The organism is Streptomyces sp. NRRL S-1022, from assembly GCF_000720135.1.
Classification (GTDB): Bacteria; Actinomycetota; Actinomycetes; order Streptomycetales; family Streptomycetaceae; genus Streptomyces.
In genome coordinates this window covers 57,672-101,419 of record NZ_JOIU01000037.1, presented here as the reverse complement: position 1 = coordinate 101,419, position 43,748 = coordinate 57,672, and the positions used below count along the sequence as shown (strand labels likewise).

The 43,748-nt window shown below is 72.5% G+C and carries 32 protein-coding genes and 1 pseudogene (1 of these 33 only partly in view); 15 read left to right on the top strand and 18 right to left on the bottom strand.

Features of this window, described 5'->3' with window-relative positions; all coding sequences use genetic code 11:
* Nucleotides 1-141: 141 nt before the first annotated feature.
* The 5 genes from IG05_RS0137285 to IG05_RS0137265 are packed head-to-tail and all read right to left on the bottom strand — an operon-like array spanning nt 142 to nt 5,800.
* A complete protein-coding gene (locus IG05_RS0137285) occupies nt 142-1,452 on the bottom strand; it encodes a DUF58 domain-containing protein (RefSeq protein ID WP_030348550.1) in 1,311 nt (436 codons plus the stop codon).
* Entirely contained in the window at nt 1,452-2,441 is a 990-nt protein-coding gene (locus tag IG05_RS0137280) for an AAA family ATPase (protein ID WP_107051491.1), read from the bottom strand. The genes IG05_RS0137285 and IG05_RS0137280 overlap by 1 nt, the downstream gene beginning before the upstream one ends.
* Entirely contained in the window at nt 2,441-3,637 is a 1,197-nt protein-coding gene (locus IG05_RS0137275; protein ID WP_030348548.1) for a DUF4350 domain-containing protein, read from the bottom strand. The genes IG05_RS0137280 and IG05_RS0137275 overlap by 1 nt, the downstream gene beginning before the upstream one ends.
* The gene (locus IG05_RS0137270; RefSeq protein ID WP_030348547.1) at nt 3,634-4,413 is read right to left on the bottom strand and encodes a DUF4129 domain-containing protein; all 780 of its coding nucleotides are present in this window, start codon (nt 4,411-4,413) and stop codon (nt 3,634-3,636) included. Before IG05_RS0137270 ends, IG05_RS0137275 begins: the two co-directional genes overlap by 4 nt.
* Before the next feature lie 4 nt (nt 4,414-4,417).
* The gene (locus tag IG05_RS0137265; RefSeq protein WP_030348546.1) at nt 4,418-5,800 is read right to left on the bottom strand and encodes a glycerophosphoryl diester phosphodiesterase membrane domain-containing protein; all 1,383 of its coding nucleotides are present in this window, start codon (nt 5,798-5,800) and stop codon (nt 4,418-4,420) included.
* A 140-nt stretch (nt 5,801-5,940) separates the two neighbouring features.
* Here IG05_RS0137265 and mtnA point away from each other — a divergent pair, with 140 nt between their 5' ends.
* From mtnA to IG05_RS0137230, 7 genes are all read left to right on the top strand, one after another.
* The gene (mtnA, locus tag IG05_RS0137260; RefSeq protein ID WP_030348545.1) at nt 5,941-7,092 is read left to right on the top strand and encodes an S-methyl-5-thioribose-1-phosphate isomerase; all 1,152 of its coding nucleotides are present in this window, start codon (nt 5,941-5,943) and stop codon (nt 7,090-7,092) included.
* Nucleotides 7,093-7,208: 116 nt separating this feature from the next.
* Nucleotides 7,209-7,898 (top strand): two-component system response regulator MtrA, encoded by a 690-nt coding sequence (gene mtrA, locus IG05_RS0137255; RefSeq protein WP_187279108.1) that lies wholly within the window; start codon nt 7,209-7,211, stop codon nt 7,896-7,898.
* A gap of 1 nt (nt 7,899) precedes the next feature.
* A complete protein-coding gene (gene mtrB / locus IG05_RS0137250; RefSeq protein WP_030348543.1) occupies nt 7,900-10,002 on the top strand; it encodes an MtrAB system histidine kinase MtrB in 2,103 nt (700 codons plus the stop codon).
* The gene (locus IG05_RS0137245) at nt 9,992-11,824 is read left to right on the top strand and encodes an LpqB family beta-propeller domain-containing protein (protein WP_030348542.1); all 1,833 of its coding nucleotides are present in this window, start codon (nt 9,992-9,994) and stop codon (nt 11,822-11,824) included. Before mtrB ends, IG05_RS0137245 begins: the two co-directional genes overlap by 11 nt.
* A 132-nt stretch (nt 11,825-11,956) precedes the next feature.
* Nucleotides 11,957-12,817 (top strand): ComF family protein, encoded by an 861-nt coding sequence (locus IG05_RS0137240; protein ID WP_030348541.1) that lies wholly within the window; start codon nt 11,957-11,959, stop codon nt 12,815-12,817.
* 312 nt (nt 12,818-13,129) lie between these two features.
* Nucleotides 13,130-13,822, top strand: a complete 693-nt coding sequence (hpf, locus tag IG05_RS0137235; protein ID WP_420707651.1) for a ribosome hibernation-promoting factor, HPF/YfiA family — start codon at nt 13,130-13,132, stop codon at nt 13,820-13,822.
* Nucleotides 13,823-14,025: 203 nt separating this feature from the next.
* Nucleotides 14,026-14,772: a response regulator gene (locus tag IG05_RS0137230; protein ID WP_030348539.1), complete on the top strand. Its 747-nt coding sequence runs from the start codon at nt 14,026-14,028 to the stop codon at nt 14,770-14,772.
* A 22-nt stretch (nt 14,773-14,794) separates the two neighbouring features.
* Here IG05_RS0137230 and IG05_RS0137225 read toward each other — a convergent pair whose 3' ends face one another.
* Together IG05_RS0137225 and IG05_RS0137220 are read right to left on the bottom strand one after the other, a co-directional pair.
* Complete coding sequence (locus IG05_RS0137225; RefSeq protein ID WP_030348538.1) at nt 14,795-15,970, bottom strand: winged helix-turn-helix domain-containing protein; 1,176 nt, start codon at nt 15,968-15,970, stop codon at nt 14,795-14,797.
* Between the two features lie 66 nt (nt 15,971-16,036).
* Nucleotides 16,037-16,606, bottom strand: coding sequence for a GNAT family N-acetyltransferase (locus IG05_RS0137220; protein WP_030348537.1), 570 nt, complete (start codon nt 16,604-16,606; stop codon nt 16,037-16,039).
* 251 nt (nt 16,607-16,857) lie between these two features.
* Between IG05_RS0137220 and secA the strand changes: the two genes are divergently transcribed.
* Nucleotides 16,858-19,668 carry a preprotein translocase subunit SecA gene (gene secA, locus IG05_RS0137215; protein WP_030348536.1) on the top strand — a complete coding sequence of 937 codons (2,811 nt, stop codon included), beginning with the start codon at nt 16,858-16,860 and terminating at the stop codon, nt 19,666-19,668.
* Nucleotides 19,669-20,151: 483 nt separating this feature from the next.
* Here the strand turns inward: secA and IG05_RS0137210 are convergent, their stop codons facing one another.
* Complete coding sequence (locus tag IG05_RS0137210) at nt 20,152-20,631, bottom strand: Rv3235 family protein (protein WP_030348535.1); 480 nt, start codon at nt 20,629-20,631, stop codon at nt 20,152-20,154.
* A 333-nt stretch (nt 20,632-20,964) separates the two neighbouring features.
* Here IG05_RS0137210 and IG05_RS0137205 point away from each other — a divergent pair, with 333 nt between their 5' ends.
* Both IG05_RS0137205 and IG05_RS0137200 read left to right on the top strand, forming a co-directional pair.
* On the top strand, nt 20,965-21,477 hold the full coding sequence (locus IG05_RS0137205; protein WP_030348534.1) for a DUF6912 family protein: 513 nt from the start codon (nt 20,965-20,967) through the stop codon (nt 21,475-21,477).
* Between the two features lie 57 nt (nt 21,478-21,534).
* Nucleotides 21,535-22,203, top strand: coding sequence for an HAD family hydrolase (locus IG05_RS0137200; protein WP_030348533.1), 669 nt, complete (start codon nt 21,535-21,537; stop codon nt 22,201-22,203).
* A 20-nt stretch (nt 22,204-22,223) separates the two neighbouring features.
* Here the strand turns inward: IG05_RS0137200 and IG05_RS0137195 are convergent, their stop codons facing one another.
* Nucleotides 22,224-22,790: a DJ-1/PfpI family protein gene (locus IG05_RS0137195; RefSeq protein ID WP_030348532.1), complete on the bottom strand. Its 567-nt coding sequence runs from the start codon at nt 22,788-22,790 to the stop codon at nt 22,224-22,226.
* A 640-nt stretch (nt 22,791-23,430) separates the two neighbouring features.
* Between IG05_RS0137195 and IG05_RS0137190 the strand changes: the two genes are divergently transcribed.
* Together IG05_RS0137190 and IG05_RS0137185 are read left to right on the top strand one after the other, a co-directional pair.
* A complete protein-coding gene (locus IG05_RS0137190) occupies nt 23,431-28,374 on the top strand; it encodes an NAD-glutamate dehydrogenase (protein ID WP_030348531.1) in 4,944 nt (1,647 codons plus the stop codon).
* A gap of 197 nt (nt 28,375-28,571) precedes the next feature.
* Nucleotides 28,572-30,059: a hypothetical protein gene (locus tag IG05_RS0137185; RefSeq protein ID WP_051790658.1), complete on the top strand. Its 1,488-nt coding sequence runs from the start codon at nt 28,572-28,574 to the stop codon at nt 30,057-30,059.
* 116 nt (nt 30,060-30,175) lie between these two features.
* Here IG05_RS0137185 and IG05_RS0137180 read toward each other — a convergent pair whose 3' ends face one another.
* From IG05_RS0137180 to IG05_RS0137165, 4 genes and pseudogenes are all read right to left on the bottom strand, one after another.
* Nucleotides 30,176-31,840 carry a glycosyltransferase family 2 protein gene (locus IG05_RS0137180; protein ID WP_030348529.1) on the bottom strand — a complete coding sequence of 555 codons (1,665 nt, stop codon included), beginning with the start codon at nt 31,838-31,840 and terminating at the stop codon, nt 30,176-30,178.
* Entirely contained in the window at nt 31,837-34,053 is a 2,217-nt protein-coding gene (locus tag IG05_RS0137175; protein ID WP_030348528.1) for a CDP-glycerol glycerophosphotransferase family protein, read from the bottom strand. Before IG05_RS0137175 ends, IG05_RS0137180 begins: the two co-directional genes overlap by 4 nt.
* 198 nt (nt 34,054-34,251) lie before the next feature.
* Nucleotides 34,252-34,945: pseudogene (locus IG05_RS42805) on the bottom strand (ABC transporter ATP-binding protein); the annotation flags it as partial.
* Nucleotides 34,938-35,852: an ABC transporter permease gene (locus IG05_RS0137165; protein WP_030348527.1), complete on the bottom strand. Its 915-nt coding sequence runs from the start codon at nt 35,850-35,852 to the stop codon at nt 34,938-34,940. The gene IG05_RS0137165 and the pseudogene IG05_RS42805, both read right to left, overlap by 8 nt.
* Before the next feature lie 205 nt (nt 35,853-36,057).
* Between IG05_RS0137165 and IG05_RS0137160 the strand changes: the two genes are divergently transcribed.
* Nucleotides 36,058-36,696 carry a TetR/AcrR family transcriptional regulator gene (locus tag IG05_RS0137160; protein ID WP_037815447.1) on the top strand — a complete coding sequence of 213 codons (639 nt, stop codon included), beginning with the start codon at nt 36,058-36,060 and terminating at the stop codon, nt 36,694-36,696.
* A 62-nt stretch (nt 36,697-36,758) separates the two neighbouring features.
* Here the strand turns inward: IG05_RS0137160 and galE are convergent, their stop codons facing one another.
* The 3 genes from galE to IG05_RS0137145 are packed head-to-tail and all read right to left on the bottom strand — an operon-like array spanning nt 36,759 to nt 40,741.
* On the bottom strand, nt 36,759-37,739 hold the full coding sequence (gene galE / locus IG05_RS0137155; protein WP_030348525.1) for a UDP-glucose 4-epimerase GalE: 981 nt from the start codon (nt 37,737-37,739) through the stop codon (nt 36,759-36,761).
* A gap of 39 nt (nt 37,740-37,778) precedes the next feature.
* Nucleotides 37,779-39,425, bottom strand: a complete 1,647-nt coding sequence (locus IG05_RS0137150; protein ID WP_078894768.1) for a glycosyltransferase family 2 protein — start codon at nt 39,423-39,425, stop codon at nt 37,779-37,781.
* Between the two features lie 44 nt (nt 39,426-39,469).
* The gene (locus IG05_RS0137145) at nt 39,470-40,741 is read right to left on the bottom strand and encodes a glycosyltransferase 87 family protein (protein WP_199808448.1); all 1,272 of its coding nucleotides are present in this window, start codon (nt 40,739-40,741) and stop codon (nt 39,470-39,472) included.
* 225 nt (nt 40,742-40,966) lie between these two features.
* Between IG05_RS0137145 and IG05_RS0137140 the strand changes: the two genes are divergently transcribed.
* Nucleotides 40,967-42,454 (top strand): glycosyltransferase family 39 protein, encoded by a 1,488-nt coding sequence (locus IG05_RS0137140; RefSeq protein WP_030348522.1) that lies wholly within the window; start codon nt 40,967-40,969, stop codon nt 42,452-42,454.
* Here IG05_RS0137140 and IG05_RS0137135 read toward each other — a convergent pair.
* Entirely contained in the window at nt 42,402-42,893 is a 492-nt protein-coding gene (locus tag IG05_RS0137135) for a MarR family transcriptional regulator (RefSeq protein ID WP_030348521.1), read from the bottom strand. The two genes, IG05_RS0137140 and IG05_RS0137135, sit on opposite strands and share 53 nt — an antisense overlap.
* Nucleotides 42,894-42,968: 75 nt before the next feature.
* On the opposite strand from IG05_RS0137135, the gene IG05_RS0137130 reads away from it, so the two are divergent.
* Nucleotides 42,969-43,382, top strand: coding sequence for an organic hydroperoxide resistance protein (locus IG05_RS0137130; protein WP_030348520.1), 414 nt, complete (start codon nt 42,969-42,971; stop codon nt 43,380-43,382).
* A 57-nt stretch (nt 43,383-43,439) separates the two neighbouring features.
* On the opposite strand, the gene IG05_RS0137125 is transcribed toward IG05_RS0137130, so the two are convergent.
* A protein-coding gene (locus tag IG05_RS0137125; protein WP_030348519.1) for a bifunctional glycosyltransferase/CDP-glycerol:glycerophosphate glycerophosphotransferase crosses the window boundary here: on the bottom strand, nt 43,440-43,748 show its 3' portion. 1,896 nt of this gene lie beyond the right edge of the window; the window shows 309 of its 2,205 coding nt (coding positions 1,897-2,205); its start codon lies off the right edge, out of view — the gene reads right to left on this strand; the stop codon is at nt 43,440-43,442.

Here is a 43,748-nt window from a genome sequence, read left to right as displayed (position 1 = left end):
CGATGGTACTGCAGGGGGGACCCTGTGGGAGAGTAGGACACCGCCGAACAATTTTTGAGGAAACCCCCGCACTTCGGTGCGGGGGTTTTCTGCGTTTAGAGGCCTTTTGCGTCCCCGAAGGGACGACGGCAGACATCCCGCTCAGAGACGACCCGCCGCTTTCAGAGCCAGATATGCGTCCGCCAGCGCCGGCGCCAAATCCTCCGGAGTCGCGTCCACCACCGTCACTCCATGACGACGAAGCTGTTCCGCCGTGCGCCGACGCTCGCTCTGGGCCTGAGCCGCAGACGCGGCCTCGTACACCGCCTCCGCGTTTCCCCTCGCCTGCGCCATGCGGGCAATACGCGGGTCGGCTACCGAGGCGACCAGAACAGTGTGGCGTTGGGTGAGCTGGGGGAGTACGGGCAGCAGCCCCTCTTCGACCGGTGCTGCGTCCAGCGTCGTGAGGAGCACGATCAGGGATCGGCGGGGCGCGGTTCGCAGCGCGGTGGCGGTGAGGCCACGGGCGTCGGTCTCGACGAGTTCCGGTTCCAGCGTGGCCATCGCGTCGACCAGGGAAGGCAGTACGTCGTTTGCCGAGCGGCCCTGGACCAGGGCACGCACCCGGCGGTCGTAGGCCAGCAGGGCCACGCGGTCGCCGGCGCGGGAGGCGAGGGCCGCCAGCAGCAGGGCCGCGTCCATGGAGGCGTCCAGGCGCGGGGCGTCGTCCACACGGCCGGCGGAGGTACGTCCGGTGTCCAGGACCAGGAGGATGTGCCGGTCGCGTTCGGGACGCCAGGTACGGACGGCGACGGTGGACTGCCGGGCGGTGGCCCGCCAGTCGATCGAGCGGGTGTCGTCTCCGGGGACGTACTCGCGCAGGCTGTCGAACTCTGTGCCCTCGCCACGGGTCAGGACGCTGGTGCGGCCGTCGAGTTCCCGCAATCGGGCGAGTTTCGACGGCAGGTGCTTGCGACTGGTGAACGGGGGAAGGACTCGCACCGTCCAGGGCACCTTGTGGGCGCCCTGGCGGGAGAACAGGCCGAGGGGGCCGTAGGAGCGGATCGTGACGCGGTCGGCCTGCCGGTCGCCGCGGCGGGTGGGGCGGAGCCGGGTCGTCACGCGCCGGCGCTCGCCCGCGGGCACTGTCAGCCGGTGCCGGGAGCCTTCGACCTCGGTGCCGGGCTGCCAGCTGCTCGGAGGCCAGGCGTCCCGGACCTGGGCCCGCAGTGGGCGGCGGGACGGGTTCGTGATCGTGAGCGTGACATCGGCGGTGTCGCCGAGGCGGGTGGAGGTGTCGCCGGAGCGGTCCAGCAGGAGACGGCGTACCGGTGCGGCCAGTGCGTAGTCGCAGGCGCAGGCCAGGGCCAGGGGGCCGTTGACCGCGAGGATGCCCGTCCAGCCCGGTTCCAGGATGCCTACGGGGATCGAGCCGAGGGCCGCGAGCAGGGCGGCGCGTCCGGTGAGTGCCATCAGCGGGGGACCGGGACGTGGGCGAGGATGGCGTTGACGACCGAGTCGGCGGTCACGCCCTCCATCTCCGCCTCGGGGCGCAGCTGGATGCGGTGGCGCAGGGTGGGCAGGGCGAGGGCCTTCACATCGTCGGGGATGACGTAGTCGCGGCCGGTCAGCCAGGCCCAGGCGCGTGAGGTGGCGAGCAGGGCGGTGGCGCCGCGCGGGGAGACGCCCAGGGTGAGGGAGGGCGACTCGCGGGTGGCGCGGCAGATGTCCACGACGTAGGCGGTGATCTCGGGGGAGACGGTCGTCTTGGCGACCGCGGCGCGGGCCGCCTCCAGGTCGACGGGGCCGGCTACCGGGCGTACGCCGGCGGCGCGCAGGTCGCGCGGGTTGAAGCCGGCGGCGTGCCGGGTGAGGACGTCGATCTCGTCCTGGCGTGAGGGCAGAGGGATCGTCAGTTTCAGCAGGAACCGGTCGAGTTGTGCTTCGGGGAGGGGATAGGTGCCCTCGTACTCGACCGGGTTCTGCGTCGCGGCGACCAGGAACGGCTCGGGCAGCGGGCGCGGGGTGCCGTCGACCGTGACCTGGCGTTCCTCCATGGCCTCCAGGAGGGACGACTGGGTCTTGGGCGGGGTGCGGTTGATCTCGTCCGCGAGGAGGAGGTTGGTGAAGACCGGACCGGGCTGGAAGGAGAACTCGGCGGTGCGGGCGTCGTAGACGAGGGAGCCGGTGATGTCGCTCGGCATCAGGTCCGGGGTGAACTGGACGCGTTTGGTGTCGAGTTCCAGTGCGGATGCGAGGGCGCGGACGAGCAACGTTTTGGCGACCCCGGGGACTCCTTCCAGCAGTACGTGTCCGCGGCAGAGGAGGGCGACGACGAGGCCGGTCACGGCGGGATCCTGGCCGACCACGGCTTTGGCGATCTCGGTGCGCAGGGCTTCCAGGGAGGCGCGTGCGGTGCCCGCGTCTCCGCTCCGCCCGGCGTTGTCAGTGGTCGGGTCCATCATGAACGGCGTACCTCTCTTTCGAGGGCGTCGAGTTGGTCGGTGAGTGCGATGAGGGCCGCGTCGTCGCCGGGCGGCGGTCCGAAGAGGAGGGCGTGCAGGGTCTGTCCGTCGCCGGAGAGGTGGGCGGACAGGGCGGGGAGCAGGGCCTCGGGCGTGTGCGCCTGGGCGGCGGGGACGCCCACGAGCGGGGCGAGGCGGGTGCGGGTGGCGGCGCGCAGGGCGGCGGCAGCGCGGTCCCGGGCGTTGGCCTTGCCGTAGAGGCGGGCGCGGCCTTCGGCGGTCTCCGAGGCGCGGATCGCGACGGGGAGTTTCTCGGGCACGAGCGGGCCGAAGCGGCGGGCCCGCCAGAAGGCGGCGAGGGCCGCCGCGATGAAGAGCTGCAGGGTGGCCCAGAGCCATCCCGAGGGGAGCAGGTCGAGGAAGTTCTTCCGCTCATCGCTTCCCGTGGGGGCGGTGTCGGACAGCGAGGGGAGGTACCAGACCAGATGGGGGCGGGAGCCGAGGAGTTGGAGGGCGAGCGAGGCGTTGCCCTGCTCGTCGAGGCGGTCGTTGTAGAGGATGTCGGGCGCGCCGAGTACGACGGTGTCGCCGCCTCCGGAGGCCGCGGGGATGCGCAGCAGGGTGGCGAGGCGTTCGCTGGGGTAGCAGGAGACGGCGTCGAGGTGGGTGGTGGTGTAGCGGAGGCCGCCGGTGTCGGCGGTGCCCGCGCGCCGGGCCTCGGACAGCGCGCAGTCCGGGGGCAGCGTGTCCTCGCCGCTGGTGGCGGGGTCCGCGGCGACCCCGGGGGCGAGCCGTTCGACGGACCAGCTGCCGGCCGCGACCAGGACGGTCCGCCCGCCGGAGGCCGCCGTGGCCGCGTGCAGCGCGGTCTGTTGACGGTGGGTCAGCCGGTCGGGTACGGCGACCAGCAGGGTGGTGTCCGGGCCGGTGGCGGCGCGGGCGGCACCGAGCGAGGTGACCACGCGGGTGGAGACGCCCCGCTCGGCGAGGAGCCGGGCGACGGCGCGGCTGCCGTAGGGGTCGGCGGAGCGCGGATCCAGTTCCCCGTGCCGGGTGGTGGAGCGTACGGCGGCCATGGCGACGGCGGCGGCGAGAAGCAGGACGACGGCGAGCACGATGCCGCGTGCGCGGGTCCACACCTGGCGTCCGGCCGGCGCGGTGGAGGTGGTCGTCGGGGTTGCCTCGGTGGTCACCCGGCTGCCCCCTGGCGGGTGCTGTGTGCGGTGCTGGCGCTGCTGTGGGCGAGGGTGGGCCTGGTGCGTTCCAGGTCGCGGTCGAGTTCGGCGATCCGGTGGTACGACTGCTCGCCGGCCCTGCGTCCGCCGTACGTGACGTCGTCGAACTCGCGGGCGGCGGCCCGCAGCCGGTCCGTGTGTGCGGGCAGGACGCGGCCGGCCTCGGCGGCGGCTTCGTCTGCGGTGCGGCCGGGGCGTACGTCGAGCAGGGCCCGTTCCTCCAGGGAGCGGACGAGGGCCCGCATGCGCTCCTGGACGGCCTGGTTCCAGTGGCCCTGCGCCGCGTGCGCCTCGCCGGCCGCGCGGTGTTCGGCGGCGCTGCGGGGGCGCTCGTCGAACAGGACGGCGGTGGAGACGGGGCGGCGGCGGGGGGTGCCCAGGCGCCACCACAGGGCGGCCAGGACGGCGACGGCGACGAGGATGACGACGATCAGTCCGACCGTGCCGCCGGGGGTGGCCGAGGCGGCCGCGCCGAACAGCCGGTCGACCCAGTCCCAGAACGCGTTCAGGGCACGCTGGAGCAGGCTGGGGTCGTTCTCGTGGTACATCCGTTTGGACAGCTCGCGCCGGGCCGCCTCGCGGGCGGGATCACGCGGGATGGTCACCGGGGGCTCGTCTCCCGAGCCGCCGGCGGCCAGTACGGCCTGGTCCGACACGTGCAGCAGTTGCCGTACGAGCGGGGCGGCGGTGCCCGATGGGCCCGCCGCCGTGAGCACTGCCCCCGTGAGGCTCACCGCATCAGCTCCCGGGGACGGGGCCGGGGGTGCCGGGGCCGTAGCCCTGGACACCGGCGGCGCGGGCCAGTTCGAGGTCGAGGGCCTCGCGGCGGATGCGCAGGTCGATGTACAGGAGCACGGTGACGCCGGCGCTGATCGGAAGGGTGAGCGTGGTGCCGATCAGGGAGCCGATCCCCCGGATGATCAGGAACGCCCAGCCGACGGGTTCCCCGCTGGTGCCGAGGAAGTTGTCCATGCTGTCGCCGCTCACGGCGGCTCCGACGAGGGCGAACGGGATGGTGACGATCGCCGAGACGATGTTGGCGATGAGCCAGGCGAGCAGCTGGATGCCGAGGACGCGCCACCAGGAGCCGCGCACGAGCTTGGCGGAGCGGCTCATGGACTTGGTGATGCTCTGGCGTTCCAGCATCAGGGCGGGGGCGGCCAGGTAGTAGCGGATGGCCAGCCAGACCGCGACGACGACGCCGCCGAGGATGCCGAGGGCGAACAGTGCGGCTCCGCCGGCGTCGCTGCCTCCGGCGGCCAGGACCAGGAAGCCGGGCAGGGCGCCGGCGACGACCACGCCGACGGTGATCAGGCCGAGCAGGAGGAGGAGCCCGGCCAGCTTCGGGATCTGCGGGCGGGCCTCCCGCCAGGCCTCGCCGGTGCTGACCGGCTTGCCGAGGACGGCGCGGCTGGTGATGGTCGTGAGCAGGGCGGTGGCGACGACGACCGCGGCAGCGGAGATCACCGTGACGATGCCGGTGCCGAGCATGGACTCGCGCAGGGCGCGGTACACGTCGTCGGGGGTGGCGGTCCGGCTGTCGAGCTGCGTGCCGGCGAGGGCGTCGTTGAGCAGGAAGCCCTGCACCAGGACGAGGCAGGTGTCCGTGACCGCGGCGACGGCCAGTGCGATGCCGAGGACCGTGCGCCAGTACGTGCGCATGGTGGACACGGCCCCGTCGAGGATCTCGCCGACGCCGAGCGGACGCAGCGGGATGACACCGGGCTTGGCCGCGGGCGGGGGGCCGCCCCAGCCGCCGCCCCAGGCGGGGTAGCCGCCGGGGGTGCCGTAGCCGCCGGGGCCGGGTGGCGGGCCGCCGTAGCCGCCGCCGTATCCGCCGGGGCCGGGGCCGCCGGGCTGCTGGCCGCCCCAGCCCGGGCCGGGCGGTGGCGGCGGAGCCTGGTGGGGGCTGGGGGCACCGGTGGGGGCCGCCCACTGGCCTGGTGGCGGCTGCTCCTTCGACCACTTTCCGCCTGGGCCCTGCGCGTCCGGGCCCGGCTGGGATGCGGGCCCGGTTGGGCCGGGGCGGTCGGCGGGCTCGGCGGGGCCGGACGCACCGGGTTCCCGACCCTCGGACGACGGGGCGGATCCGGGCGAGGCCCAGCCCGGAGTGTCTGTCATCGAAGCTCCTTCTCGATGCCCGTCCGCGGTCGCGGCGGCAGGTTGGCAGCCATCGTGCCATGGGCCGGTGACCGGGGGATCGGCCGCCGTCGGGGCGGGACTCCTTCAATTGTCCGCCGGATCCGGGGCAGACTGACGGCATGGCTGATCAGCAGGAGCGAACCAGCGGGGACAAGCGGCCGACCGAGATACCTGCGATCCGATGGGAGGAACCACCAGAAGGTCCCGTACTGGTCCTTCTCGACCAGACGAGGCTCCCGGCCGAAGAGGTCGAGCTGGTGTGCACGGACGCTGCGGCGCTGGTGGAGGCGATCCGTTCGCTCGCCGTGCGCGGGGCGCCGCTGCTGGGGATCGCGGGGGCGTACGGCGTCGCGCTCGCCGCCGCGCGGGGCTTCGACGTGGCCGAGGCGGCCCGGGCGCTGGAGGGCGCCAGGCCCACCGCGGTGAATCTGTCCGTCGGGGTGCGCCGGGCCGAGGCCGCGCATCGGGCGGCGCTGGCCGGTACCGGCGACCCCACCGCGGCCGCGGTGGCGGCGCTGGCTGCGGCGCGGGCACTGCACCAGGAGGACGCCGAGGCCAGTGCCCGGATGGCGGCCCATGGTCTGACGCTGCTGGACGAGCTGCTGCCCGGTGGCGGGCACCGGATCCTGACCCACTGCAACACCGGATCGCTGGTGTCGGGCGGGGAGGGCACGGCCTTCGCGGTGGCCCTGGCGGCGCACCGGGTGGGGCGGCTGCGGCGGCTGTGGGTGGACGAGACGCGTCCGCTGCTGCAGGGCGCCCGCCTGACGGCGTACGAAGCGGCCCGCAGCGACATGGCGTACACGCTGCTCACGGACAACGCGGCGGGTTCCCTGTTCGCGGCGGGTGAGGTGGACGCGGTGCTGGTCGGGGCGGACCGGATCGCCGCCGACGGCTCGGTGGCGAACAAGGTGGGGAGCTACCCGCTCGCGGTGCTCGCCCGGTACCACCATGTGCCGTTCATCGTGGTGGCGCCGGTGACGACCGTCGACCTGGACACGCCCGACGGGGCGTCCATCGAGGTCGAGCAGCGCCCCGGTTTCGAGGTGACGGAGGTCGCGGCGCCGCAGGTGCCGGTGACGGGGGCCGGGGGCGGGGTCCCGGTGGCTCCGCTGGGGACGCAGGCGTACAACCCGGCGTTCGACGTGACGCCGCCCGAGCTGGTGACGGCGATCGTGACCGAGGAGGGTGCCGTCTCCCCGGTGACGGCCGAGGCCCTCGCGGAGATGTGTGCCAGGTCTTCGGCCGGAGCGCCGCCGACGCCGCGCTGAGAGCGGTACGACATGGACGCCGGCGGACGGGGGCAGACAGTGACGGCCTCGTACGACTATCGTCACCGGCCAGTGACCTGCCTCACCAGGGCGCCTGTCGCTGTTATGAGAATGGGATGATGTCGTTTATGAAGGGACGAGTCCTTGTCGTCGACGACGACACAGCACTGGCCGAGATGCTCGGGATCGTGCTGCGTGGTGAAGGTTTTGAGCCGTCTTTCGTAGCCGACGGCGACAAGGCGCTGGCCGCTTTCCGTGAGAGCAAGCCCGACTTGGTGCTGCTGGACCTGATGCTGCCCGGACGGGACGGCATCGAGGTCTGCCGGCTGATCCGGGCGGAGTCCGGGGTGCCGATCGTGATGCTCACGGCGAAGAGCGACACCGTCGACGTCGTCGTGGGTCTGGAGTCGGGCGCCGACGACTACATCGTGAAGCCGTTCAAGCCGAAGGAGCTGGTGGCCCGGATCCGGGCGCGGCTGCGCAGGTCGGAGGAGCCGGCACCGGAGCAGCTCACCATCGGTGACCTGGTCATCGATGTCGCCGGGCACTCGGTGAAGCGGGACGGGCAGTCGATAGCGCTGACGCCGCTGGAGTTCGACCTGCTGGTCGCGCTCGCGCGCAAGCCGTGGCAGGTGTTCACCCGCGAGGTGCTCCTCGAACAGGTGTGGGGCTACCGGCACGCGGCCGACACGCGGCTCGTCAACGTGCACGTCCAGCGGCTGCGCTCCAAGGTCGAGAAGGACCCGGAGCGGCCGGAGATCGTGGTGACCGTCCGTGGTGTCGGTTACAAGGCCGGACCGAGCTGACATGTCCGGGGACAGCGCCGCTTCGGCCCCCGGCGGTTCCGGGGCCCGTCCGGAGCGGCCTGTCGGCCGGCCCGCAGCGGGTGCACGCCTCCGGGCCCTGTTCCCCGGCGGCCTGCTGAACGGCGGCGTCCAGGGCAGCCCGGTGCTGCGACTGTTCCTGCGCTGGGTGCGCCGTCCGCTGCTGCCGGTGATGCGGCTGTGGCGGCGCAACATCCAGCTCAGGGTCGTCGCCACCACCCTGCTGATGTCGCTGGGTGTCGTCCTGCTGCTGGGCTTCGTCGTGATCGGGCAGGTGCGCAACGGCTTGCTGGACGCGAAGGTCAAGGCGTCGCAGAGCCAGGCCACGGGCGGGTTCGCGGTGGCCAGGCAGAAGGCCGACGAGGCGGTCGGCGGCACCGGTGCGGCCACCGGTGACGGGACGTCGACCGCGGACGGGAGGCAGTCGGAGACCGTCATCCCGTGGATGAGCGACCTCGTGGAGTCGCTGTCCAGCGGTGGCGCGGGCGCCTTCGAGGTGGTGACGCTGCCGGTGGGCGACGACAGCGGTGGCGGGCGCAGCCCGCGTGGCTCCGGCAACGTCAACCCGACCTCCAGCGTGCCCGCGGCCCTGCGTGAGCGGGTCAACAGCGGTACGACGGCCGTCCAGAGCAACACGCGGATCGTCTACGACGGCGGCAAGGAATCGCAGCCGGGCATCGCGATCGGCAAGCAGGTCAACGATCCCAACGGCCGCCCGTACGAGCTGTACTTCCTCTTCCCGCTCACGCAGGAGGAGAAGTCCCTGAGCCTGGTCAAGGGCACTCTCGCCACGGCCGGGCTGTTCGTCGTCGTCCTGCTCGGCGCCATCGCCTGGCTGGTCGTGCGGCAGGTCGTCACCCCGGTGCGGATGGCGGCCGGGATCGCGGAGCGGCTGTCCGCCGGGCGGCTGCAGGAGCGGATGAAGGTCACCGGCGAGGACGACATCGCCCGTCTGGGCGAGGCCTTCAACAAGATGGCGCAGAACCTGCAGGTCAAGATCCAGCAGCTGGAGGACCTGTCGCGGATGCAGCGGCGGTTCGTCTCCGACGTGTCGCACGAGCTGCGCACCCCGCTGACCACCGTGCGGATGGCCGCCGACGTCATCCACGAGGCCCGCGAGGACTTCGACCCGGTGACCGCGCGGTCGGCCGAGCTGCTCGCCGACCAGCTGGACCGGTTCGAGTCGCTGCTCGCGGACCTGCTGGAGATCAGCCGTTTCGACGCCGGCGCGGCGGCGCTGGAGGCCGAGCCGATCGACCTCAGGGAGGTCGTCCGGCGCGTGGTGAGCGGTGCCGAACCGCTCGCGGAGCGCAAGGGCACGCACATACGGGTGGTCGGCGACCAGCAGCCCGTCGTCGCCGAGGCGGACGCCCGGCGCGTGGAGCGCGTGCTGCGCAACCTGGTCGTGAACGCCGTCGAGCACGGCGAGGGCAAGGACGTCGTGGTCCGGCTGGCCGCGGCGGGCGGGGCCGTGGCCGTCGCGGTGCGGGACTACGGCGTCGGGCTGAAGCCCGGCGAGGCGACCCGTGTCTTCAGCCGCTTCTGGCGGGCCGACCCGGCGCGCGCGCGTACCACCGGCGGCACCGGCCTCGGACTGTCGATCGCCCTGGAGGACGCGCGGCTGCACGGCGGCTGGCTGCAGGCCTGGGGCGAGCCGGGCGGCGGCTCGCAGTTCCGGCTGACGCTGCCCAGGACCGCGGACGAGCCGCTGCGGGGCTCGCCGATACCGCTGGAGCCCAAGGACTCCCGCCGCAACCGCGCCCCGGCCGACGCCGGTGCGGCCCGCGGGGGCGAGGAGAAGCGGGCGACCGTGCCGGTGCAGCAGGCCGGCGCGCAGGCGTCCGCACTGCCGCCCAGGACGCCGATGGCGCCGCGGCTGGGGGCCACCACTCCCTCGGCTGACCCGACCGCCCTGCCGGGCAACGGCAACGGCACGCGCGTGGTGCCCCGGCCCACCGGCGGCGCCGCCCGGCGTCCGGCCGACGGGCCCGGCGCGCGTCCGGCGCCGGAGCCGGGCGGGGACCGGCCGGACACGGCCACGCCGAACGACTCGACCGAGCCAGGGGAGGCATTTCGTGGCCGCTGACCGCACGGGGGGCGCACGGCGGCGGCCGGCGCGCGCGGTGGCGTACGCCGCCTTGGGTGTCGTACTGCTGGCCGGTTGTGCCTCCATGCCCGACAGCGGGGACCTGCGGGACGTGGAGTCCACGCCGCGGCAGGACACCGGCGTGCGGGTGTTCGCCATGCCGCCTGCCGACGGCGCGGGTCCGGGCGAGATCATGCAGGGCTTCCTGGAGGCCCTGACCAGCGACGACCCGGGGTACGACACGGCGCGCAAGTACCTGACGGCCGATGCGGCGGGCAAGTGGCGGCCGGAGCGGTCGACCACCGTCCTCGCGAACGGGCCGACCATCGAGACCGACTGCCGCCCGGGCGGCCGGGAGGAGACCAACAGCGTCACCTGCGTGCTGGCCGGCACCCGGGTGGCCACGGTCGACGACCAGCAGGCCTACCAGCCCGCCGACGGCTCCTACCGCAAGAAGCTGCACCTCACGAAGAACCCCAAGAGCGGGCAGTGGCGCATCGACGGGCTGCCCGACGGCGTCGTGATGGGCAAGTCGGACTTCCAGCGGAACTACACGTCCGTCGACAAGTACTACTTCGCCTCCAACACGGCGGTCGGGGCGAGCGGGCAGCCGGTGGCGGTCGCCGATCCGGTGTTCGTGCGCAGCAAGGTCGACCCGATGACCCAGATGGTCCGCTCGCTGCTGACCGGGCCCACCACCTGGCTCGGTCCGGTGGTCAGGTCGAGTTTCCCGACCGGTACCGCGTTGCAGAAGGGCGTGTCCGGGCTGGCACCGGACGACCAGAACAGGCTGACGGTGCCGTTGAACCTCAAGCCGTCGAAGGTCGCCGCGAGCAAGTGCACCGAGATGGCGACGCAGGTGATGTTCACCCTGCGGAACCTGGCGCCGACGCTGGAGTCCGTCGAGCTGCGCGGGGCCGGCGGAGACCGGCTGTGCGAACTCACCGAGGAGCGCGCCGAGTCGGTCGCCTGGCACGGTCCGACCAAGCGCCCCGAGTACCTGTACTTCCTCGACGGCAAGCACCGGGCGGTACGGATGCAGGCCGGGAGCACCGGCACCGGGTCCGTTCCGGTGCCGGGTCCGCTGGGCGAGGGCGACAAGGGGCTGCAATCGCTCGCGGTGTCGCGGGACGAGCACACCGCGGCCGGGATCGGCGACGAGGGCAGGTCGCTGTACGTGACGCAGCTGGCGTCGGGCGGTTCGCTCGGCGAGCCGAAGGTCACCAGTGACGGTCCGACGCCCGCCGAGCGGCTGACCACACCGAGCTGGGACGCGCGCGGCGATCTGTGGGTGGCCGACCGCGATCCGCACCGGCCGGGGCTGTTCGTGCTGGAAGCGGGCGCCACCAAGTCGGAACAGGTGGCCCTGCCCGACCTGCCCGGCCGGATAGAGGACGTCCGGGTGGCCGCGGACGGGGCGCGGATCGCGCTGGTCGTGGCGAAGGACGACAAGCAGTCCCTGTTCATCGGCCGGATCCAGCGTGACGACGGGACCGGGCAGGGCATATCGGTCGACGGACTGCGGTCGGCGGCGCCGGACCTGGAGCAGGTCAGCGCCATCTCCTGGGCCGGGGACAGCAGGCTGCTCGTCGTCGGGCAGGAGCAGGGCGGCGTGCAGCAGATGCGGTACGTCCAGGTCGACGGCTCCACGCTCGACGGTCCGGCGCCGGGCGCGCTCACCAGCGTCAAGGCGATCGCCGCGTCCGAGGACGAGCGGGTGCCGCTGGTGGCCTACTCGGAGGACGGGGTCGTACGGCTGCCGTCCGGGGCCCAGTGGCAGAAGGTCGACAAGGACGGAACCGCGCCGGTCTATCCCGGCTGACCGCCGGGGCCCCCGGACCCGCCCGGGCCGGGGGCCGCGCTCCCGCCGTGCCCGCGGACGGGCCCGGAGTTGTCCACAGGGCGTTGTCCACAGGGGTGGCCGGCCGGCGGCGGCGTTGGCACAGTGGTGGTCATGCGGGGGTGGTGGCAGGACCTCACCGACCTGGTGCTGCCGGCCGACTGCGCGGGCTGCGGTGCACCTCGTACGGCGCTCTGCGCGCGGTGCCGGGCCATGCTCGGCGCGGGGGTGGCCCGGCGGGTGCGGCCGGTGCCGGAGCCGGCCGGGCTGCCGGTGGTGCACGCGGTGGCTCCCTACGCGGCGGAGGTGCGCGCGCTGCTGCTCGCGCACAAGGAGCGCGGCGCGCTGGTTCTCGCGGGAGTGCTGGGCAGGGCGCTGGCGGGGGCGGTCCGGGCAGGTCTCGGCAAGGGCGGTGCAGGCGCCACTGCGTCGGGGCGCGGGCCCGTGCTGCTGGTTCCCGTGCCCTCCGCCCGGTGGGCCGTGCGGGCGCGGGGGCACGATCCGGTGCGGCGGATGGCGCTCGCGGCGGCCGGGGAGCTGCGGCGCACCGGGACACCCGCCAGGGTGGCGGCCGTACTGCGGCAGCGGCGGGCCGTGGCGGACCAGGCGGGGCTGGACGCCCGGCAGCGCCTGGAGAACCTCGCCGGGGCGCTGGAGGTGAGCCCGGGCGGCGGCCGGCTGCTCGGCGCGGGCCGTGTGGTGCTCGTCGACGACCTGATGACGACGGGCGCCAGTCTCGCGGAGGCGGCGCGGGCCCTGCGGGGGGCGGGGCTCTCCCGGCCCGATCGAGGGACGGTCGTGTATGACGCGATAACTCGGGAAGGTAGGGAGGAACAACGGATCGGTGTACGACAGGAGAGGAGCGAGTGGGTGCACAGTGCACCGGAAAAGGCCGTCTTGAACGCCGTCGGCGTGATGCTTCGTGCCGCGGTGATCGCCGCTCCTCGCGATTCCTTCGGAATAAACAGGAACTGATCGTCAACTTGCCACGTTGCAGGTGGTGAGGGCCCTAATTCACCTGAACGGAGGTACGCCGCAGTAGAGGGTGACGACATCCGTCCGGGCGAGATATGTTCGGGTGTGAGGAAAGGCGCAGGCCAGGCCTCGCATATCCGAATGCCGTGCTGCGGGTTTTGCGCAATCACCCGCACCGGTGGGGTGTAGATCTCGCCCATGGGGGAGGAGGAGGTGGAAGTCACCGAGTCCGAGGTCCGGTGATCACCGGACCTGGTGCGAAAGGGAGATGCTCCGCCGATGCAGCGGAGCGATCCGGGAACGGAGTTCTGCGTGGACATCGTCGTCAAAGGCCGCAAGACCGAGGTGCCCGAGCGGTTCCGCAAGCACGTGGCCGAGAAGCTGAAGCTGGAGAAGATCCAGCGGCTCGATGCCAAGGTGATGAGCCTCGACGTCGAGGTGTCCAAGGAACCGAACCCCCGACAGGCCGACCGCTGCGACCGAGTGGAGATCACCCTCCACTCCCGCGGTCCGGTGATCCGGGCGGAGGCGGCGGCCAGCGATCCGTATGCGGCACTCGACCTGGCGGCGGAGAAGCTGGACGCCCGGCTGCGCAAGCAGCACGACAAGCGGTTCTCGCGCCGAGGCGCGCGCCGGATCTCGGCGGCAGAGGTCCCCGACCACGTCCCGGACGCGGCGACACTGAACGGCAACGGCCTCCCCGTCCACGACGAGGACACGGACGGAGTGCCGACCAAGAAGATCGGCTCGCTGGAGGTCAAGGGTGAAGGCCCCCTCGTCGTCCGCGAGAAGACGCACGTCGCCGCTCCGATGAGCCTCGACCAGGCCCTCTACGAGATGGAACTGGTCGGCCACGACTTCTACTTGTTCGTCGACTCCGAGACGAAGGAACCGAGCGTCGTCTACCGGCGACACGCCTACGACTACGGGGTGATCCACCTCAGCACGGACCCGATGGTCACAGAGACGCAGGCCCCCGCAGCGGGTGGCACGCTGGGCGGCTGACCCGCCCGGCTGAAGCTGAGCCGGTGCCCCTGGAGCGCGTGTGCGCCCCCAGGGGCACCGGTGTGCGACCACTTCGCGCCCCGCACGTCACCTCCGTGGCGTCCGGGCATGAAATCATGGCCGCACCGGCCCAACCGGTGGGCCGCTGCCTTGGGTTGGCGATGGCACAGGACCACAGGCCACAGCCTTCAGGGGGAGGAACGATGGCGGACACCTTCGGACCGATGCGGGACGGGGACGCCGACGACGATGTCATGGGTATGGGCCCGGATGCGGACCCGTCGCGCAAGGAACCGATCCGGGTCCTGGTCGTGGACGACCATGCCCTCTTCCGGCGCGGACTGGAGATCGTGCTCGCGGCCGAGGAGGACATCCAGGTCGTCGGCGAGGCGGGCGACGGGGCCGAGGCCGTCGACAAGGCCGCCGACTTGCTGCCCGACATCGTGCTGATGGACGTCCGCATGCCCAAGCGCGGCGGGATCGAGGCCTGCACCTCCATCAAGGAGGTCGCCCCCAGTGCCAAGATCATCATGCTGACGATCAGCGACGAGGAGGCCGACCTCTACGACGCGATCAAGGCGGGCGCGACCGGATACCTCCTCAAGGAGATCTCGACGGACGAGGTGGCCACCGCCATTCGCGCGGTGGCCGACGGGCAGTCGCAGATCAGCCCCTCGATGGCGTCGAAACTCCTCACCGAGTTCAAGTCGATGATCCAGCGCACCGACGAACGCCGGCTGGTGCCCGCGCCCCGGCTGACCGACCGGGAGCTGGAGGTCCTCAAACTCGTCGCCACGGGCATGAACAACCGGGACATCGCCAAGGAGTTGTTCATCTCCGAGAACACCGTGAAGAACCACGTCCGCAACATCCTGGAGAAGCTGCAGCTGCACTCCCGGATGGAGGCCGTGGTCTACGCGATGCGGGAGAAGATCCTGGAGATCCGCTAGCGCCGGCCCGATCCGGCGGCGCCTACCCGAGGAGACCGGCGAGTTCCCGGGTGAGGGGCTCGCGCAGCTCGGGTGCGTCCACGCGCTCGACGCGGACGTTCGTGCAGTTCACCCAGGTCGCCGCCTCGGCCAGGGCCTGGGCGACCGCCCGGACCGCCTTCGGGCCGTCCAGGGTGACCTGCTTGGCCACCAGCGTGCGGCCCTCCCGGGCCGGGTCGACACGCCCGACGAGCCGGCCGCCGGCGAGCACCGGCATCGCGAAGTAGCCGTGGATCCGCTTGGGCCTCGGGACATACGCCTCCAGCCGGTGGGTGAAACCGAAGATCCGCTCGGTGCGCGCCCGCTCCCAGATCAGCGAGTCGAACGGCGACAGCAGTGTCGTGCGGTGCCGGCCGCGCGGCGGCGCCGCCAGGGCCGCCGGGTCCGCCCAGGCCGGCCTGCCCCAGCCCTCGACCTCGACCGGCACCAGCCCCGAGTCCGCGATCACCGCGTCGACCTGCTCGGCCTTGAGGCGGTGGTAGTCGGCGATGTCCGCGCGCGTGCCGACGCCCAGCGACTCGCCCGCCAGCCGGACCAGACGGCGCAGGCACTCGGTGTCGTCCAGCTCGTCGTGCAGCAGCGTGTCCGGGACGGCGCGCTCGGCGAGGTCGTACACCCGCTTCCAGCCGCGCCGCTCCACGCACACGACCTCGCCGTACATCAGCGCCCGCTCCACGGCGACCTTCGTGCCCGACCAGTCCCACCAGTCGTTCGTCTTCTTCGCGCCGCCCAGCTCCGTGGCGGTCAGCGGACCCTCCGCGCGCAGCTGCTTGATGACCTGGTCGTAGGCACCTTCGGGCAGGTCGTGGTGCCAGTGGGGGCGGTCGCGGTAGGCGCGGCGGCGGAAGGCGAAGTGCGGCCACTCCTCGATGGGGAGGATGCAGGCGGCGTGCGACCAGTACTCGAAGGCGTGGGCGTCCGTCCAGTACGCGGCCTCCACGGTCTGGCGGCCGACCGCGCCCAGCCGGGCGTACGGCACGAGCTCGTGGGAGCGGGCCAGGACGGAGATCGTGTCGAGCTGCACCGCGCCGAGGTGGCGCAGCACCCCGCGGACACCCGCGCGCCGGTCGGGCGCGCCGAGCAGGCCCTGGGCCCGCAGGACGATCCGGCGGGCGTCGTCCGCGGTGAGGGTGGTGGTGGGGCGCGGAAGGGTCGTCATGCCTCGGACGATAGAGGGTGCCACTGACACCGCGGCGAGCCGGCGACCCGCCACAGCGGGCCGCGCTCAGGCACGCGCGGGCAGGTACGGGGCCGTCGACGGCAGACCGAGGTCCGAGGGGAGCAGGGAGCCGATCCAGCAGTCCCGGCGCACCCCCTTGTTGTTGATGCCGGAGCGCAGGGTGCCCTCGACGGTGAAGCCCGCGCGTTCCGCCACCGCGCGCGAGGCCTGGTTGCCGACCTCGGCCCGCCACTCGACACGGTCGACACCGACCCCGGAGAAGATCCACCGGCAGGCGGCGAGCGTGGCCTCCACGACGTACCCGCGGCCGCGGTGCTCCTTGGTCGCCCAGAAGCCGACCTCGGCCGTGCCCAGCGAGCGCATCGTGAGGGCGAGCATGGCGGCCAGTTCCCCGCCGGCCGGGAAGACACCGAAGGTGAACATCGACCCCTGCGCCCAGCCCTCGGGGACGAGCTGCTCCGTGAAACCGGCCGCGTGCTCGGGCAGATAGGGCGAGGGGACCGTCGTCCAGCGCTGGATGTCGGGGTCCTGCGCGGCCGCGTACACGGCGTCGGTGTCGGCGGGGCCGACCGCGCGCAGCAGGAGGCGATCCGTGGTGAGCGTGACGGGTTCCATCGCCCGATTGTGCTCGGGTCGCCCGTCCGGGGCCATGGATTTTCGCGATGAGTGAGCGCGCGATCACATTTCGCGTAATTCCGTGCGCCGATGCGGCACTATCCGGATGGACCGCCCGTTGTCCAGGGTGAAGCAGCCGTCGGGCCGCCAGGCCTCCCGGCGCGGCCGGGTCCTCGCATACGATGGCCGTTGCTCAGTACGTCAAGGAAAACCGACCGTCCCAGGCCCGACCGGCAAGGAGACCAGCCCCCGTGTCCGTCCTCTCGAAGATCATGCGTGCAGGCGAAGGCAAGATCCTGCGCAAGCTGCACCGCATCGCGGACCAGGTCAACTCCATCGAAGAGGACTTCGTCGACCTCTCCGACGCCGAGCTGCGGGCCCTCACCGAGGAGTACAGGCAGCGCTACGCCGATGGTGAGAGCCTGGACGACCTGCTCCCCGAGGCGTTCGCCACCGTGCGTGAGGCGGCCAAGCGCGTCCTCGGCCAGCGGCACTACGACGTGCAGCTGATGGGCGGTGCCGCGCTCCACCTCGGCTACGTGGCCGAGATGAAGACCGGTGAGGGCAAGACCCTCGTCGGCACGCTGCCCGCGTACCTGAACGCCCTGTCCGGGGACGGCGTCCACCTCATCACGGTCAACGACTACCTGGCCGAGCGCGACTCCGAGATGATGGGCCGCGTCCACAAGTTCCTGGGCCTGAACGTCGGCTGCATCCTCGCCAACATGACGCCGGCCCAGCGCCGCGAGCAGTACGCGTGCGACATCACCTACGGCACGAACAACGAGTTCGGCTTCGACTACCTGCGCGACAACATGGCGTGGGCGAAGGACGAACTGGTGCAGCGCGGCCACAACTTCGCCATCGTCGACGAGGTCGACTCCATCCTGATCGACGAGGCGCGTACGCCGCTGATCATCTCCGGCCCGGCCGACCAGGCCACCAAGTGGTACGGCGACTTCGCCAAGCTGGTCACCCGCCTCAAGCGCGGCGAGGCCGGCAACCCGCTCAAGGGCGTCGAGGAGACCGGCGACTACGACGTCGACGAGAAGAAGCGCACGGTCGCCATCCACGAGTCCGGCGTCGGCAAGGTCGAGGACTGGCTGGGCATCGACAACCTCTACGAGTCGGTGAACACCCCGCTGGTGGGCTACCTGAACAACGCCATCAAGGCCAAGGAGCTCTTCAAGAAGGACAAGGACTACGTCGTCATCGACGGCGAAGTCATGATCGTCGACGAGCACACCGGCCGTATCCTCGCCGGCCGCCGCTACAACGAGGGCATGCACCAGGCGATCGAGGCGAAGGAAGGGGTGGACATCAAGGACGAGAACCAGACGCTCGCCACGATCACCCTGCAGAACTTCTTCCGCCTCTACAAGAAGCTCTCCGGCATGACCGGTACGGCGATGACCGAGGCCGCCGAGTTCCACCAGATCTACAAGCTCGGCGTGGTCCCGATCCCGACCAACAAGCCGATGGTCCGCAAGGACCAGTCGGACCTGATCTACCGCACCGAGGTGGCGAAGTTCGAGGCGGTCGTGGACGACATCGCCGAGAAGCACGAGAAGGGCCAGCCGATCCTCGTCGGCACGACCTCCGTCGAGAAGTCGGAGTACCTCTCGCAGCAGCTCAGCAAGCGCGGCATCCAGCACGAGGTGCTGAACGCCAAGCACCACGAGCGCGAGGCGCAGATCGTCGCCCAGGCCGGCCGCAAGGGTGCCGTGACGGTGGCCACCAACATGGCCGGCCGTGGTACGGACATCAAGCTCGGCGGCAACCCCGAGGACCTCGCCGAGGCGGAGCTGCGCCAGCGCGGCCTCGACCCCGAGGAGCACATCGAGGAGTGGGCCGCGGCCCTGCCCGCCGCCCTGGAGAAGGCCGCGCAGGCCGTCAAGGCGGAGAAGGACGAGGTCGAGCAGCTCGGCGGGCTCTACGTCCTCGGCACCGAGCGGCACGAGTCGCGGCGGATCGACAACCAGCTGCGCGGTCGTTCCGGCCGTCAGGGCGACCCGGGCGAGTCCCGCTTCTACCTCTCCCTCGGCGACGACCTGATGCGCCTGTTCAAGGCCCAGATGGTCGAGCGCGTGATGTCGATGGCCAACGTGCCCGACGACGTGCCGATCGAGAACAAGATGGTCACGCGCGCGATCGCGTCCGCGCAGGCCCAGGTCGAGACGCAGAACTTCGAGACCCGTAAGAACGTCCTGAAGTACGACGAGGTGCTCAACCGGCAGCGCGAGGTCATCTACGGCGAGCGCCGGCGCGTGCTGGAGGGCGAGGACCTGCACGACCAGATCCGGCACTTCATGGACGACACGATCGAGGCGTACATCCGCGCCGAGACCTCCGAGGGCTTCCCCGAGGACTGGGACCTGGACCGGCTGTGGGGTGCCTTCCGGCAGCTGTACCCGGTGAAGGTAACCATCGACGAGCTGGAGGAGGCGGCCGGCGACCGGGCCGGTCTGACCGCCGAGTTCATCGAGGAGTCCATCAAGGAGGACATCTACGAGCAGTACGAGGGCCGCGAGGCGCAGCTCGGCTCCGAGATCATGCGTGAGCTGGAGCGCCGGGTCGTGCTGTCGGTCCTGGACCGCAAGTGGCGCGAGCACCTCTACGAGATGGACTACCTCCAGGAGGGCATCGGCCTGCGCGCGATGGCGCAGAAGGACCCGCTGGTCGAGTACCAGCGCGAGGGCTTCGACATGTTCACCGCGATGATGGACGGCATCAAGGAGGAGTCCGTCGGCTACCTGTTCAACCTGGAGGTCCAGGTCGAGCAGCAGGTCGAGGAGGTCCCGGTCGAGGAAGCCGCGCCGGTGGGCGAGGGTGTGCAGGACACCGTGCCGGCGCAGGCGGGTGCGCGTCCCGAGATCCGCGCGAAGGGGCTGGACGTTCCGCAGCGGCGGGATCTGCACTTCTCCGCGCCGACGGTGGACGGTGAGGGCGGCATCGTCGAGCGTGACCTGGAGGACGAGGAGCCGGTGCGGTCCGAGTCCGACGGGCTGACCCGGGCGGAGCGGCGGCGGCAGGCCAAGGGCGGGCGCCGCCGTAAGAAGTAACGCGGGCGCTGCTTGAGAAGGGCCGGGTTTCCTTGCGGAAGCCCGGCCCTTCCGCGTTGCCGGTGGTGCACTGCCCGGCCGACGGCGGGCGCGGCTCCCCGCGGGCGCGGGGAGGTGCGCTACGTCTCCTTCAGCCGCGTGACCGGCCACGCCGTGCCCGCGCCCGACCGGCGCCGCAGGCGCACGCCCTTGCCCGCGCCCCTGCCCGGCTGGCGTCGGCAGCGCCCGCCCGTGCCCGACCAGCGTCGCCAGTGCACTCCTGTGCCCGCACCACCGGCGCCCCTGGCGCACGCCCGTGCCCCCGCCCGATCGGCGGCGCCGCGTCACCACGGGCCCGTGCCCGATCGGCGGTGCCGTCGTCACCACGGGCCCGCGCCCGACCGGCGCCCCCGGCGCCCCCGGCGCCCCCGGCGCTCACGGGGCCCGCGCCCGACCGGCGCCGCTGCCACTCACCGGGCCCGTGTCCGGGTGGTGGTGACGGTGTTACGACGGGCCCGTTTCCACTGCTGTGCAGCGCCAGCGGAGGTCCTTGCCGCGTTCCAGGCGGAAGGCCAGGGCGCGGAGCCGGTCGCCGGCGCCGACGCGGGCGAAGACCTCCAGGGCGCCTTCGCTGGGGACGTAGTAGCCGATGTCGTGGACGAAGGGGCGGGGCCCGAGGGTGCGCAGGGGGCTGTGTTCGGCGAGGCGGGCCAGGTCGTCGTACGCGCGGCCCGCGGTGTGGCGGAGCATCCAGTGGACGGGGCGCTGGCCGCTCAGGACGGCCAGCAGACGCTCGGCGAAGAGGTCGGTGGGCCGGGGCTGCCGCAGGGCCGCTCCGGGCAGCGTACGGGCCGTCTCCGGCCGTGCGGCCGTCGGCCGGCTGGGCATGCGGGGCGGGGCGCCGCCGGGGCGGCGGGAGTCGCGGCGAGTCGGCGGGCGGTGCCGCGGGCGGGGCTGGGCGGTACGGCTCATGACCTTGTTCATGGGGGTCCCCGTTCGGCGGGCCCGGGGATACCGGGCGGTAACTAGCTGGTGGGGATCTTGTACGGGGTGCGCCGGGCGCCGGCAAGGAAGGCGCGGCCGGCGGGGGAGGGGCCGCGATGTTCACTTATCCGAGGGACGCGAGGTGTCCGGAAGCCGGTGGTCAGGCGGGCGGACAGGGTGAATTCCGGGCCCGGGGTGGACGCTGGCACGGGTGTGGGCGGGGGCTCGAAAGGGGACGGGCGCACGTATCCTGAAGGCCCTTCGGGAGACGCGCCAGCCGCTCTCCCCGGGGCCAGCGGAGCCTTCGACCCGGAACAGGAAAGAGCGGCCAGCATGCGCGTCTACGTCCCCCTGACCCTCCCCGCTCTCGCCGAGGCGTACAAGACGGGGGAGCTGGGGAGCGGCCCCCTCGTGGCGTACGCCGTCACGCCCGCGCTCCGCGAGTGGTACCTCTCCGAGGACATCGAGGAGCTGGAGTACGCGGCGCTCGGCCGCGCCGCGCAGGCCTCGCTGCGGCTGCTGGCCGCGGACCCGGACGCGGTACGGCGCCGGGTCGTGGTCGCCGTGGACGTGCCCGACGGTGCCGCGAGCGTCGACCCGGACCGCGGGCTGGAACCGGCGGCCCTCGGCGAGGTCACCGTGACGGCGGCGGTGCCGCTCGCGAAGGCCGCCGCCGTGCACGTCGACGCCGAGGACGCGGAGCCGGACGTGGCCGCGGCGGCGGACGCGCTGGAGGCGGCGGACGGCGGGGACGACGACGCGCAGTTCGCCGTGGACGAGGTGGACGACCACGAGCTGCTGTGGTACGCCACGCAGGAGATCCCCAACCTCGTCGGCCTGGGCTGACCCGGCCCGGTCCGGGCGGCGCCTTGATTGTCAGTGGGGGCGGGTACGGTCTTGGACATGGGGATGCACGCAAGCGCGCACATCGTCTGGGACTGGAACGGCACACTGTTCCACGACAATGACGCGATCATCGGGGCGACCAACGCCGCCTTCGCCGAGCTGGGGCTGGCGCCGATCACTCTGGAGCAGTACCGGACGCTGTACTGCGTGCCGGTGCCGAAGTTCTACGAGCGGCTGCTCGGCCGGCTGCCGACCGACACCGAGTGGGAGCTGATGGACGGGGTCTTCCACCGGCACTACGCCGAGCACCGGGTGCGGTGCGGGCTGACCGAGGGGGCCGAGGAGCTGCTCCTCGGGTGGCGGTCGGCGGGACACAGCCAGTCGTTGCTGAGCATGTACGGGCACGAGGAGCTGGTGCCGCTCGTGCGGGGCTTCGGGATCGAGGCGCACTTCATACGGGTCGACGGGCGTACGGGCCCGTCCGGGGGCAGCAAGGCCGAGCACATGGTGCGGCATCTGGAGGCGCTGGCGGGAGTGGTGGCGCCGGAGCGGACCGTGGTGATCGGGGACGCGGCGGACGACGCGGTCGCCGCGCGGCACGTCGGGGCGCGGGCCGTGCTGTACAGCGGCGGGTCGCACAGCCGGGAGAGCCTGGAGCACGTGGGCGTGCCGGTGGTGGACACGCTGGCCGACGCGGTGGCCGAGGCGTGGCGGATGGCGGCGTAGCCCGGGGCCCGGCGTAAGCCTCAGCTCGCCGGTGCCTTGGAGCGCAGCACCTTCAGGAACTCCCGCATCCAGGCCGGGTGGTCCGGCCAGGCACGGGAGGAGACGAGGGTGCCGTCGACGACCGCCTCGGTGTCCTGGAAGCTCGCTCCGGCCGACTGCATGTCCGGCTCCAGCGCGGGGTAGGCCGTGACCCGGCGGCCCCGGAGGGAGTCGATCGCGGCGGTCAGCAGCGGTCCGTGGCAGATCTGGGCGACCGGCTTGTCCGCGTCGAAGAACGCTTTGAGGATCTTGCGGAGTTCGGCGTCGTTGCGCAGGTACTCGGGGGCCCGGCCGCCGGGGATGACGAGGGCCGCGTACTCCCCCGGCTCGACCTCGGAGAAGGCCAGGTCGGCGGGCCAGGTGTAGCCCGGCTTCTCGGTGTAGGTGTCGTAGCCGGGTTCGAAGTCGTGGACGACGAAGCGGAGGGTCTTGCGGGTGGGGGCCGCGATGTGGACCTCGTAGCCTTCCTCCAGCAGCCGCTGGTAGGGGTAGAGGACCTCCAGGGACTCCGCTGCGTCGCCGGTGACGATGAGGATCTTGGTGGGCATGTCGGCTCCTCCGGTCGTACTCCGGGCGGCGGATGGACTGCGGGCACCGTGCCCCCGCCGGGCGCGCTTGCCAAGAGGGCCCGGTTGTTCTTCAGGGTGCCGTCCCGGGCGCGGGGACGCGACCGGGTGACCGAAGACCGGCCACACCGGCCGGCACACCGGCCGGCCGTCCGGACCCCTCCGCGCGGATACGCCACTCGCCCCCGCCCCGCCGCTGTGCAGAATGTCAAACTTCACCCCTCGGTTTTGTACACATACGGCTCATGACGGGTCCGGGGTAAGTGGCGATAGCCTTGTGGCGTGATCAGCGCGATAGCTCGCGGGGGCGATCCTGCTCCTGCCCTGCGCCCGGGTTGCACGGAACACCTCCGTGACCGGGCGGCGGTCGCTGGTCTTCGCGGGCGGGACGGGAGCGCGGACGCTCCCAGGACGCCGAGGACGCTCCGGGACACGGCGGTGCCGAGGGCAGCGTCACAGTCGACGGACGAGCCGAGAATGGCCGAATACCCCCCGCTGATCTCACCTCGCGGCATAGCGTCGGACCGGACCGGACACCCCGGGCCGTGGCGTCGAGCCGGAGGGAAAGAGACCGTACTTCCTTCTACGTCACGCAACGGCGCGCGACAGGAGCCAGAGGACAATGCAGACCAAGCTGGACGAAGCCAAGGCCGAGCTGCTCGAACGGGCCGCCCGGGTAGCTGAGAACAGCCCGGTCGGGGGGCACCTACCGACCGGGACGACGAGCGAGGGCACCCCCGGCACCCCGGACAGCGAATCCGTGCTCGCGTTCCTCCAGCGCTACTACCTGCACACCGCCCCGGAAGACCTCGCCGACCGCGACCCGGTCGACGCCTTCGGCGCCGCGGTCTCGCACTACCGTCTCGCCGAGACCCGCCCGCAGGGCACCGCGAACGTCCGGGTGTACACCCCGACCGTGGAGGAGAACGGGTGGACCTGCAGCCACACCGTGGTAGAAGTCGTCACCGACGACATGCCCTTCCTCGTGGACTCGGTCACCAATGAGCTGACCCGGCAGGGGCGCGGCATCCACGTCGTCATCCACCCGCAGTTCGTGGTCCGGCGGGATCTGACCGGCAAGCTGATCGAGGTGCTGCCGAATCCGCCCGGCGGCGACCTCCCGCACGACGCGCACGTCGAGTCCTGGATCCACGTCGAGATCGACCGGGAGACCGACCGCGCCGACCTGAAGCAGATCTCCGCCGACCTGCTCCGCGTCCTGTCCGACGTCCGCGAGGCCGTCGAGGACTGGGAGAAGATGCGGACCACGGCGACCCTGCTGGCCGACGGCCTGAAGGGCGAGCCCGCCCCCGGCGACCTGCCCGGGGCCGACGTCGAGGAGGCCCGCGAGCTGCTGCGCTGGCTGGCCGACGACCACTTCACCTTCCTCGGGTACCGCGAGTACGAGCTGCGCGAGGACGACACGCTCGCCGCCGTGCCCGGCACCGGGCTCGGCATACTGCGTTCGGACCCGCACCACGCCCAGGAGGACCAGCACCCGGTCAGCCCCTCCTTCGAGCGGCTCCCGGCCGACGCCCGCGCCAAGGCCCGCGAGCACAAGCTGCTGGTGCTGACCAAGGCCAACAGCCGGGCCACCGTGCACCGGCCCTCGTACCTGGACTACATCGGCGTCAAGAAGTTCGACGCGGACGGCAACGTCGTCGGCGAGCGGCGCTTCCTCGGACTGTTCTCCTCCGCCGCGTACACCGAGTCCGTGCGCCGGGTCCCGGTGATCCGCCGCAAGGTCGACGAGGTGCTCCGCCGCGCCGGGTTCTCGCCCCACAGCCACGACGGCCGCGACCTGCTCCAGATCATGGAGACCTACCCGCGCGACGAGCTGTTCCAGACCCCGGTCGCCGAGCTGCAGTCCATCGTCACCAGCGTGCTCTACCTCCAGGAGCGCCGCCGGCTGCGGCTGTACCTGCGCCAGGACGAGTACGGCCGCTACTACTCGGCCCTCGTCTACCTCCCGCGCGACCGCTACACCACCGGCGTGCGCCTGCGGATCATCGACATCCTGAAGGAGGAGCTGGGCGGCACCAGCGTCGACTTCACCGCCTGGAACACCGAGTCGATCCTGTCCCGGCTGCACTTCGTCGTCCGGGTCCCGCAGGGCACCGAGCTGCCCGAGCTGTCGGACGCCGACAAGGAGCGCATCGAGGCCCGCCTGGTCGAGGCGGCCCGCTCCTGGGCCGACGCGTTCGCCGAGGCGCTGACCGCCGAGTGCGGCGAGGAGCGCGCGGCCGAGGTGCTGCGCCGCTACAGCCACGCCTTCCCCGAGGGCTACAAGGCCGACCACAGCCCGCGTGCCGCGGTCGCCGACCTGGTCCACCTGGAGCAGCTGAGCGAGGACAAGGCCTTCTCGCTCAGCCTGTACGAGCCGGTGGGCGCCGCGCCCGAGGAGCGCCGCTTCAAGATCTACCAGAAGGGCGGCACGGTCTCCCTCTCCAAGGTGCTGCCGGTGCTCAGCCGGCTCGGCGTCGAGGTCACGGACGAGCGGCCGTACGAGCTGCGCTGCGCGGACCGCACCACCGCCTGGATCTACGACTTCGGTCTGCGGATGCCGAAGACGCTCGGCGGCGGCAACGGCGACTACCTGGGCGACGACGCCCGCGAGCGGTTCCAGGACGCGTTCGCGGCGACCTGGACCGGGCAGGCCGAGAACGACGGCTTCAACGCGCTCGTCCTGAGCGCCGGGCTGAGCTGGCGGCAGGCGATGGTGCTGCGCGCCTACGCCAAGTACCTGCGGCAGGCCGGTTCGACCTTCTCGCAGGACTACATGGAGGACACCCTCCGCAACAACGTCCACACCACCCGGCTGCTCGTCTCCCTGTTCGAGGCGCGGATGTCCCCGGACCGGCAGAAGGCCGGCCTGGAGATCACCGACGCCCTGCTGGAGGAGCTGGACGCGGCCCTGGAGCAGGTGGCGAGCCTGGACGAGGACCGCATCCTGCGCTCCTTCCTGACCGTCATCAAGGCGACCCTGCGCACGAACTTCTTCCAGGAGGCGCAGGGCGGCAAGCCGCACGACTACGTCTCCATGAAGTTCGACCCGCAGGCCATCCCGGACCTGCCCGCGCCGCGCCCGGCCTACGAGATCTGGGTGTACTCGCCGCGGGTGGAGGGCGTGCACCTGCGCTTCGGCAAGGTCGCGCGCGGCGGCCTGCGCTGGTCGGACCGGCGTGAGGACTTCCGCACGGAGATCCTCGGCCTGGTCAAGGCGCAGATGGTGAAGAACACCGTCATCGTGCCGGTCGGCGCCAAGGGCGGCTTCGTCGCCAAGCAGCTGCCCGACCCGGGCGTGGACCGCGACGCCTGGCTGGCCGAGGGCGTCGCCAGCTACAAGACGTTCATCTCGGCACTGCTGGACATCACCGACAACATGGTGGCCGGCGAGGTCGTGCCGCCGCAGGACGTGGTCCGGCACGACGGGGACGACACCTACCTGGTGGTGGCCGCCGACAAGGGCACCGCGACCTTCTCGGACATCGCCAACGAGGTCGCGAACACCTACAACTTCTGGCTCGGCGACGCCTTCGCCTCCGGCGGCTCGGCCGGCTACGACCACAAGGGCATGGGCATCACCGCGCGCGGCGCCTGGGAGTCCGTGAAACGGCACTTCCGCGAGCTGGGCGTGGACACGCAGACCGAGGACTTCACGGTCGTCGGCATCGGTGACATGTCCGGTGACGTGTTCGGCAACGGCATGCTGCTCTCCGAGCACATCCGCCTGGTCGCCGCCTTCGACCACCGGCACATCTTCATCGACCCCCACCCGGACGCGGCCACCTCCTACGCCGAGCGCCGCCGCCTGTTCGAGCTGCCCCGCTCCAGCTGGGCCGACTACGACACCGGGCTGCTGTCGGCGGGCGGCGGCATCTTCCCGCGCTCCGCCAAGGCGATCCCGCTCAACAGCCACATCCGCCAGGCCCTCGGCATCGAGGACAAGGTCGCCAAGATGACCCCGGCGGACCTGATGAAGGCGATCCTCAAGGCGCCGGTGGACCTGCTGTGGAACGGCGGCATCGGTACGTACGTGAAGTCGTCGGCGGAGTCGAACGCCGACGTCGGCGACAAGGCCAACGACGCGATCCGCGTCGACGGCAGGGACCTGCGGGTCAGGGTCGTCGGCGAGGGCGGCAACCTGGGCCTGACCCAGCTCGGCCGGATCGAGTTCGCCATGCTCGGCGGCAAGATCAACACCGACGCGATCGACAACAGCGCCGGTGTGGACACCTCCGACCACGAGGTGAACATCAAGATCCTGCTGAACGGCCTGGTCACGGACGGCGACATGACCGTCAAGCAGCGCAACAAGCTGCTCGCCGAGATGACCGACGAGGTCGGCGCGCTGGTCCTGCGCAACAACTACGCGCAGAACACCGCCCTGGCCAACGCGCTCCTCCAGGCCAAGGACATGCTCCACGCCCAGCAGCGGTTCATCCGCCACCTGGTGCGCGAGGGCCACCTGGACCGGGCGCTGGAGTTCCTGCCCACCGACCGGCAGATCCGCGAGCGCCTCGCCGGCGGCCAGGGCCTGACCGGTCCGGAGACGGCCGTCGTGATGGCGTACACGAAGATCACGGTGGCCGAGGAACTGCTGCACACCTCGCTGCCGGACGACCCGTACCTGCGCGGTCTGCTGCACGCCTACTTCCCGACGGCGCTGCGCGAGCGGTTCGCCGAGGCGATCGACAACCACCCGCTGCGCCGCGAGATCACCACGACCGTGCTGGTCAACGACACGGTCAACACGGGTGGTACGACGTATCTGCACCGGCTGCGCGAGGAGACCGGGGCCTCCCTGGAGGAGATCGTCCGCGCCCAGACCGCGGCCCGCGCGATCTTCTGCTCGGCACCGGTGTGGGACGCGGTGGAGGCCCTGGACAACAAGGTCGAAGCGGCCGTCCAGACCCGGATCCGGCTGCACTCGCGCCGCCTGGTCGAGCGCGGCACCCGCTGGCTGCTCAACAACCGGCCGCAGCCGCTGCAGCTCGCCGAGACGGTCTCGTTCTTCGCCGACCGGGTCGAGCGGGTCTGGCAGGAGCTGCCGAAGCTGCTGCGCGGCGCGGACCTGGAGTGGTACCAGCACGTGTACGACGAGCTGTCCGCGGCCGGTGTCCCGGACGAACTCGCCACCCGCGTGGCCGGGTTCTCCTCCGCCTTCCCGGCGCTCGACATCGTGTCGGTGGCCGACCGCACGGGCAAGGAGCCGCTGGACGTCGCCGAGATCTACTACGACCTCGCCGACCGGCTGAACATCACCCAGCTGATGGACCGCATCATCGAGCTGCCCCGCGCCGACCGCTGGCAGTCCATGGCCCGCGCCTCGATCCGCGAGGACCTGTACGCGGCCCACGCGGCGCTCACCGCGGACGTCCTGGCCGTCGGGAACGGCACCTCGACGCCCGAGCAGCGCTTCAAGGCCTGGGAGCAGAAGAACGCGGCGATCCTGAGCCGCGCCCGCACCACGCTGGACGAGATCCGCAGCTCCGACTCCTTCGACCTCGCCAACCTGTCGGTGGCGATGCGGACGATGCGGACGCTGCTGCGCACGCACTCGTAGGCGTACGACACGACAGGCGCCCCCGGCCGTGCACCGGGGGCGCCTGTCGCGTTCCCGGGTTCCGGCGTCCTGACGCTCCGGCGGATTTCTTGCCGGCGCCTTGCCGGAAACCTGCGCTGTATTTACCTTTTCCTGCTCTTCGCGGGGCTTCGGATAGGGTCGGCGATGTGCACACCGCGCCGTCAGACACCCAACCGGTGAGCCCCACGGCATCGCCGAGCGGCTCCGCGTCGCGCGCCGCCCGTACGCTGCCGCAGCTCGCCGCCGCGCTCGTGGTGGTGCTGCTGCTCCTCGTCGTCGTCCGCCTGCCGTGGGCGGGTGACCTGGGCATGCACGCGGCCACCGTCCAGCGCCTCGCGCACAGCCTGCTGCACCCCGGCAACCCGCTGGTCGACGCCGGCACGCCGAGCCCCTACTACTCGCCGTGGATGCTGCTGCTCGGTGTCGTCGCCAAGCTGACGGGCCTCTCCGTCTTCGTGGTGCTGCGGCTGGCCGCGCTCACCGGGCTGGCCCTGCTGGTGACCGGGGTCCTGCGGTACGTCCGCACGCTCAGCGCCCATCGCGCCGCGCCCGCCCTGGCCCTGCTGAGCCTGCTGCTGCTCTGGGGGCCGGTGCTGTTCAACTGGAGTGGCTTCCTCGGGCTGAACTCCCTCGCCCTGACGGTGGCGTACCCCAGCGTGTTCGCACTCGGGCTCAGCTTCCACTTCTGGGCCTGGCTGACGCGGGCACTGCGCGCGGAGGCCGCGTGGGGGGTGTGGCCGGCCCTGGGGGTGCTGTGGGCGCTGATCCTGCTGTGCCACCAGTTCACCGGGGTGGTGGCGTCCCTGGGCGCCCTGGCCATGGTGCTCGCGGCGAAGCCGGCGCGGGGGCTGCTGCCGCGGCTCGGTGCCGGGCTGGTCCCGGGGCTGCTGGTGCTGTGGCTCTGGCCGTACTACGACTTCTTCGCGCTGTTCTCCGCGGGCGCGGACCTGGAGGCCATCCACCAGCCGCTCTACCAGGACCTGGCCGGGCGGTTCGGGCTCGTGCTGCTCGGGGTGGCGGCGCTGGGCCTGCGCCGGCGGCGGGACCACCGGGACCCGCTGGTCCTCTTCTTCCTCCTCGGCGCGCTGGTGTTCACGGCGGGGGGCCTGACCGGGCACTACTCCTGGGGCCGTGCCCTGCCCGCCGCGCTGATCCCGGCGCAGCTCGCGGCCGCGCTGGAAACGGTGTCGGCGGGGCGGCGGGCCGTGCGGCGGGGGTGGGCGTGTGTGCTGCTCGCCGCGCTGGCGGTGGGGGCGTGGACGCAGGCCGGGACGCTCGGGTACGTGGTGGACCGGGGGGCGCTGCCGGGGGTGGTCGCCGAGAAGTACCGGACGCCGTGGGTGGGTTACCAGTGGATCATGCGGGCCGGGGTGAAGTACGGGGACGTGGTGATGGCTCGTACGTTCCCGGCCCGGCAGATCCCCGCGTACGGTCCGTACACCGTGGCGCCGGGGTATCCGGATGTGTTCCTTCCCGATGCGGGGCGTCGGGATACGGCGGTGGAGCGGTACTTCTCCGGGGGGACGGGGGCGGCGGAACGGCGGGGGATCCTGCGGGAGTACGGGGTGCGGTGGGTCGTCGGAGGTACGTCGGCGAAGGCACCCTGGCTTCGCAAGGTGGCCGTCGGCCCGGGGCACCAGGTCCTGTACCGAGTGCTCCCCTGAGCCGTACGAGGGCGGGTCGCTTACCGGCGCCGGCAGGGTGCCGCCCGCGCCCGCCCGTGCCGCCCCTGCGGCACGACTGCCCGCAGGCCGCGGCGTGCCTCAGGGGCGGTCCCGGTCTACTTCAGCACGCTCGCTGCCAGGCGGGCGGCGTTCTTGAGGCGGGGGTGGGCCAGGCGGTGGAGCAAGGGGCGGGTGACGTGGGCCGTCACGCCGACGGGGGCCCAGCGGATCTGCAGGCGGCCGGGGTTGCGGGATTCCGGTTCGATCGTGAGGTCGTGGGGGGCCGCGCCCGAGTGGTAGGGGATGCGGACGGTGCGCGCCGGGAAGTCCAGCGGAGCGAGCAGCAGCGCCGAGTTGGAAAGGCCCTGCTGGTCCAGGCGGACCAGGGGGTGCCGCAGGCCGGCGAAGCCGTGGAGCGGGACCTGCGCGGCGGCCAGGTCCAGCCGGACCGTGCCCTCGAAGACGCCGGGGCGGACCGGGTCGAGGCGGAAGGGGATCGTCATGCGGCGTCTGCCGGGAGTCAGGAGCAGTGACGCGCGCTGGGGCCCGACCGGCAGCCGCAGACCGGGGTCGTAGGTGCGGACAGCGAGGACGAGGGACGCGCCGGGACCGGGCGTCAGCTCCGTGATCTCGTGGCGGAACTGGGCGGTCGGGAACGGCCGGGTGTCCAGCTCCAGCTCGGAGACGTCGAGCTCGCGTCGGGCGCGGTCGGTCGACGGGACGCTGTCGCCCCAGTAGGGAACGCCGTCGGGGCCGGTCGTCACCTGCCGCGGCGCCACCGCGTGGCCCAGCCCGCGCGCCGCCAGCCGCACCTCGGCCAGGCGGCCGTCGCGCAGCAGCTCCAGCACCACCCGCTCGGGGCGGGGCAGCCGGGCGTACGCGTCGGGGGAGAGCGTGTCCAGGTAGGGGGTCATGAGGTCCGCGAAGGACGCCAGCCACTCCTCGTCCCGGTACGGCAGGTCGCCCGCGTACATCCGGAAGTCGTGCTTGAGGAACTTGAAGTCCTTGTCCTCCCGCAGCCCCGCGCGCCCGCTGCTCACCAGGAAGTCGTCGATCAGCCGCTGGACGTGGACCCGGTCGCGGACGTTGGAGATCTTGTGCCGCTGGTTGGAGATGGAGGCCGAGGCCGCCGCGGCGAACGGCTCGATGTACCAGACGTACACCGGGTCCGGGATGATCGTGAACGCCTTCGCCAGGCAGTACGCCTGCGCCGAGAACAGCTGGTCCTCGTAGTGGATGCCCTCGGGGAAGCGCAGCTCGTGGCGGTCGAGGAAGGCGCGGGCGTACATCTTGCTGGTCGACAGGTGCTCGAAGAGGAGCCGGGGGTCCTGCTCGATGCCCTCCACCGTGCGGCGTTCGGCGACCAGGTGCGGCATCCACGTGGTGCGGCGGCCGTTGTCCACCCGGACCCGGCGGACCGCGCCCATGGTGAAGTCCACCTCCCGCTCGCGGTGCGCGGCGAGCAGCAGTTCCACCGCGCGCGGCGGGAGTTCGTCGTCGCTGTCGAGGAACATCAGGTACGGCGCCCGGGCGATCTCGATGGCCCGGTTGCGCGGGGCACTGCACCCGCCGCTGTTCTCCGGCAGGCGGATGTAGCGGATCCGGTGGTCCTGGGCCGCCAGCTCCCGGGCCACCGCGGGCGTGTCGTCCGTCGAGTGGTCGTCGCTGATGACGATCTCGATGTTCGCGTGGGTCTGCGCGCGCAGCGAGGCGACCGCGCGGGGAAGGCGAGCCGCGTCGTTGAAGACGATGACCGTGACCGTGACGTCGGGGGTGGTCATGCCGTGGCCTCCTCGGGGGTCGGGGCGGGGGTGCGGTCCTCCAGGGGGAGCACCGGTGGCAGGGCGTCCTCGGGTTCGCCCAGGAACACCCGGCGTACGACCCGTTCGGCGGCGCGTCCGTCGTCGTACTCGCAGAACCGGCGCCGGAACGCGGCCCGCGCCTTGGCCGCGCCGTCGTCGCGCCAGGCGCCGGAGACGAAGATCTCCGCCAGCTCCTCCTGGGTGCGGGCGACCTGGCCGGGGTGTTCGGCCATCAGGTCGAAGTAGACGCCCCGGGTGGTCCGGTACGTCTCCCAGTCGTCGGCGTAGATCACGATCGGGCGGTCCAGGTTGGCGTAGTCGAACATGATCGAGGAGTAGTCCGTGACCAGTGCGTCGGCGGCCAGGCAGAGTTCCTCCACGGGGTCGTAGGAGGAGACGTCGATGATCCGGCCGGAGCGGCGCAGGCCGGTCAGCGGGGAGGCGGCGCCGCCGTAGAAGTAGTGGGCGCGCACCAGCAGGACGGTGTTCTCACCGAGGCGGTCGGCGAGGGCGGCGAGGTCGAGGCGCGGGGTGAAGCCGGCCTCGTAGTCGCGGTGGGTGGGGGCGTAGAGGACGGCCGTCTTCCCGGGCGCGATGCCGAGGCGGTCGCGGGCGGCGCGGACGTCGGCGGCGGTGGCCCGGTAGAAGACGTCGTTGCGCGGATAGCCGTAGTCCAGGGGCGTGTAGCGGGACGGGTAGGCGCGCTCCCACATGCGGGTGGAGTGACTGTTGGCGCTGACGCTGTAGTCCCACTTGTCGATGCGGGCCAGCAGGGCGGCGAAGTCCAGGCCCTTGGCGGCGGCCGGGTGGTCCATCTGGTCCAGGCCCATCCGCTTGAGCGGGGTGCCGTGGTGGGTCTGGAGGTGGACCGCGTCCGGGCGTTTGACGACCGCGTTGGGGAAGTTGACGTTGTTCGTCAGGTACTTCGCGGTGGCCAGGGTCTCCCAGTAGCGGCGGGTGCCGGGGACCACGTGGTCGGTGCCGGGCGGCAGCAGGGCCGCGTTCTCCTTGTTCACCACCCACACCGGGTGGATGTGCGGGGCGAGTTCGGCGAGCTTCGCGGCGATCGCGGCCGGGTTGCAGGACACCCCGCGCTCCCAGTAGGCGGCGAACACGGCGAGGTTCGGGTCCACCGGGCGGCTCAGCGCGCGCTGGTACTGGCGGTCGCGGACCTTGGCGCCCAGCCGCCGCTTGCGGGTGCGTACGGCCTTGCGGGCGGCGCGGCGGGTGCGGTTGGCCGTCTGGAACGCCCGGTACTTGGTGTAGGCGCCCTCCTCCAGCAGCCCGTGGCGTACGCCCTCCAGGCCCGCCGGGCGCCGGTGGCCCTCGGGGCGCCAGCGGACGGCGGCCAGGGAGGCGCGGCGGAAGAACTCGCGGGCCACCGGGTCGGGCAGGTCCTCGCGGGCGAAGGTGCGGATGAGGTCGCGCACCATCAGGTCGTACAGCACCGTGCGGGGGGCGCGGCGGTCCTTGGTGAGCGCGAGCAGGGACTCGTAGTGGTCGACGAGCCTGAGCCGGTCCTCGGGGACGCGCGGCGGCAGGCTCTCGGGGCGCAGCACCCGGTGCTCGTACGCCGTCTGGTTCAGGCAGGCGACGCGGCCGGCGAGGAGCAGGGCCGTGTGGGCGGCGCGGGGCTCGTCGTCGGTGTTCAGCTGCTCCTCGTGGGCCTGCCAGAACGCGGCGCGCAGGGCGCGGTTGCCGAGCAGCGGGGTGAGCCGCAGCAGGTCGGCGGCCTGGTCCAGGGGCAGGCCCGCGCGGCCGACGGCGGCGAGGTGGCGGCCGTCGCGGGAGGGCCGGGCGGCGGTCTGCCAGGTGGTGGTGACGTGGTCGAAGAGGAGGACGTCCACGGGGGTGTCCGGCGCCGTGCTCGCGGCGTCCAGCTCGGCGGTCCGCTCGGCGATCAGGCGGGGCGCGCCGGCCGGCAGGCCGTCCTCGGCGTGGACGAAGTGCAGCCAGCGGCCGGTGGCGCGGGCGGCGCCGGCCGCCCGGGCCGCCGCGTCACCGGTGCCGTCCGGCAGCGGGACGACGATCGTCTCGGGGGCGTGGGCCTCGGCCGTCTCCCGCGCCCACGCGCCGACCGCGGCGACGATCACCTCGGCGTCGGGGAGGGGGTGGGACTCCAGGGAACCGAGCAGCTCGGTCAGATGCCCCTGTGCGTTCGGCCCGTAGACGATCACACTCAACTGGGGCATCGCAGTGGACTCCTTCGGATTGATGTCTCCGGACGCAACCCTTCATAACATACTGTCACTAAGCGGATGAAAGGGATGGCTGCGCCCGGCGTAAGAGAGGGCTCAGGAGGGAAGAGGCACTTTGGGCGCGTCCGGTTGCGATGTGTCCGCCTTCGTGCCGGACGCTTCCGTGTTCTTCACTTCCCCTTTCGGGCCGGTGGCCTTCGGTTCCGGTTTCTTCTGCTCCGGGGCCTTCGCCGCAGGCTTCCCGGGGGCCGGCTTCTTGTCGCCGGTGAAGGCCTCGTACTCCTTCATGACCTCCTCGGTCGGACCGTCCATGCGCAGTTCGCCGCGCTCCAGCCACAGCACCCGCTCGCAGGTGTCCCGGATCGACTTGTTGTTGTGGCTGACCAGGAAGACGGTTCCGGCGCATCGGCAGGGTGATGAAGTCGCCCTTCTCGTTGATCCCGGAGAAGTCGACGATGTCCTGGTAGCGCTCCTTGATCTGCTCCCGGGACATGCCCATGGCCAGGCCGCCGAGGTAGATGTTCCGCTCGCCCGTGAGGTCGTTCATCAGCGCCGCGTTCACGCCCAGCAGGGAGGGCTGGCCGTCGGTGAAGATGTGCCCGCTCTCCACCGGGAGCAGGCCCGCGACCGCCTTGAGCAGGGTGGACTTGCCGGAGCCGTTGGTGCCGATGAGCCCGATGGCCTCGCCCCGGTAGGCGACGAACGACACCTTCTTGACCGCGTGCACCCGGCGTACGCCGGCCGCCCGCTCGGTCTGCTTGCGGCGCAGGATGCGGTTGAGGGCGGCGGTGGCGGAGCCGCGGCCGGCACCGGTGCCGTTGACCCGGTAGACGATGTCGACGTCGTCCGCGACGACGGTGGGGATCTTCTCGCTGTGCTCAGCCACGGCCGTACGTCTCCTCAGCCTTCCAGAAGTAGATGAAGCCGCCGATGCCGGCGAGCAGGGCCCAGCCGACGGCCACCGCCCAGACGTGCGGGGGCAGGGATCCGGCGTGGAAGCTGTCGATCAGCGCGAACCGCATGAGGTCGATGTAGACCGCGGCCGGGTTGAGCTCCAGCAGGACGGTGACGATGTGCGGCAGGTCGTCCTTCTTGGCCAGCTTGTCGATGCTCCACATCACGCCGGACACGTACATCCAGGTGCGCAGCACGAACGGCATCAGCTGCGCGATGTCGGGGGTCTTGGCGCCCATCCGGGCCACGATCATCGACACCCCGGCGTTGAACGTGAACTGCAGCACGAGCGCCGGGAGCGCCAGCGCCCAGGACGCGGCGACCGGCACGCCGAAGCAGAGCAGGATGACGACCAGGGCGGCCATCGAGAACAACAGCTGCTGGAGCTGCTGGAGGGCGAAGGAGATCGGCAGGGCGGCACGCGGGAAGTGCAGCGCGCGGACCAGGCCGAGGTTGCCGGAGATCGCGCGGGTGCCCGCCATGATCGAGCTCTGCGTGAACGTCCAGATGAACACGCCCGTGACCAGGAACGGGACGTAGTCCGGGACGTTGTGCTTGGTGCCGAGCAGCACGCCGAAGATGAAGTAGTACACCGCCGCGTTCAGCAGCGGGGTCATGACCTGCCAGACCTGGCCGAGCTTCGCCTGGCTGTACTGCGCGGTCAGCTTGGCGGTGGCGAAGGCGCTGATGAAGTGCCGGCGGGCCCACAGCTGGCGGACGTACTCCGGCAGGGAGGGGCGGGCGCCGCTGACCGTCAGGCCGTGCCGGGCCGCCAGTGCCGCGAGGTCGTCGTCGGCCGGGGCCTGGGTCGGGGGCGGTGTGTGGAGGACCTGGCTCACATCCGCTGCTTTCGCTCGGGGGGAGGGGGTGCTGCGCCCGACTTTCGCCGGGAACGCCGCGTTCGTTCCCGTCGTCCGGCGTTTCCTTACGCTTTCCTTCACGTTCTCTTACGTCGGGACGGGACCGTATCGTCGCCACGCGAGCGTAGGGCCAATCGACGTCGGAACGCAACCGTTTCGTCGTGACGCCCCTATGCTGTGCGGTATGACGACGAACGCCGCCGGGCCCGCCGACGAGCCGCCGGTGCGTGCGCGCCGCCGGGCGCCCGCCGGGGCGGCCGTGCTCCGGGAGGACGTGACCGAGGCCATCCGGGCGGCCGTCTTCGAGGAGCTGGCGGCCGCCGGCTACGCGCGCATGTCCATCGAGGGGATCGCCCGGCGGGCCGGGGTCGGCAAGACGGCGGTGTACCGGCGGTGGCGCTCGAAGCTGCACCTGGTGCTGGACGTGGTGTCGGCGCTGGCGGTGACCGGCTTCCCGGTGCCGGACACCGGCTCCCTGGAGGGGGACCTGCGGCTTCTGTACGAGGTCACGTCCCGCGCGCTGCGGCATCCGGTGGCGTCGCAGATCATTCCCGACCTCCAGGCCGAGGCGGCCCGCAACCCCGACCTGGCGGAGGCCTTCCAGAGGGCGCTGCGGGACGGTCAGGAGGGGGTGGCCAGCCGGATCGTGGCGGCGGCGGAGACGCGGGGCGAGCTGCCGGCGGGGCTCGATCCCGAGCTGGCCCTGGACCTGATCTCCGGGCCGCTGTACTGGCGCGCGGTGGTGATCCGCTCACCCAAGCTGCCCAAGGGCTACCTGGAGAAGCTGGCCCGGGCCACGGCGGGGGCGCTCAAGGCGCTGTGAGGGCTCCCGCAGGAGCCCCGCACCACGGCCCCCCTACGCCCATTCACGCCCACTCACGCCCCTTACGACCGCGCCGCCTCCGGGTGGGCCCGTACCCAGCCCTCCCACGCCGACGTGATCATGTCCTGGACGTCGTACTTGGCCTGCCAGCCCAGTTCCGTGGCGATGCGGGCGGCCGAGGCGACCACCCGGGCGGGGTCGCCGGGGCGGCGCGGGGTGACCGTCGGGGGGCGGTCGTAGCCGGTGACCGCGTTGACGCGGTCGATCATCTCGCGGACCGACACGCCCTCACCGCGGCCGATGTTGAGGGTGAGGTGGGTGCCGGGCGCGGAGCGCAGCGCGCGGGCGACGGTCACATGGGCCTCGGCCAGGTCGACCACGTGGATGTAGTCACGGACGCACGTGCCGTCGGGCGTCGGGTAGTCGTCTCCGAAGATCCGCGGCGCCGCGCCCTCGGTGAGCCGCTCGAACACCATCGGGATCAGGTTGGACACACCGGTGTCGGCCAGCTCGGGGCCGGCCGCGCCCGCCACGTTGAAGTAGCGCAGCGCCGCCGTGGCCATGCCGGTCGCCCGGCCCGCGGCCCGCACGAGCCACTCGCCGGCCAGCTTCGTCTCGCCGTAGGGGGACAGCGGCAGGCAGGGTGTCTCCTCGGTCACCAGGTCCACGTCGGGCATGCCGTAGACGGCCGCGGAGGAGGAGAACAGGAAGGACGGGATCTGCGCCGCCGTCACCGCTTCCAGCAGCACGCGCAGGCCCTCGACGTTCTCCCGGTAGTAGTGCAGCGGGCGCTCCACCGACTCGCCCACCTGCTTCTTCGCCGCCAGGTGGACGACACCGGTGATCTCGTGCTCGGCGAGGGCGCGGGCCAGCCGGTCCGCGTCCAGGACCGAGCCGCGCACCAGTGGGACCTCGGCCGGCACGCGCGCGGCGAGCCCCGTGGACAGGTCGTCGTAGACGACCGCGCGCTCGCCCGCCTCGGTCATCGCCCGTACGACGTGCGCCCCGATGTATCCGGCGCCGCCGGTGATCAGCCAGGTCATTGCGGCCATCCCTTCGTCAGCTCGTCGGCCGGCCCGTGTTCAGTGAAACAGGCGGCGGAGCCGGCCGCGCAGCACCCGCAGCACCCCGCCCAAACCGGTCGCCACCCGCAGGGCGAGTGCGCCGGAGTGCGTGGCGTACGGCTGGACCAGGAGTACGCCGTGCACGGCGCTCGGGACGGCGCGCCTGCGCAGCCGGCCGGCGCCCGTGAGGGCGTGCGCCGTCGTCTCCCGCTGTGTGCCGTCCGCGAAGCGCAGGGTCAGGCGCAGGTCCCAGGTGCCCGCGCCGAGCCGGGCCAGGTCCACGGGGACCTCGGCCGACCAGGTGTCCGCGCCGGAGGACGTCAGTGCCACCGTCGTGCGTCCGCGCGGGCGCTCGTCCTCGCGCGCCTGCCACTCCAGCTCCACCTCGCGCGGGTCCGCCTCGGCCACCCTGCCGTACAGCTCGTGCAGCCGCAGGCGCAGCAGCGAGACGCGCGCACGGGGGCGCAGTTCCGCGTCCACGGCGAGCGGCAGCCCGGCGACGGGCCGGGTCAGCAAGGGGGCCAGGGAGACCTGGGGGAGGGCGGCGGACCACACCGGGGTCCCGTCGGGGGTGCGGGCGTACGGCGGGAGCAGGCGCGCCGGGCGGGCGGCGAGCTCCCGCAGCCGGGGCAGGTCGCGCGGCTCGGGCGACTCCAGCAGGACCCGGGCGACCAGGCGGCCGGGGGCGGCCGGGTCCTGCTCCCAGTCGGCCGCGTCGTAGTGCGCGAGGTACTCCCGGGTCTGCTCCCACCACGCACGCCGGTAGTGCGCGTCGCGCAACCCCAGCTCGCGCACGTACATGCGCACCTCGTGGTCGAGGAACTTGGCGCGCGCCGCCCGCGCGAGCTCCTTCTGCCCGGCGCCCAGCAGGATGTCGTACGCCAGCGTGGACGCCTCCAGCCGCGCGGTCCAGTTCTCGATGCGCCCCCGGTCCAGCGAGAGCGACAGCCGCTCGGCCGACCGGCGGACCTGCCACACGTACACCCGGTCCGGTACGAGCGCGATGCGCGGGCTCGCGGCCAGCACGCGCGCGACGAAGACGAAGTCCTCGTAGAGGAAGCGGCCCTCGGGGAAGCGGATGCCGTGGGTGCGCAGGAAGTCGGTGCGGTACAGCTTGTTGACGCACAGCGTGTCGTGGACCAGGCGGGGGCGCTGGGTGGCGCGCGCGAGGACGGCGGGCGCCTCGTAGAGGGGCGCCTGCCAGGGCTGTTCGCGCCCCGAGGGCAGCTCCCGGCGCACGCACAGTCCGCTCGCCACCTCGGCGTGCGCCTCCGTGGCCGCCGCGAGCAGCGCGTCCACCGCGCCGGGCGGCAGCACGTCGTCGCTGTCCAGGAACATCACGTACGGCGCGGTCGCCGCGTCGACGCCGGCGTTGCGCGGACTGCCGCAGCCGCCGCTGTTCACCGGCCGGCGCACCACGCGCAGCCGCGGTTCGCCGGCCGCCAGCCGGGCGAGCAGTTCGTCGCTGCCGTCGGTGGAGCAGTCGTCGACGGCGATCACCTCGGCGACCGCCGGCCCTTGCGCGAGTGCCGAGCGCACGGCATCACCCACATGGGCGCGGTCGTTGTAGCCGATCACGACGACGGCGACCTGGGGTGCCGGCGTCGGTGACGATGCCGGCCCTGGCGTCGGGGCCGGGCGGGGGTGTCGCGGTTCTGGATGCATGGGGTCCACAGGCCGGAAGCGTAAGAATATTCGGTAATACCCCGTTAAGAGAGGCTTAGTGCTCGCTCCGGAAGACGGTCGGAACCGGCTCGGGGTTGCGTCGGCGGCACGGTCTTTCCGGCCGGCGGCCGCGCGGCCCGCCACAGCCGCCCGAAAGAGAGCACGGCGGCGGCCGTCAGCACCCCGTTGCGGGCCAGCATCAGCAGGCACCCGGCCCAGGTGCCCTCGACCACTTCACCGTAGAACATCGGGTACGCCACGGTGCTGAGCGCGGACGCCGCCAGGACCAGCACCGCCACCGGCCGCTGGCTGGTGTGCCGGGAGGTCAGGCACACGGCGGCCAGCCCGATCAGCCAGATCATGTACTGCGGGCTGATCACCCGGCTGGTGACCGTGAACAGCAGCACCGCGCTCAGCGCCGCGTCGAACGGCGTGGCCTCGGTCCAGTGCCGTGCCCGTACCCGCCACAGCACCAGCAGCCCGAAGGAGATCGCCGTCAGCGCGAGGGAGGCGGTGGCGACGGCCTGCACGTGCGGGCCGACGAGCTCGATCGCCCCGTACCGGTAGCGGGCCCGGCCCGGCCAGCCGGCGAGCCGGGCCAGGTTGAGCGCCGTACCGCCGAGCGACTCGATCTGCACGCCCCGGCCGCCCTGCTCCCGCAGGAACGACAGCGGGTGGGTGAAGCGGGCCGCGAGCAGGGCGAGGCACCCGAGGCCGGCCCACCCCGCCCACGCCCACGCCGTGCGCGTCGGCCGGCCCCGGAGCGCGCCCAGCAGCACCAGCGCCGGCCACCCCTTCACCAGCGCGCCCAGCGCCCCGAGGACGCCGCTCGCGCGCGGGGAGCGCGCCGAGGCCAGCAGGGAGCACATGGCCAGGGCGGTGACCTGGACGTCGTACCGGGCGAGCGGCAGGTGCAGCAGCAGCGGCAGGCCGCCGGTCCACAGGGCCGCGCCGAGCAGGCTGCGTCCGGGCCGGGTGCCCGCGCGCAGCAGCAGCGCCAGGGCCAGCGCGTCCACGGCCAGGGTGACCGTCACGAACGCCTCGAAGTACGTCAGGCCCGGCAGCAGGCCCGGCGCCAGCAGCACCGCGCCGGCGCCCGGCGGGTACTGCCACAGCGTGTCGTGCACGGGGAAGGAGCCGTGCGCGAGGACGCCGTACCAGTGGAAGTACAGCCGCCACACCTCGCGGCTCACCGCACCGCCACCCAGCAGCCGGGCGCCGCTCCGGACGAGCAGCCACAGCATCAGGGCGCGGGTGGTGAGCCAGATGGCGGTGAGGGTGAGGACCGGGCCGGGGGTGACGCGGGGACGGTTCATCACATGGGAGCCTAAGCGGTGCGGATGGTGTATTGATGCTGATATGCCGTCAAGAACCGTAAATATTGGCTAATCGTAAGAGATCGGGCCATGGTGAACGTCGGGCTTCCTGCGAAACCCCGGTCGCGTCGGGCGGCTGTGACCTCTGGTGTACCGACGGGTGCGACGAGCCACCCACCGTACGGGGTCCCGGCGTCCCGGACGCGGCCGTACCGGGCCGCCGTCGTGGGCCTGCCCGCGCTGGTGATGCTCTCGCTCGGCCTCTGGGGGCTCGACCGGGGCGGCATGTGGCGCGACGAGGCGGTCAGTTACCAGGTCGGGCGCCGTACCGTGCCGCAGATCTGGCGGCTGCTGCACGACGTCGACGCGGTGCACGGCCTGTACTACCTGCTGCTGCACGCCGTCCTCGCCGTCCACCCCGGCGAGGTCGTCCTGCGGCTGCCGTCGCTGTGCGCGGCGGCCGGCACGGCGGCCCTGGTGGCCGCCCTGGGCACCCGGCTGGCCCGGCCGCGGGTCGGGCTGTGGGCCGGACTGCTGTACGCCGTCACGCCGATGGCCGGCCACTTCGCCCAGGAGGGCCGGTCCTACGCGCTCGTCGCGGCCGGCGCCACCGGCGCGACGCTGCTGTTCGTCCGGGCCGTGCGGGGCGGCTCCTGGTTGCCCTACGGCGCCGTCCTCGGACTCACCTGCTGGCTGCACGAGTTCGCGGTGCTGCTGCTCCCGGCGCACGCGGTGTCGCTGGCGCTGGCCCGGGCCGGGCGGCCGGTGTGGCGGGGCTGGGGGCGCGCGGCGGCGGCGGTGGCGCTCGCGCTGCTGCCGATGGTGGCGGTGTCGCGGGGGCAGGCGGCACAGCTGGCGTGGCTGCGGGCGCCCACGGCGCAGACTGCGGAAAGGTTGCTGCGGGAGTTCCTGGGGCCGGCGGACGAGGTGTTCTGGGTGTGCCTCGGGCTGGGGGCCCTGGGGCTGGCGGGCCTGGTGGGGCGGCGGGGGGAACTCACGTGCGCGGGAGTGGCGTTGCCGGTGGCGGTGGTGCCGCCGGTGGTGCTGATGCTGGCGTCGCTGTGGTCGCCGCTGTATGTCGACCGGTACGTGCTGTACGCCCTGTCCGGGGCGCCGCTGCTGGTGGCCTGCGGGGCCGAGCGGCTGGCGGGGGCCGTCGGGCGGCTGCGCGCCGGTCGTCCGGGCAACCTCCCCACGCTCACCGGCGTTCTCGCCGTCGCCCTCTCCCTCCTCCACCAGCTCCCCCTGCTCCAGAAGGACCGGGAGCCCGGTCACCGGCCGGACGACCTGGGCGCGATCTCCCGGGCGGCCGGGCGGAACGTTCCCCCCGGCGCACCCGTGCTGTTCCTCCCCGGGCCGATGCGGAACGTGGCGCTCACGTATCCGCGGGCCTTTCGCGGGACGCGGGACGTGATGCTGGTGGCGGAGGCCGCCGAGTCAGGGACGCTGTACGGGCGGGAGGCGGGACCGGCGGAGGTGCGCCGCAGGCTGGCGCTGCTGGACCGGGTGTGGGTGGTCGCGGACGGGCGGCTGCTCGCCGGCCGGCGGGCGCCGCGCAACCCCGTCGAGCGGGCGAAGGCGGCCGTGCTCGGGCAGCAGTTCGTCGCCCGCCGGGAAGCCGTGCGGGGCGCGGTGACCGTACGGCTCTACGTCCGGCCGCTCAGCGGGCTGCCCGCGCCTCCGCCTCCGCCGCCGCGTCCAGAGCGGTGGTGAGCTGGTCGAGGCGGGCGCGCAGGTCGACGATCTCGGCCAGGTCGAAGCCGGTCGCCGACATGATACGGCGGGGCACCTCCAGGGCCCGCCCGCGCAGTGCCGTGCCCTCCCCGGTGAGCTGGACCAGGACCGAGCGCTCGTCCTCGGCGCTGCGCTCGCGCCGCACCAGGCCGGCCGCCTCCAGCCGCTTGACCAGCGGGGACAGGGTGCCGGAGTCGAGCCGCAGCTGTTCGCCGAGCTTCTTGACCGGCAGCTCGCCCTGTTCCCACAGCACCAGCATCACCAGGTACTGCGGGTAGGTGAGCCCGAGCTCCTTCAGGACCACGCGGTAGACGCCGTTGAAGGCGCGGGACGCGGCGTGCAGGGAGAAGCAGATCTGCCGGTCCAGGCGCAGCCAGTCCATGTCGTTCATGGCTCCAGGATAGCTCTTGCGGGCCATTTAGTTGTGCACAACTGAATTGTGTGCTCTACTTATGTCCGCAACGATCCGCCACACCCCAGAGGGATGGTCTCCATGGACGCGCTCTACACCGCTGTCGCCACCGCCACCCACGGCCGCGAGGGACGTGCCGTCTCCTCCGACGGCAAGATCGACCTGGCCCTCGCCATGCCGGTGGAGCTGGGCGGCAACGGCCAGGGCACCAACCCGGAGCAGCTCTTCGCCGCCGGGTACGCCGCCTGCTTCGGCAGCGCCCTCGGCCTCGTCGGCCGCCAGGCCAAGGTCGACGTCAGCGACGCCGCGGTGACCGCCGAGGTCGGCATAGGCAAGCAGGGCGAGGGCTTCGGCCTGAAGGTCACCCTGCGCATCGAGCTGCCCGACACCGTGGACGAGGCGACCGGCCGCAAGCTGATCGAGACCGCCCACCAGGTCTGCCCGTACTCCAACGCCACCCGCGGCAACATCGAGGTCGACCTGATCGTCGAGTGACACCGAGCGCGCCCGAGGGGGCCGGTCCCGGTCGGGGCCGGCCCCCTCGCGCACGGCTCACGCGGACGTCAGCGAGTCCGGGGCCGCCGCCTGGCCCGGGATCCGCACCGGCTGCGGCCCCGGTGCCGACTCGCCCAGCAGCAGCGTCCGCACCACCCGCTCGGCGGCCCGCCCGTCGTCGTACTCGCAGAACCGGGCCCGGAAGTCCGCGCGCAGCCGCGTCGACTCCTCGTCCCGCCAGGCGCCCGAGGCGAGCAGCCACGCCAGCTCGCGGTACGAGGTGGAGACGTGGCCGGGCGGCTCGGCGGTGATGTCGAGATAGGTGCCCCGGCTCGCCCGGAACGCGGACCAGTCGTCGGCGTGCAC

Excerpts from the sequence above, each read along its gene's own strand:
- IG05_RS0137285 (WP_030348550.1), bottom strand. The coding sequence starts at position 1,452 with ATGGCACTCACCGGACGCGCCGCCCTGCTCGCGGCCCTCGGCTCGATC.
- IG05_RS0137280 (WP_107051491.1), bottom strand. The coding sequence starts at position 2,441 with ATGGACCCGACCACTGACAACGCCGGGCGGAGCGGAGACGCGGGCACC.
- IG05_RS0137265 (WP_030348546.1), bottom strand. The coding sequence starts at position 5,800 with ATGACAGACACTCCGGGCTGGGCCTCGCCCGGATCCGCCCCGTCGTCC.
- mtnA (WP_030348545.1), top strand. The coding sequence starts at position 5,941 with ATGGCTGATCAGCAGGAGCGAACCAGCGGGGACAAGCGGCCGACCGAG.
- mtrA (WP_187279108.1), top strand. The coding sequence starts at position 7,209 with ATGATGTCGTTTATGAAGGGACGAGTCCTTGTCGTCGACGACGACACA.
- mtrB (WP_030348543.1), top strand. The coding sequence starts at position 7,900 with ATGTCCGGGGACAGCGCCGCTTCGGCCCCCGGCGGTTCCGGGGCCCGT.
- IG05_RS0137240 (WP_030348541.1), top strand. The coding sequence starts at position 11,957 with ATGCGGGGGTGGTGGCAGGACCTCACCGACCTGGTGCTGCCGGCCGAC.
- IG05_RS0137230 (WP_030348539.1), top strand. The coding sequence starts at position 14,026 with ATGGCGGACACCTTCGGACCGATGCGGGACGGGGACGCCGACGACGAT.
- IG05_RS0137225 (WP_030348538.1), bottom strand. The coding sequence starts at position 15,970 with ATGACGACCCTTCCGCGCCCCACCACCACCCTCACCGCGGACGACGCC.
- IG05_RS0137220 (WP_030348537.1), bottom strand. The coding sequence starts at position 16,606 with ATGGAACCCGTCACGCTCACCACGGATCGCCTCCTGCTGCGCGCGGTC.
- IG05_RS0137210 (WP_030348535.1), bottom strand. The coding sequence starts at position 20,631 with ATGAACAAGGTCATGAGCCGTACCGCCCAGCCCCGCCCGCGGCACCGC.
- IG05_RS0137205 (WP_030348534.1), top strand. The coding sequence starts at position 20,965 with ATGCGCGTCTACGTCCCCCTGACCCTCCCCGCTCTCGCCGAGGCGTAC.
- IG05_RS0137200 (WP_030348533.1), top strand. The coding sequence starts at position 21,535 with ATGGGGATGCACGCAAGCGCGCACATCGTCTGGGACTGGAACGGCACA.
- IG05_RS0137195 (WP_030348532.1), bottom strand. The coding sequence starts at position 22,790 with ATGCCCACCAAGATCCTCATCGTCACCGGCGACGCAGCGGAGTCCCTG.
- IG05_RS0137190 (WP_030348531.1), top strand. The coding sequence starts at position 23,431 with ATGCAGACCAAGCTGGACGAAGCCAAGGCCGAGCTGCTCGAACGGGCC.
- IG05_RS0137180 (WP_030348529.1), bottom strand. The coding sequence starts at position 31,840 with ATGACCACCCCCGACGTCACGGTCACGGTCATCGTCTTCAACGACGCG.
- IG05_RS0137175 (WP_030348528.1), bottom strand. The coding sequence starts at position 34,053 with ATGCCCCAGTTGAGTGTGATCGTCTACGGGCCGAACGCACAGGGGCAT.
- IG05_RS0137160 (WP_037815447.1), top strand. The coding sequence starts at position 36,058 with ATGACGACGAACGCCGCCGGGCCCGCCGACGAGCCGCCGGTGCGTGCG.
- galE (WP_030348525.1), bottom strand. The coding sequence starts at position 37,739 with ATGACCTGGCTGATCACCGGCGGCGCCGGATACATCGGGGCGCACGTC.
- IG05_RS0137150 (WP_078894768.1), bottom strand. The coding sequence starts at position 39,425 with ATGCATCCAGAACCGCGACACCCCCGCCCGGCCCCGACGCCAGGGCCG.
- IG05_RS0137145 (WP_199808448.1), bottom strand. The coding sequence starts at position 40,741 with ATGAACCGTCCCCGCGTCACCCCCGGCCCGGTCCTCACCCTCACCGCC.
- IG05_RS0137135 (WP_030348521.1), bottom strand. The coding sequence starts at position 42,893 with ATGGCCCGCAAGAGCTATCCTGGAGCCATGAACGACATGGACTGGCTG.
- IG05_RS0137130 (WP_030348520.1), top strand. The coding sequence starts at position 42,969 with ATGGACGCGCTCTACACCGCTGTCGCCACCGCCACCCACGGCCGCGAG.